The sequence below is a fragment of the Bacillus sp. EKM208B genome (assembly GCF_011800725.1).
GTDB lineage: Bacteria > Bacillota > Bacilli > Bacillales > Bacillaceae > Bacillus > Bacillus velezensis.
Window position 1 is genome coordinate 173,014 of sequence record NZ_JAANHO010000001.1, and the last position, 57,671, is coordinate 230,684.

The 57,671-nt window shown below is 45.5% G+C and carries 52 protein-coding genes, 1 pseudogene and 3 riboswitches (2 of these 56 only partly in view); of the genes and pseudogenes, 38 read left to right on the plus strand and 15 right to left on the minus strand.

Features of this window, described 5'->3' with window-relative positions; genetic code table 11:
- Positions 1 to 376, plus strand: the 3' end of a protein-coding gene (locus tag G9F75_RS00880) for a pyrimidine-nucleoside phosphorylase (RefSeq protein WP_007614811.1). Its footprint begins 926 nt before the window's first position; the window shows 376 of its 1,302 coding nt (coding positions 927-1,302); its start codon lies beyond the left edge, outside the window; its stop codon occupies positions 374 to 376.
- Positions 377 to 415: 39 nt separating this feature from the next.
- Here the strand turns inward: G9F75_RS00880 and G9F75_RS00885 are convergent, their stop codons facing one another.
- The 6 genes from G9F75_RS00885 to hutP all read right to left on the minus strand — a co-directional run bounded on the left by G9F75_RS00885 (position 416) and on the right by hutP (position 7,873).
- The gene (locus G9F75_RS00885; RefSeq protein ID WP_167408870.1) at positions 416 to 1,834 is read right to left on the minus strand and encodes an amino acid permease; all 1,419 of its coding nucleotides are present in this window, start codon (positions 1,832 to 1,834) and stop codon (positions 416 to 418) included.
- Between the two features lie 70 nt (positions 1,835 to 1,904).
- The gene (hutG, locus tag G9F75_RS00890) at positions 1,905 to 2,855 is read right to left on the minus strand and encodes a formimidoylglutamase (RefSeq protein WP_167408871.1); all 951 of its coding nucleotides are present in this window, start codon (positions 2,853 to 2,855) and stop codon (positions 1,905 to 1,907) included.
- Positions 2,848 to 4,113 (minus strand): imidazolonepropionase, encoded by a 1,266-nt coding sequence (gene hutI / locus G9F75_RS00895; protein ID WP_109567320.1) that lies wholly within the window; start codon positions 4,111 to 4,113, stop codon positions 2,848 to 2,850. Before hutI ends, hutG begins: the two co-directional genes overlap by 8 nt.
- Position 4,114: 1 nt before the next feature.
- The gene (gene hutU / locus G9F75_RS00900; protein ID WP_167408872.1) at positions 4,115 to 5,779 is read right to left on the minus strand and encodes a urocanate hydratase; all 1,665 of its coding nucleotides are present in this window, start codon (positions 5,777 to 5,779) and stop codon (positions 4,115 to 4,117) included.
- On the minus strand, positions 5,776 to 7,314 hold the full coding sequence (gene hutH, locus G9F75_RS00905) for a histidine ammonia-lyase (protein WP_021494687.1): 1,539 nt from the start codon (positions 7,312 to 7,314) through the stop codon (positions 5,776 to 5,778). Before hutH ends, hutU begins: the two co-directional genes overlap by 4 nt.
- A 112-nt stretch (positions 7,315 to 7,426) precedes the next feature.
- Complete coding sequence (gene hutP / locus G9F75_RS00910) at positions 7,427 to 7,873, minus strand: histidine utilization transcription antiterminator HutP (RefSeq protein WP_004393292.1); 447 nt, start codon at positions 7,871 to 7,873, stop codon at positions 7,427 to 7,429.
- Between the two features lie 241 nt (positions 7,874 to 8,114).
- Between hutP and abnB the strand changes: the two genes are divergently transcribed.
- The 4 genes from abnB to G9F75_RS00930 all read left to right on the plus strand — a co-directional run bounded on the left by abnB (position 8,115) and on the right by G9F75_RS00930 (position 13,073).
- Entirely contained in the window at positions 8,115 to 9,521 is a 1,407-nt protein-coding gene (abnB, locus tag G9F75_RS00915; protein WP_167408873.1) for an arabinan endo-1,5-alpha-L-arabinosidase AbnB, read from the plus strand.
- A gap of 257 nt (positions 9,522 to 9,778) precedes the next feature.
- Complete coding sequence (locus tag G9F75_RS00920) at positions 9,779 to 10,726, plus strand: HaeIII family restriction endonuclease (RefSeq protein ID WP_167408874.1); 948 nt, start codon at positions 9,779 to 9,781, stop codon at positions 10,724 to 10,726.
- Positions 10,727 to 11,297: 571 nt separating this feature from the next.
- On the plus strand, positions 11,298 to 12,575 hold the full coding sequence (locus tag G9F75_RS00925; RefSeq protein ID WP_167408875.1) for a DNA cytosine methyltransferase: 1,278 nt from the start codon (positions 11,298 to 11,300) through the stop codon (positions 12,573 to 12,575).
- Between the two features lie 87 nt (positions 12,576 to 12,662).
- The gene (locus tag G9F75_RS00930; RefSeq protein WP_065180340.1) at positions 12,663 to 13,073 is read left to right on the plus strand and encodes a very short patch repair endonuclease; all 411 of its coding nucleotides are present in this window, start codon (positions 12,663 to 12,665) and stop codon (positions 13,071 to 13,073) included.
- Positions 13,074 to 13,078: 5 nt separating this feature from the next.
- On the opposite strand, the gene G9F75_RS00935 is transcribed toward G9F75_RS00930, so the two are convergent.
- Positions 13,079 to 13,726: a hypothetical protein gene (locus tag G9F75_RS00935; protein WP_167408876.1), complete on the minus strand. Its 648-nt coding sequence runs from the start codon at positions 13,724 to 13,726 to the stop codon at positions 13,079 to 13,081.
- A 655-nt stretch (positions 13,727 to 14,381) separates the two neighbouring features.
- Here G9F75_RS00935 and G9F75_RS00940 point away from each other — a divergent pair.
- From G9F75_RS00940 to G9F75_RS01040, 22 genes are all read left to right on the plus strand, one after another.
- Positions 14,382 to 16,217 (plus strand): beta-glucoside-specific PTS transporter subunit IIABC, encoded by a 1,836-nt coding sequence (locus tag G9F75_RS00940; protein WP_167408877.1) that lies wholly within the window; start codon positions 14,382 to 14,384, stop codon positions 16,215 to 16,217.
- Positions 16,218 to 16,224: 7 nt separating this feature from the next.
- Positions 16,225 to 17,634 (plus strand): aryl-phospho-beta-d-glucosidase, encoded by a 1,410-nt coding sequence (bglH, locus tag G9F75_RS00945; protein ID WP_121984282.1) that lies wholly within the window; start codon positions 16,225 to 16,227, stop codon positions 17,632 to 17,634.
- An 81-nt stretch (positions 17,635 to 17,715) separates the two neighbouring features.
- Positions 17,716 to 18,162, plus strand: a complete 447-nt coding sequence (locus G9F75_RS00950) for a universal stress protein (RefSeq protein ID WP_017418568.1) — start codon at positions 17,716 to 17,718, stop codon at positions 18,160 to 18,162.
- Between the two features lie 147 nt (positions 18,163 to 18,309).
- The gene (locus G9F75_RS00955; protein WP_021494691.1) at positions 18,310 to 19,221 is read left to right on the plus strand and encodes a DMT family transporter; all 912 of its coding nucleotides are present in this window, start codon (positions 18,310 to 18,312) and stop codon (positions 19,219 to 19,221) included.
- Positions 19,222 to 19,362: 141 nt separating this feature from the next.
- Positions 19,363 to 20,427 carry a polysaccharide lyase family 1 protein gene (locus G9F75_RS00960; protein WP_022553994.1) on the plus strand — a complete coding sequence of 355 codons (1,065 nt, stop codon included), beginning with the start codon at positions 19,363 to 19,365 and terminating at the stop codon, positions 20,425 to 20,427.
- 161 nt (positions 20,428 to 20,588) lie between these two features.
- On the plus strand, positions 20,589 to 27,626 hold the full coding sequence (locus G9F75_RS00965) for a DNRLRE domain-containing protein (RefSeq protein WP_103526481.1): 7,038 nt from the start codon (positions 20,589 to 20,591) through the stop codon (positions 27,624 to 27,626).
- Positions 27,623 to 28,324 (plus strand): DUF7003 family protein, encoded by a 702-nt coding sequence (locus G9F75_RS00970; RefSeq protein ID WP_224960590.1) that lies wholly within the window; start codon positions 27,623 to 27,625, stop codon positions 28,322 to 28,324. The genes G9F75_RS00965 and G9F75_RS00970 overlap by 4 nt, the downstream gene beginning before the upstream one ends.
- 103 nt (positions 28,325 to 28,427) lie before the next feature.
- Positions 28,428 to 29,102 carry a DUF7003 family protein gene (locus G9F75_RS00975; protein WP_017418572.1) on the plus strand — a complete coding sequence of 225 codons (675 nt, stop codon included), beginning with the start codon at positions 28,428 to 28,430 and terminating at the stop codon, positions 29,100 to 29,102.
- Between the two features lie 104 nt (positions 29,103 to 29,206).
- Complete coding sequence (locus tag G9F75_RS20005; RefSeq protein ID WP_017418573.1) at positions 29,207 to 29,608, plus strand: hypothetical protein; 402 nt, start codon at positions 29,207 to 29,209, stop codon at positions 29,606 to 29,608.
- An 18-nt stretch (positions 29,609 to 29,626) separates the two neighbouring features.
- Positions 29,627 to 29,959 (plus strand): hypothetical protein, encoded by a 333-nt coding sequence (locus tag G9F75_RS20010; RefSeq protein ID WP_017418574.1) that lies wholly within the window; start codon positions 29,627 to 29,629, stop codon positions 29,957 to 29,959.
- Between the two features lie 74 nt (positions 29,960 to 30,033).
- On the plus strand, positions 30,034 to 30,483 hold the full coding sequence (locus G9F75_RS00985; protein ID WP_017418575.1) for a hypothetical protein: 450 nt from the start codon (positions 30,034 to 30,036) through the stop codon (positions 30,481 to 30,483).
- A gap of 57 nt (positions 30,484 to 30,540) precedes the next feature.
- Positions 30,541 to 30,954, plus strand: a complete 414-nt coding sequence (locus G9F75_RS00990; RefSeq protein WP_017418576.1) for a WapI family immunity protein — start codon at positions 30,541 to 30,543, stop codon at positions 30,952 to 30,954.
- An 11-nt stretch (positions 30,955 to 30,965) separates the two neighbouring features.
- Positions 30,966 to 31,373: a YxiG family protein gene (locus G9F75_RS00995; RefSeq protein WP_021494695.1), complete on the plus strand. Its 408-nt coding sequence runs from the start codon at positions 30,966 to 30,968 to the stop codon at positions 31,371 to 31,373.
- A 67-nt stretch (positions 31,374 to 31,440) separates the two neighbouring features.
- On the plus strand, positions 31,441 to 31,920 hold the full coding sequence (locus G9F75_RS01000) for a hypothetical protein (RefSeq protein WP_167408878.1): 480 nt from the start codon (positions 31,441 to 31,443) through the stop codon (positions 31,918 to 31,920).
- A 42-nt stretch (positions 31,921 to 31,962) separates the two neighbouring features.
- The gene (locus G9F75_RS01005; protein WP_167408879.1) at positions 31,963 to 32,820 is read left to right on the plus strand and encodes a hypothetical protein; all 858 of its coding nucleotides are present in this window, start codon (positions 31,963 to 31,965) and stop codon (positions 32,818 to 32,820) included.
- Positions 32,821 to 32,834: 14 nt separating this feature from the next.
- The gene (locus tag G9F75_RS01010) at positions 32,835 to 33,344 is read left to right on the plus strand and encodes a YxiF family protein (protein WP_021494697.1); all 510 of its coding nucleotides are present in this window, start codon (positions 32,835 to 32,837) and stop codon (positions 33,342 to 33,344) included.
- The gene (locus G9F75_RS01015) at positions 33,326 to 33,919 is read left to right on the plus strand and encodes a hypothetical protein (RefSeq protein WP_021494698.1); all 594 of its coding nucleotides are present in this window, start codon (positions 33,326 to 33,328) and stop codon (positions 33,917 to 33,919) included. Before G9F75_RS01010 ends, G9F75_RS01015 begins: the two co-directional genes overlap by 19 nt.
- Before the next feature lie 14 nt (positions 33,920 to 33,933).
- Positions 33,934 to 34,779, plus strand: coding sequence for a DNA-binding protein (locus tag G9F75_RS01020; RefSeq protein WP_021494699.1), 846 nt, complete (start codon positions 33,934 to 33,936; stop codon positions 34,777 to 34,779).
- 1 nt (position 34,780) lies between these two features.
- Entirely contained in the window at positions 34,781 to 35,146 is a 366-nt protein-coding gene (locus G9F75_RS01025) for a YxiJ family protein (RefSeq protein ID WP_052018758.1), read from the plus strand.
- 16 nt (positions 35,147 to 35,162) lie between these two features.
- Positions 35,163 to 35,423: a hypothetical protein gene (locus tag G9F75_RS01030; RefSeq protein WP_021494701.1), complete on the plus strand. Its 261-nt coding sequence runs from the start codon at positions 35,163 to 35,165 to the stop codon at positions 35,421 to 35,423.
- A 55-nt stretch (positions 35,424 to 35,478) separates the two neighbouring features.
- Positions 35,479 to 35,853: a hypothetical protein gene (locus G9F75_RS01035; protein WP_015418534.1), complete on the plus strand. Its 375-nt coding sequence runs from the start codon at positions 35,479 to 35,481 to the stop codon at positions 35,851 to 35,853.
- A gap of 54 nt (positions 35,854 to 35,907) precedes the next feature.
- A complete protein-coding gene (locus G9F75_RS01040; protein ID WP_029972962.1) occupies positions 35,908 to 37,347 on the plus strand; it encodes a DEAD/DEAH box helicase in 1,440 nt (479 codons plus the stop codon).
- A 30-nt stretch (positions 37,348 to 37,377) separates the two neighbouring features.
- Here the strand turns inward: G9F75_RS01040 and G9F75_RS01045 are convergent, their stop codons facing one another.
- Positions 37,378 to 38,628 (minus strand): MFS transporter, encoded by a 1,251-nt coding sequence (locus G9F75_RS01045; RefSeq protein ID WP_109567388.1) that lies wholly within the window; start codon positions 38,626 to 38,628, stop codon positions 37,378 to 37,380.
- A 155-nt stretch (positions 38,629 to 38,783) separates the two neighbouring features.
- On the opposite strand from G9F75_RS01045, the pseudogene G9F75_RS01050 reads away from it, so the two are divergent.
- Both G9F75_RS01050 and bglS read left to right on the plus strand, forming a co-directional pair.
- Positions 38,784 to 38,876: pseudogene (locus G9F75_RS01050) on the plus strand (CAT RNA binding domain-containing protein); the annotation flags it as partial.
- A 218-nt stretch (positions 38,877 to 39,094) separates the two neighbouring features.
- Complete coding sequence (gene bglS, locus G9F75_RS01055) at positions 39,095 to 39,826, plus strand: beta-glucanase (RefSeq protein ID WP_017418586.1); 732 nt, start codon at positions 39,095 to 39,097, stop codon at positions 39,824 to 39,826.
- 41 nt (positions 39,827 to 39,867) lie between these two features.
- On the opposite strand, the gene citH is transcribed toward bglS, so the two are convergent.
- Positions 39,868 to 41,148 carry a citrate transporter CitH gene (gene citH, locus G9F75_RS01060; RefSeq protein ID WP_021494706.1) on the minus strand — a complete coding sequence of 427 codons (1,281 nt, stop codon included), beginning with the start codon at positions 41,146 to 41,148 and terminating at the stop codon, positions 39,868 to 39,870.
- A gap of 200 nt (positions 41,149 to 41,348) precedes the next feature.
- Between citH and G9F75_RS01065 the strand changes: the two genes are divergently transcribed.
- The 3 genes from G9F75_RS01065 to G9F75_RS01075 all read left to right on the plus strand — a co-directional run bounded on the left by G9F75_RS01065 (position 41,349) and on the right by G9F75_RS01075 (position 44,784).
- Positions 41,349 to 43,400: a catalase gene (locus G9F75_RS01065; RefSeq protein ID WP_167408880.1), complete on the plus strand. Its 2,052-nt coding sequence runs from the start codon at positions 41,349 to 41,351 to the stop codon at positions 43,398 to 43,400.
- Positions 43,401 to 43,720: 320 nt separating this feature from the next.
- A complete protein-coding gene (locus G9F75_RS01070; RefSeq protein ID WP_046341506.1) occupies positions 43,721 to 43,969 on the plus strand; it encodes a hypothetical protein in 249 nt (82 codons plus the stop codon).
- Positions 43,970 to 44,109: 140 nt separating this feature from the next.
- Positions 44,110 to 44,784, plus strand: a complete 675-nt coding sequence (locus G9F75_RS01075) for a DUF3298 and DUF4163 domain-containing protein (protein WP_121984278.1) — start codon at positions 44,110 to 44,112, stop codon at positions 44,782 to 44,784.
- A gap of 47 nt (positions 44,785 to 44,831) precedes the next feature.
- On the opposite strand, the gene G9F75_RS01080 is transcribed toward G9F75_RS01075, so the two are convergent.
- Positions 44,832 to 46,025 carry a NupC/NupG family nucleoside CNT transporter gene (locus G9F75_RS01080; RefSeq protein WP_167408881.1) on the minus strand — a complete coding sequence of 398 codons (1,194 nt, stop codon included), beginning with the start codon at positions 46,023 to 46,025 and terminating at the stop codon, positions 44,832 to 44,834.
- A gap of 135 nt (positions 46,026 to 46,160) precedes the next feature.
- Positions 46,161 to 46,261, minus strand: a riboswitch (purine riboswitch).
- 362 nt (positions 46,262 to 46,623) lie between these two features.
- Between G9F75_RS01080 and G9F75_RS01085 the strand changes: the two genes are divergently transcribed.
- Positions 46,624 to 47,505, plus strand: a complete 882-nt coding sequence (locus G9F75_RS01085) for a methyltransferase domain-containing protein (RefSeq protein ID WP_160216641.1) — start codon at positions 46,624 to 46,626, stop codon at positions 47,503 to 47,505.
- Between the two features lie 34 nt (positions 47,506 to 47,539).
- On the opposite strand, the gene G9F75_RS01090 is transcribed toward G9F75_RS01085, so the two are convergent.
- The 4 genes from G9F75_RS01090 to pepT all read right to left on the minus strand — a co-directional run bounded on the left by G9F75_RS01090 (position 47,540) and on the right by pepT (position 51,480).
- Entirely contained in the window at positions 47,540 to 48,676 is a 1,137-nt protein-coding gene (locus G9F75_RS01090; RefSeq protein WP_103527220.1) for a 5-methyltetrahydropteroyltriglutamate--homocysteine S-methyltransferase, read from the minus strand.
- A 77-nt stretch (positions 48,677 to 48,753) separates the two neighbouring features.
- Positions 48,754 to 48,840, minus strand: a riboswitch (SAM riboswitch).
- A gap of 84 nt (positions 48,841 to 48,924) precedes the next feature.
- Positions 48,925 to 49,401, minus strand: coding sequence for an LURP-one-related/scramblase family protein (locus G9F75_RS01095; protein WP_012118790.1), 477 nt, complete (start codon positions 49,399 to 49,401; stop codon positions 48,925 to 48,927).
- Positions 49,402 to 49,503: 102 nt separating this feature from the next.
- The gene (locus G9F75_RS01100; RefSeq protein WP_003150808.1) at positions 49,504 to 49,671 is read right to left on the minus strand and encodes a hypothetical protein; all 168 of its coding nucleotides are present in this window, start codon (positions 49,669 to 49,671) and stop codon (positions 49,504 to 49,506) included.
- 576 nt (positions 49,672 to 50,247) lie between these two features.
- Positions 50,248 to 51,480 carry a peptidase T gene (gene pepT, locus G9F75_RS01105; protein WP_014419238.1) on the minus strand — a complete coding sequence of 411 codons (1,233 nt, stop codon included), beginning with the start codon at positions 51,478 to 51,480 and terminating at the stop codon, positions 50,248 to 50,250.
- A 210-nt stretch (positions 51,481 to 51,690) separates the two neighbouring features.
- On the opposite strand from pepT, the gene galE reads away from it, so the two are divergent.
- Positions 51,691 to 52,707 carry a UDP-glucose 4-epimerase GalE gene (galE, locus tag G9F75_RS01110; RefSeq protein WP_014419237.1) on the plus strand — a complete coding sequence of 339 codons (1,017 nt, stop codon included), beginning with the start codon at positions 51,691 to 51,693 and terminating at the stop codon, positions 52,705 to 52,707.
- Between the two features lie 45 nt (positions 52,708 to 52,752).
- Here galE and G9F75_RS01115 read toward each other — a convergent pair whose 3' ends face one another.
- Complete coding sequence (locus tag G9F75_RS01115; RefSeq protein WP_119834765.1) at positions 52,753 to 53,292, minus strand: DUF4352 domain-containing protein; 540 nt, start codon at positions 53,290 to 53,292, stop codon at positions 52,753 to 52,755.
- A 346-nt stretch (positions 53,293 to 53,638) separates the two neighbouring features.
- A riboswitch (guanidine-I (ykkC/yxkD leader) is annotated at positions 53,639 to 53,740 on the plus strand.
- 65 nt (positions 53,741 to 53,805) lie between these two features.
- On the opposite strand from G9F75_RS01115, the gene G9F75_RS01120 reads away from it, so the two are divergent.
- From G9F75_RS01120 to G9F75_RS01135, 4 genes are all read left to right on the plus strand, one after another.
- Positions 53,806 to 54,642 (plus strand): YitT family protein, encoded by an 837-nt coding sequence (locus tag G9F75_RS01120; RefSeq protein WP_003150818.1) that lies wholly within the window; start codon positions 53,806 to 53,808, stop codon positions 54,640 to 54,642.
- A 158-nt stretch (positions 54,643 to 54,800) separates the two neighbouring features.
- Positions 54,801 to 55,694: a PucR family transcriptional regulator gene (locus G9F75_RS01125; protein ID WP_167408882.1), complete on the plus strand. Its 894-nt coding sequence runs from the start codon at positions 54,801 to 54,803 to the stop codon at positions 55,692 to 55,694.
- Positions 55,695 to 55,811: 117 nt separating this feature from the next.
- Complete coding sequence (locus G9F75_RS01130) at positions 55,812 to 56,912, plus strand: ABC transporter ATP-binding protein (protein ID WP_014419235.1); 1,101 nt, start codon at positions 55,812 to 55,814, stop codon at positions 56,910 to 56,912.
- A gap of 99 nt (positions 56,913 to 57,011) precedes the next feature.
- Positions 57,012 to 57,671: the 5' portion of a polysaccharide deacetylase family protein gene (locus G9F75_RS01135; RefSeq protein WP_129093819.1), read on the plus strand. It continues 183 nt past the right edge of the window; 660 of the gene's 843 nt are visible here — the first part of the coding sequence; the start codon lies at positions 57,012 to 57,014; the stop codon falls past the right edge of the window.

Consider the following 57,671-nt stretch of genomic DNA (forward strand, 5'->3'; position numbering starts at 1 on the left):
CAAAGAGTTCCTGAGCAATCAGGGAGGAGACGCTTCCGTCGTTGACGATCCGTCCAAACTTCCGCAGGCGGCGTACAAAATTGACGTTCCGGCGAAAGAAGCGGGTGTCGTTTCAGAAATCGTCGCCGACGAAATCGGCGTCGCAGCGATGCTGTTGGGCGCGGGACGTGCGACAAAAGAGGACGAAATCGATCTTGCCGTCGGCATTATGCTCCGCAAAAAAGTCGGTGACAACGTCGAAAAAGGCGAGCCGCTCGTCACCCTTTACGCCAACCGCGAAAACGTTGACGACGTGACCGCCAAAGTCTATGACAACATCCGCATCTCAGAAAAAGCGGAAGCGCCGAAACTGATTCATACGCTGATTACGGAATAAGAGAAGAAAGGCACATACCTCATCAGTATGTGCCTTTTTTTATGGCATGGTTTTATCCAAATGAATGTCACGGACGGATTGTTTCGGCTGTTTCTTTCTCAAAAAACGAATGAGATAGCACAGGATCATACAAGGAATTCCGCAGAAGAGGGCGATTCTTTGATTGGGATCAAATGCAAGGCCTACGCATGAAGCGAAACATAAGATCATGGCGGCGATCGGAACGAGAGGGTATAACGGTGTGCGGAAGGTCAGATCCGAGACGCGTCCGCCGTTTTTCACATAATGTTTTCGAAATAACAGCTGAGACAGGGCGATGCTCATCCATACCACGACGCCGGCAAATCCGGCTATTGCCACAAGCACCACGTAGACCGTGCCCGGGGCGGCGATGCTTGAGATCAAGGATATGCAGGAAACGGCCATGCTGGCGAGCAGGGCATTCAGCGGAATGCCTTTCGGCGTGACTTTTTTGAACCGGGCGCTGATCATGTTTTCATTCGCAAGAGACCACAGCATCCGGGTGGAAGCATACAGTCCGGAGTTGGCGACCGAAAGCAAAGCCGTTAGAATCACGAAGTTCATGATATCTGCGGCGTATGGGATACCGATTTGGGAAAAGACCGCGACAAACGGACTTTCAATCACATCGGCTTCCCTCCAGGAGATCAGTCCGGACAGCACAAAAATGGCGCCGATAAAAAAGATGACCGTTCTCCAGGCGACATTTCGGATCGAACGCGGAATATCTTTTGCCGGATTGGCGGTTTCACCCGCGGTAATTCCGATCAGCTCCGTCCCTGAAAAGGCGAAACTTACGGAAATCATTGCGATGAAAACCGCAAGAAAGCCGTTCGGAAACAGCCCGCCGTGTGAGGTGAAATTCGACAGCATCGGAGCTTCACCCGAACCGTGCAATGAAATCAAACCGAACATCGCGGCGCCGCCTAAGATGATAAATAAAAGGATGGTAACGATTTTGACGCTGGAAAACCAAAACTCCGTTTCTGCAAACAATTTAACGGAGAATGCATTGGCGGCAAAAAGGAGAGCCGCGAAAATCGCGCTCCACATCCAGACGCTGCTGTGGGGAAACCAGCGCTGCATGAGGATACCGGAAGCTGTAAACTCCGATCCCACCGTCACCACCCAATTCACCCAATACATGATACCGACCATAAAACCCGTGGACGGCCCGATAAACGTTGTCGCATACGTTTGAAATGAACCGGTCACAGGCATGGCTACTGACAATTCTCCGAGACACTGCATGACAAGATACATCATCAAGCCGCCGATTAAGTAGGCGGCGATCGTCCCGCCCGGCCCGGCCTGGCTCAATGTATACCCTGTGCTCAAAAACAGCCCCGTGCCGATGACCCCTCCCAATGAAATCATAAATAAGTGCCTGCTTTTCATCGTGCGCTTTAGTTGATTGCCGCCTTGATCAACATCCATCGTGATCTCCCCCTTTTTGCGTGGCGTGAGAATCTTCCGGCAGCCGAGAGCACGCGTGCCGGATTTGACTTTAACGTGACAATTTAAATCCCTTTAATGCATGTAAAATGACATGTGCGGCTGCCCGGCTTGTCATATCGCGAAAATCAAGTGTCGGATCAACCTCAACGATCTCAATACCTGAGATGTCAGCCTCCTGGGCTAAAAACCTGACCGCCTGAAGCAGTTCTTCGGTATACAGACCTCCGGGGCCGATCGCAGGACAGCCGGGCGCATGAGCTTGATCCAGCACATCCATATCAACCGAAATAAAAATGGTGTCGGCTCTTTTTTGAACGGCCGGCAAGACCTCTTGTATCGTTCGGAGGAGCCCTTTCTCCCGGATCATCTCCATTGTATGCACGTCTGCCTGCCGCTCTTTTACATATTGTTCATATGCCAAGCTGTTGCTGAACTCCCTGATTCCAAGCTGAATCAGGTTTTGTCCGCTTATGATATTTTCATCTAACAGCCGGCGGAATGGCGTGCCGTTTGTCGGCCCTCCGTCTTCTGTGTTGCGGACGTCGTGGTGGGCGTCGAATTGAAAGACGGCCGTTGTTCCTTTCGTTTCCGCAATGGCTTTAATGGTGGAATAACTGATGGAGTTGTCGCCGCCGAGAATGAAGGGCACCCAGTCAGGCTGATCCGTCAGAATATCATAAATGGTCCGATAAATGTGTTCGTGAGATGTGACGACATCCGTGACGTGAATCTGAATATCGCCGATATCGTACAGATGGTCAATGACATGCTCCCGCAGCTTCGCGGAATATGCGGAAATGCCGCCGAGCGCCCGGCGGATCGCACCGGGTGCAAAGCAGGCGCCGGAATGGCTGATTGACGACTTAGAAAGCGGAACGCCGATCAAAGCCGGCCCTTTGATCGTTTGTCCCGCCCACGCTTCCGTCACATCGCCGATCCTTGTCACATGGCGGTCGTTGAAGAGGGAGCCGGCTTTTTGCAGAAACGGATACTTATCCAAGAGCGGCTCCCTCCCTTGAAACGACCGTCTTTCCGTTCTTGATGACACGGCGGACATGATTGACGCCGTAATGATACGGGATATACATGTAATTCGGCGCTTCCCAAATGACAATGTCAGCCGCCCGTCCGGCTTTAATTTGTCCGGCCTCTTCGCCTTTTCCGATCGCATACGCGGCATTAACGGTGACAGCGTGCCAGATTTCTTCTGCGGTCATTTTTAAATGAAGCGCGGCAATCGACATAATGAGCTGGAGATTTTCCGTCGGTGAGCTGCCCGGGTTGAAGTCAGTCGCCAAACTGACCCGTACGCCCGCATCAATCATCTTCCGGGCTCTCGCATAAGTGTGTTTGCCGAGATAGAAAGTCGTGCCCGGCAGCAGGACGGCGATCGTTCCGGACTCCGCTAGCTTTTCGATGCCTTCGTCAGACGCCCCCACCAAATGATCGGCAGAAACAGCATGCAGTTCTGCCGCCAATTCCGCGCCGCCGAGCGGGTCAATCTCATCAGCATGGATTTTCAGGCCGAAACCAGCTTCAGACGCCTTTTTCAGGTAGTTCCGCGACTGGCTGACGGTAAAGACGCCTGTTTCTGTGAAAATATCGGCAAATTGCGCGAGGCCTTTTTCTTTTATTTCAGGCAAAAGCTGCAGCATGCGATTCAGAAATTCGTCAGGGCTGTTCCGGTACTCAGGCGGAATGGCGTGTGCCCCCATAAAGGTCGTGACAAGGTCGACCGGCTGGCGCCCGCCCAGTTTTTTCGCCGCGGTCAGCTGTTTCAGCTCCGTGTCTTTGTCGAGTCCGTACCCGCTTTTTACTTCCGCGGTCGTGATGCCGTATGACAGCATGCGTCCGAGGTGAAAAAGCCCTTTTTCAATCAGTTCTTCTTCGGAAGCGGCTTTCGTGTCTTTGACCGTTGATAAAATACCGCCGCCTTGCGCCAGAATATCCAAATAGGACATGCCCTGAATTTTTAAATTCAGTTCTTTTTCCCGGGACCCTCCGAATACAAGATGGGTATGGGGATCGACGAGGCCGGGGGTGACGAGCCGTCCCCCGCAGTCGATGATGTCTCTTGCCTCGTATCCTTCCTCCGCTCCTTGATGTCCGGCAAAAACAATGCGCCCGTCGTGAATGCCGATGACGGCATCTTCTGTGACATGAAGATCCTGCATGCTTCCGCCTGATCGGGGGCCGCCGGATTCCATCGTCAGCAGCTGGCCGATGTTGGTGAGTATGGTATCTATTTGTTTCGGCATGTTACCGCTCCTTTTTCATCGGTATCATAATGTCTTGTTCCTCGGCGACTTGAGCCGCTTTTTCATAACCTGCGTCCGCATGGCGGATGATGCCCATTCCCGGATCGCTTGTCAGAACGCGGGAAAGCCGTTGTTCCGCAAGGATGCTGCCGTCGGCGACCGCGACCATTCCCGCGTGAAGGGAATACCCCATGCCGACGCCCCCGCCGTGGTGAAAAGAAACCCAGCTTGCGCCTGAGGCCGTGTTGATCAGCGCGTTCAGCACCGCCCAATCGCCGACCGCGTCGCTTCCGTCTTTCATCGCTTCTGTTTCCCGATTCGGAGAGGCGACAGATCCGCAGTCTAAATGGTCTCTTCCGATGACGATCGGGGCTTTCAGCTCGCCGTTTCTGATCAATTCATTGATGGCGAGCCCCATCTTTTCCCGTTCACCGTAGCCGAGCCAGCAAATACGGGACGGCAGGCCTTGGAATGTGACTTTTTTCTGTGCCATGTCAATCCAGCGGTGAAGGGCTTGATTTTCTGGAAACAGCTCTTTTAATAAAGCGTCCGTGCGGTATATATCTTCAGGGTCTCCCGACAGCGCAGCCCAGCGGAACGGCCCTTTTCCTTCACAAAATAAAGGTCGGATGTAGGCGGGAACGAATCCCGGAAAATCAAAAGCATCGGCGAGACCCTCATCTTTGGCAACCTGGCGGATATTGTTACCGTAATCGAAGACGATAGCCCCTTTTTTCTTGAAGGCAAGCATGGCTTCCACATGCTTTTTCATACTTTGCTTGGATAGCCTTACGTATAAATCGGGCTGATCCCGGCGCAGACGCCCGGCCTCTTCAAGTGAGTATCCTGCCGGAATATAGCCGATCAGCGGGTCGTGAGCGGAAGTCTGATCGGTCACGATGTCAATATGGACGCCGCGGTTCAAAAGCTCATGATGCACCTCAGCCGCATTGCCGAGAAGGCCGATCGATAAAGGTTCTCCGGCTTGTCTGGCTGCTTCGGCCCAGCGCAGCGCTTCGTCAATTGATGCTGTTTTTCGATCGCAATAGTTTGTTTCCATCCGTTTATCAATCCGTGTTTCATCCGCTTCAACGGCGATGACGACGCCATCATTCATCGTGACGGACAGCGGCTGGGCGCCTCCCATTCCGCCAAGACCGGCCGTCAGCGTAAGGGTTCCTTTCAGACTGCCGCCGAAATGCTGTCTCGCAAGCTCCGCAAAGGTTTCATAGGTGCCTTGCAAAATGCCTTGTGAGCCGATATAAATCCAGCTGCCGGCTGTCATCTGCCCGTACATCATCAGCCCTTTTTTCTCAAGGTCATGGAAATGTTCCCAATCCGCCCATTTCGGCACGAGAACCGAATTAGCCAGCAGGACGCGGGGCGCGCGGCTGTGCGTGCGGAACAGTCCGACCGGTTTTCCGGATTGGATCAGCAGTGTTTCATCATCTTTTAATGTTTTGAGGGAACGCTCAATCGCGTGAAAAGCATCCCAGTTTCGCGCGGCCTTGCCTATGCCGCCGTATACGATCAGCTCCTCCGGCTTTTCGGCAACCTCCGGGTCAAGGTTGTTTCGGAGCATGCGGAGCACGGCTTCCTGCTCCCATCCTAAGCATTCAAGTTCGGTGCCGCGGCCGGCGCGGATTGATTTCTTTACATCAGTCATCTTGTCAGTCCTCCTTCATTGGTCATCAGTTTTTGGTGATGTTCATTCGGCAGAAAAGACTCCTTCTTCAGCCAGTCACTCAGATGCTCGATGTCATAAGAAAATACGCGGTCTTCTTGTATGGACGGCACGATGTTTCTCATTTCAAGATAGAGCTGTTTTGTGTACGAGGCGCAATGTTCCGCACCCCGGTATTCCACGGCCTGCAGCGCGCAAATGGCTTCAACGGCAAGCACCCGTCTCGTATTCGCAATGATCTGGTAGGCGTGCCTTGAGGCGATGGTTCCCATGCTGACGTGATCCTCCTGGTTTGCCGATGAAGGAATGGAATCGACACTGGCGGGATGGGCCAGGGTTTTATTTTCTGACACGAGGGAGGCCGCCGCATATTGCATGATCATCGCTCCGGATTGTAAGCCGGGCTGAGGGCTCAGAAAGGGCGGCAGGTCATTCAGCTGCGGATTCACAAGCCGTTCGATACGGCGTTCAGAAATATTCGCAAGTTCGGCCGCCGCTACTTTGAGAAAATCCATGGCAAAGGCGATCGGCTGTCCGTGAAAGTTTCCGCCTGAGATGATTTTGGCGCCGTCTTCGAAAATGAGCGGGTTATCTGTCGCGGCATTCATCTCAATTTCTAATTTTTCTTTTACATACGCTAATGTCTGCCATGATGCGCCGTGGACTTGAGGAATACAGCGGATCGAATAGGCGTCCTGGACACGCAGCTCCCCTTGGACGGTCGTCAGTTTGCTGTCTGACAAGTAATAGCGGATTCGCTCTGCGACATCCATCTGTTCCTGATAACCGCGGGCGGCATGAATGTCCTCGTCGAACGCATCGATAATGCCCTGAAGGCCTTCGATCGTTAAGCTCGCGATCCGTTCCGATTGATAGGCCAGTTTTTCGGCTTCGAGGTAAGCGATCAGCCCCATCGCGGTCATAGCCTGCGTTCCGTTGATCAGCGCGAGCCCTTCCTTAGAGGTCAGGACGGCCGGCTGAAGGTTTGTCTTTTCTAAAGCATGAGCTGTCGGCATCCGGGCCCCTTCGTAAAAGACTTCGCCTTGCCCGATAAGCGCTAGTGCGAGATGAGAAAGCGGCGCCAAATCTCCGCTCGCCCCCAGTGACCCTTGCTGCGGGATGACCGGGTGAATGCGATGATTGAGATACGCGAGCAGTTGATCAATCAGCTCAGTCCGCACGCCGGAAAAGCCTTTCAGCAAGGCATTGGCTCGTAAAAGCAGCATGGCCCGCGATACAGATCCCGGAAACGGATCACCGACGCCGCACGCGTGAGAAAGAATCAGATTCAGCTGCAGATCCGCGGCGTCTTCTTTTTGAATCAGCACATCGCTGAACTTGCCGAACCCCGTTGTAATCCCGTAAATGGTCTTCTCCTCCTGAACGATCCGTTCAACCGCCGCCCTGCTTTTTTTCACACGTTCCATGCTTTCGGCAGATGCCTGAACCTCTTCAAAATCAAACAGCACACGCTGGGCATCTGCGGTTGTCAGTGAGGAACCGTCTAACGTCACCATCATTTCAACCCCTTTTCCTTTACTTTGGTAAAGCGCCCATACAAAAAGGAGCTATGCCATGAAAATGATGTTTCACGCATAGCCCCCTATCATCTGAAATCTATGGGCTGATTCATATGTGATTAATTCCGACTCCGAATGTTTCGTGCTCAAGCCCCTTAATCGGAGCTCCGATCGTGCCGTAAAGTGAAACGGCGATCCAATCGCCTTCCGCCTCGCTTTCATACGGATTTCCCCGCAAGACGGCAAACTTCAGGCCCACGGTACGAAGCAGCGAGCCAAGCAGCATTTCGCCCCGCGTCACTCCGTGCAAAGCTTCCATTGTGGCATGATACAGCGCATGTGATTCGCGATAACCCTCAGATTGAATGACGCCGCTCTTTTTGGAAGCGGTTTCAATTGCAGCTACCACCTTATGCGCATCCATTGAACCCACCCTGCCGAGACAGACTTTCCAGCCGTCCCGTTCCAGCCGGCTGATCTGCTGGTTTTCTTCAGTCTCATGAAGCAGAAGAAGGACGGACAGTCGCCCGATGCGGCGGTCTTTGTGTAAGGTCATATATGCTTCACTCAATTCTTAAATATTCTGATAACTAGTAACTGTTTTTTATATTAAGTGTTTGCGAATCAGAAGTCAAAACTTTTTTTCCAGTCTTTCACAAATCAGATTGCTATCGAAGTAAAGCGGTACATCGTGAAGCCGGCGCTGTTGATCACATATTTCCGCCATCCGCATCATAAAATGGAGCGTTGTCTTGAAAGCGTTTTAAGAAAAGAAGAGAGCGAGGAGATTTCAGAAAATGAAAACCAGTTTCTTTCGTGTGTGCCTGGTCTCAGCAGCGGTCATCGGGTTCACTCTGCCGCAGGCAAAAGCCCAGCATCCGGTTTTTTCAGAGGTCAGCGTGCATGATCCGTCCGTCATTAAAACAGGAGATACATATTATGTATTCGGCTCGCATTTGGCTTCCGCCAAGTCGAAAAACCTGATGCAGTGGCAGCAGATATCTTCAAGCGTCAATCCCAATAATCCCCTGATCCCGAACGTCTACACCGAATTAAAAGAGACATTCGACTGGGCCCAGTCTGATACGCTGTGGGCGCCGGACGTCGCCCAGCTGTCTGACGGGAAATATTACATGTACTATAACGCCTGTAAAGGAGACTCGCCGCGATCCGCTCTCGGTATCGCCGTGAGTGACAAAATCGAAGGACCCTACAAAAACAAAGGCATCTTTTTGAAATCGGGCATGGAAGGAAAAAGCGAAGACGGCACGACGTATCATGCAAACGTTCACCCGAACGTCGTAGATCCGCAAACGTTTTTTGACCATAAAGGCAAGCTCTGGATGGTGTACGGCTCTTACTCCGGCGGAATTTTCATACTGGAAATGAATCCGAAAACCGGTTTCCCGCTCCCGAACCAAGGATACGGAAAAAAACTGCTCGGCGGAAATCACAGCAGAATCGAAGGCCCGTACATCAGCTACAATCCGGAAACGAAATATTACTATCTGTATCTGTCATTCGGCGGACTTGACACAGCCGGCGGTTACAATATGCGTGTGGCGCGCTCTAAAAATCCGGACGGTCCGTACTATGACGCCGCAGGTCATAACATGCTTGATGCCAAAGGAAAAGACGGCAGTTTCTTCGACGACAAAGCAATTGAACCGTACGGGGTTAAACTCATGGGCGGCTATAGCTTCGGTTCACAATCTGAAAAAGGCACGGGCTACGTATCGCCGGGACACAACTCCGTGTTTTACGACGGGAAAACGAAACGATCATACCTCATTTTCCACACCCGTTTCCCGAACAGAGGAGAAGAGCATGAAGTCAGAGTGCATCGGCTGTACATGAACAAAGACGGATGGCCCGTTGCAGCGCCATACCGCTATGCGGGAGAACCGGATTCACACATATCGGCGGCCGCTGCATCCGGAACCTACAAACTCATCCAGCACGGAAAAGACATCACAGCTACGATCAAAACCCCAAAAAACATCCGGCTTAACAACGACGGCACCATTTCCGGGGAAATGACTGGAACCTGGACAATAACGGACAGCAGCAAAGCCCGAATCAACCTGAACGGCACAAATTATGACGGCGTCTTCCTGAAAGAATGGGACTCAGCGAGAGAGAAAGAAGTTGTGACGTTTAGTGTGCTGAGCGGTGATGGGGAGGCTGTTTGGGGAGTGAAGTGATAATCAGAAAAACGCCCCTTCTACTTTAAAGAGGGTGTATATATTCATTTAATATGATCGTATAAACAATGTTCTGATTTATGAACACTTAACTGTTTCTTTTTATTTGAATAATTGTATTAAAATGAATAAAGGAGCACCACTATAAGTTCTTAGTAAGTAATTAAACAATAATGAGTCAATGTATATGTAAAAACTGGAGAACCTTTAACCAATGAGTTACAATATACATATTCTAATAAAAGAAAGAGGTCAAAATGGGGATTCAGACGAGAAATGGAAAAGCTCTTGAATATGCATTTCTACAATCTTTGAGTAATAGCCTTTGTACTGAACAAATTCAAATTCTTGATTCTGATCAATTAACAACAGCGAGAGATGCCTATTTAGCATTTGATTCAGAAAAAATTGATGACATGAATAAAGCATCCATGGCTGGTGTAATGGAGATTTTAAAGCTAGAACCTGGTCTATTAAATGGAGAGGGACATCTCTCGTTAGCAATTCAGCAAGATTCTAAAGGGCAAACTGGAGATGTTCGAGATGTTTTAGCAATGCGTGGTTTAGAAAAATGGGAAATTGGATTATCCTGCAAAAAAAATCACAAGGCTGTCAAACACTCGCGGCTATCTGCAAGTATTGATGTAGGTGAATCATGGTTTGGATTTAAGTCAACGGATGAGTATTTTAAAAATATTATTCCGTTATTCAAAGAATTAGATGAACTGAAGCAGAAAGGGTTATTTTGGAGGGAACTTGAGAATAAGTCCGAAAATTTTTATAAGCCAGTATTAGAGGCATTAAATAACGAACTCAAGGTGCTAGACGGAATGTATCCAGGTGAAATTCCTAAAAGATTATTAAGTTATTTACTTGGGAGACATGATTTTTATAAGGCCATAGTAGACACTAAAAATAAAACTACTGAGATACAAGCATTTAACCTTTATGGAACGCTAAATAAAATCATACATGGAAATAGACCAAAATTAAGGGTTCCTCAGTTAAAGTTACCAAAGAGATTTTACGATATACATTTTAAAGAAGGATCCAATACTACGCTAATAATTGTATGTGATGAAGGCTGGACCATTTCTGCTAGAATACATAATGCAAGTTCTAAGGTGGAAAGTTCTTTAAAGTTAGATGTTCAAATAGCAGGTTTGCCGCCTACACTTTACCGACAAGTAGTGTCTTGGAATTAAATCGTTTACATTAAAAAGGAGGAGATTATCTGACCTCCTTTTTCGTATTTTTGCTAATTAATTTATTTCGCGAGTCATAAAGTTTCGGAAAAGCTTTTATAAATTTTTTCGTTGCTTTTATTCGTTTGAAATTTTTGTCTTTTACCTCTATTGATGGCTTTGTTAATTTAAAATCCGTTTTTTCCATAACATTATAACGATTTCTCCTCTTAATCTAGTGCTTATTTTATTCTTCAAAGTGTCCCCTTGTTTTGCGAGAGATGGCAGAAAAATGGTAGGTTGCTCTTTTCTACAATAAATAACCTTTAAAAATGTTTAATATCATCTCATCCTATTTCCTTCATTTTCAATGTGTGCTAATGCCTTTCCTATTATATAATTTTAATTATTACATTTTAAACAAACGAGAACACTTGTTCGCTTTAGCTAGATGTGTTATATTTGATTTTATAGTAATTAGTATTTTAATTTGCAGTTTTTGTTCTATATTTGTTTTAATTTACTATTCGTATTCTCTTCTGGCCTTTTTCTTTATTAAGTGTTAAAATGATCTTAGCATGGAGGTGTTATTATGAAGATTGAAGATAGAGGGCGTGCAAAGTACCGCCCAATGAAAGACTATGATGCCAATGAGGTTAAAGCGCTACTTTTAGATAAAATAAGTATTGAACAAGAAGCTGCTCAAAGACTTGACAATTTTAATGAAAATCCAGAACCTTTATTGTACGATAACGAAAAACTCAACTTGACAAGTTTATTCTCTGGCTGTGGAGGTTTAGATCTCGGGTTTGAATTAGCTGGCCTGGATGCTATAAAAGGAATTAAAACAACCAATGAACTTAAAAAAGATAAAGATTTATTTTTAAAGCATAGAGAAGAAAGCATTTTTCATACTGTCTATTCAATAGACATGTTTAAAGAAGCTAACCAAACATATAAGTTGAATTTTCCACAGCATGTTTTTCAATCTGAAAAGGACATCAGAAAAATTAAATTTTTCCCGAAGAGTGATATTGTATTAGGTGGTTTTCCGTGCCCAGGTTTTAGTGAAGCAGGACCACGTTTAATAGATGATGAGAGAAACTTTTTATATATACATTTTATTCGTTGTTTAATACAATCTAAGCCATTTTTTTTCGTGGCAGAAAATGTTAAAGGGATGCTTACTTTAGGTAAAGGCGAAGTCATTAAGCAAATAATTCAAGATTTTGAATCAGCTGGATATAAAGTTAAATTTAAACTAACAAATGCTAGAGATTATGGAGTGCCTCAATATAGAGAGCGTGTATTTATAGTCGGAGTTCGTGAAGATTTAAACTTTGATTATGAATTTCCAAGTGAGACTCATGGTGAGGGTAGATTACCTTACGTAACTCTTAAGGACGCTATTGGCGATTTAGAAGAAGATCCGGGAGATTGGTATGAAGGTAGCTTCTCTTCTATATATATGTCACGTAATCGTAAAAAAACTTGGAATGATCAAAGCTTTACTATTCAAGCATCTGGGAGACAGGCACCGTTACACCCGGGAGGTAGCCCTATGGTTAAACTAGGAACAGATCAATGGGGGTTTGCTGATGGAATAGAGCTTAATCGAAGGCTGTCTGTTAAAGAAATTGCAAGAATACAGACATTTCCCGACTGGTTCAAATTTTCAGATGGAGATATTTTTAAAGAAATAAGCAAAAATGGACGCTTAAATAAAGTGTATAAACAAATAGGCAATGCAGTACCTGTAGAACTTGCTAGGGCAATTGCTAGACCTATAGCAGAGTGGAGCCATAGAAACAAAAAAGAGTTAACCTCAAAAAGAGAGGAGATTCAACAATTAGAATTGTTTGATAGGTAAAGGGGTCCTTTTGGGATCTCTTTTTTATGTTTAACAATTAATTTGGAGGATATAAAAAAATATACGCAATGAGAAGGAGTGTTGAAGATGCGCAGGGAGACAATAGAGCAGAGAAGGAAAACAATGCAATCAATAAAATCCGAATCAAAGCTAGAACAGAGAATAACTTCTGAACTTTGGAGAAGGGGATTGAGGTTTAGAAGAAATGTTAAGTCATTATTCGGAAAACCTGATATTGCAATAAAAAAGTATAAAATAGTAATATTTATTGATTCATGCTTTTGGCATAATTGCCCCAAACACGGTCATATTCCTAAAAGTAATATACAGTATTGGAACGAAAAACTTCTTAGAAATAAAAGAAGGGATAAAAAAGTAACAAATTATTATTTAGATAATGGTTGGAATATAATGAGAGTTTGGGAGCATGAGTTTAAAACAGATTACAATAAAGTAATAGATGAAATTGAAAGTTTCATTGTTGAGCATAAAAAATGAAGAAGTCACACTAATAAATCATGCGCATAAACATAAAAAGTAAATTCTTCACAAGTGGAATTACTTCTACTTATTACCTTTTCTAATTGTAAATTAGAATTATAAGATTGAGCATTGTTATATTTAGATATAAATCTAACGCCCGGTATTTCATTATGTGGAGAAGGAAAATGATACATTTTTCTGTATCTAACAATGCCATCCTGAAAGGATCCGAATTTTTTTTCTTGGCTATTGCGGTGTGTAAAAGACAGGTTTCTATCATTGTTGAAAAAGTCACCATCTACTAATGTAAAATCTTCTAGGTAGCCAAATTGCCTATCCTTTATGTAACGAGCTATTACATAATAACATTCTCTTTCTTCATTATTATGTAAATAACCCCCACAAGGGATAGTAGAGTTAAATTGAATTAAACCTTTAGTTTTTGTAGACTTCAACTCAAAGCCCACATTTTGAACAATAAAATCTGGATGGGAGTTCGATCCTAAAGTAAGAGGGTTTAGATCTTTCAGACCATCTAAAAACCAATTGCTTAAAAGTTCAGAGCTCTTCTCTAAACGTATGTTAGGATTTCTGTGTTTATACAATTTTTTGCAACAACGATCAAATACTTCTATAGCTATTTTCAAATCATCTTCTTTAGTCTTCATAATTGATTGTCCCACCTATCTGTTTTATAGAATATCATAACCTACTTTAATTTTATAAATCAAATTATTTAAAAAATTAAAGTAGAGGATTTGATAGGTCTTTTTATCCGAATAACCTATCATGAAACATGGTAACAGTCTATGTAGGCCCGATTTTATTTAGAAGGTGATGCCTCATGCTGGCAGTAATGAGCGCGTTACATTCGGCGAGAACTGACTATGCTATGGAACAAGAGCTTAGTCATGAGCTGTAACGAGCAAATATGGAATAACAAATTAGAAATGTTTTTTAAATGAATATTAGTGGTTGCCCTTTATAAAAAACTCAAAAGAAGTGCCTTTTGAGTTTTCACCTAAACTATTTAAAGAACAATATGTAAAAGGGTCTCACTTTTAAAAATGTAAGCGTTGACACCCAATAAATCCAGTGCTAAAGTATACATATCAACCCATATCATTCACCTAGGATTGTTACTGCAAACCGCAGGCAAAACCTAAATTGCGTCAGACAGGGGAAGACCCCCCGTATGCTGTGCAGTTTAGGTTTTTTTTATACCCTTTTTTCGGAGGTGATGCTGATTTCATAACAAAAAAAGCCGGAGAAAGGCGGGCACCTTTCGTCCGGCGGTTCCCCCATTTTTAAGGAGGCAGACTCATGGACTATCATAAAATATCAAAAGAGATTTTACAACTTGTCGGCGGGGAGGAGAATGTTCAGAGTGTCATCCATTGCATGACGCGGCTTCGTTTTAATCTGTATGACAATGCGAAAGCAGATCGGAGCGGGCTGGAGCAGACGGAAGGCGTGATGGGGACAAATATCAGCGGCGGGCAATTTCAGATCATTGTCGGCAATCATGTGCCGAAGGTGTATCAGGCTTTGATGGAGAGCAGCGGGCTCAGTGATGAAAGCGCAAACAAAACTTCGAAGCAGAAGAAAAATGTGCTGAGTGCTGTATTTGACGTGATTTCCGGCGTGTTTACGCCGATTCTGCCGGCCATTGCCGGAGCCGGCATGATAAAAGGGCTTGTCGCGTTAGCGGTGACTTTCGGCTGGATGTCGGAGAAGAGCCAGACTCACAGCATTCTCACGGCTGTCGGTGACGGTGCGTTTTATTTTCTGCCGCTTTTGCTTGCGGTAAGCGCGGCGAGAAAATTCAGATGTAATCCGTACGTGGCGGCCGCTGTGGCGGGTGCGATTTTGCATCCGGATTTAACGGCCCTGCTTGGAGCAGGGAAAAGCATCTCCTTTATCGGTCTTCCTGTAACCGCTGCCACGTATTCATCGACAGTTATCCCGATTTTGCTGGCGATATGGCTGATGTCCTATGTAGAGAAAGGAATTGACCGAATCACTCCTTCATCTTTGAAATTGATTGCCGTTCCGATGCTTACGCTTGTGATCGTCGTGCCTGTCACCCTGATCACAGTCGGCCCGCTCGGCGCGATTCTCGGGAATTACCTGTCTGTCGGCGTCAATGATTTGTTCAATCATGCGGGCATTGCCGCGATGATTCTGCTTGCCGGCACATTTTCGCTCATCATTATGACGGGGATGCATTATGCGCTTGTGCCGATCATGATCAATAACATCGCCCAAAACGGACATGATTACATTCTGCCTGCGATGTTTTTGGCGAATATGGGGCAGGCCGGCGCGTCATTTGCGGTTTTCTTAAAATCAAAAAACAAAACCTTCAAATCGCTGGCGTTTACGACGGGCATTACGGCATTGATGGGCATTACCGAACCCGCGATGTACGGCGTTAACATGAGATTGAAAAAACCGTTCGCGGCTGCATTAATCGGCGGCGCGGCAGGCGGAGCTTTTTACGGTATAACGGGTGTCGCTTCCTACATTGTCGGCGGAAACGCCGGTCTGCCTAGCATTCCGGTCTTTATCGGGCCGACATTTCTATATGCGCTGATCGGGCTTTTTATCTCGTTTGCGGCCGGTATTGCGGCGGCACTGCTGATCGGGTTTGAGGATGTGCAGTCCGAACGGGACAAAGCGCCTGAAGCGCCGGGGGTGACGGCAGGCAGAGAAATCATTCACAGCCCGATTAAAGGCGAAGTGAAAGCATTAAGCGAAGTGAACGACAGCGTCTTTTCCGGTGGAATGATGGGAAAAGGTTTTGCGATTCTGCCTGAAGAGGGTGCGGCGGTTTCTCCTGTAGAAGGGAGGGTGACAGCCGTATTTAAAACAAAGCACGCCATCGGCATTACGAGCGCCCGGGGAGCCGAGGTTCTCATTCATATCGGGCTTGATACCGTCCGGCTGGATGGCAGGCATTTTGAGGTGCACGTCAAAGAAGGCGATGCCGTCGCACCGGGAGATCTGCTGATTACTTTTGAAATCGACGAGATAAAGGCTGCCGGTTTTGACGTGATCACGCCGGTCATCATTACGAATACGGATCAATATTCATTTACAGACGTGAAAAAAAGCGGAATGGTCAAACCGAACGAAGCGCTTCTGGCGTTATCCTGAAAAAGAGGTGGAGAAAAACATGAAGAGATTTCCGGAAGGTTTTTTATGGGGCGGCGCAACGGCTGCCAATCAGATTGAAGGAGCTTATAAAGAAGGAGGCAAAGGACTTTCTACGGCGGATGTCTCCCCGGACGGCATTATGTCTCCGTTTCATGAGACAGACGATGCGCTGAATCTGTATCACGACGCGATTGATTTTTATCACCGCTATCAAGAGGATATCGCCCTGTTTGCGGAGATGGGTTTTAAAGCGTTCCGCACCTCCATTGCGTGGACGAGAATCTTTCCGAACGGTGATGAAACAGAACCGAACGAAGAAGGGCTGCAATTTTACGATCGTTTGTTTGACGAATTGAGAAAACATCAGATCGAACCGGTCGTCACGATTTCTCACTATGAGATGCCGCTCGGTCTTGTGAAAAACTACGGCGGCTGGAGAAACCGCCGGACGGTCGATTTCTATGAGCGGTACGCCCGCACGGTTTTCACCCGTTATAAAGACAAGGTGAAATATTGGATGACCTTCAATGAAATCAACGTCGTTCTTCACGCTCCGTTTACAGGCGGCGGTCTTATATTCCGGGAAGGCGAAAATAAACAAAACACGATGTACCAAGCGGCTCACCATCAATTTGTGGCGAGCGCACTGGCGGTAAAAGCCGGCCATGAGATCATCCCGGATTCCCAGATCGGCTGCATGATCGCCGCGACGACGACGTATCCGATGACGCCGAAGCCGGAGGATGTATATGCGGCTTTGCAAAAAGAGCGGAGCACGCTGTTCTTTTCTGATGTACAGGCGAGGGGCAGCTATCCGGGCTACATGAAACGCTTCTTTAAAGAAAACGGAATTACGATCGAGATGAAGGAAGGAGACGAGGCGCTCCTGAAAGAACATACGGTGGATTACATCGGCTTCAGCTACTACATGTCGATGACGGCCAGCACGGCGCCTGAGGATCTGGCGCAATCTAAGGGAAATCTTCTCGGCGGCGTGAAAAACCCGTACCTGAAATCTTCCGAATGGGGCTGGCAGATTGATCCGAAGGGCTTGCGCATCACCTTAAACACGCTGTACGACCGTTATCAGAAACCGCTCTTTATCGTCGAAAACGGACTTGGCGCGGTTGATCAGCCGGAGGAGGACGGAACCATTCAGGATGATTATCGCATCAATTATCTGCGTGATCATTTAATAGAGGCAAGAGAGGCGATTGAAGACGGCGTCGACCTGATCGGCTACACGTCGTGGGGGCCGATTGACCTCGTCAGCGCCTCAACGGCAGAAATGAAAAAACGCTACGGCTATATCTATGTCGACCGCGGCAATGACGGAAAAGGCACGTTTGAAAGGAAGAAAAAGAAAAGTTTTTATTGGTATAAAGACGTCATCGCCACAAACGGAGAAAGTCTGTAAGCGCAATGTTCCGGAGAAAGCCGGCAAAATTGACATTCAGCAAAGAGAGGAGGACAATAAAAGCAGAAAGGCGGGATTCATATGTTTAAAAAAATTCTTGCAGCAGTAGACGGTTCAGACATGAGCAGCAAAGCTTTGGACGCAGCGATCCATCTGGCGAAAGAACAGCAGGCTGAACTCACCATTCTCTATGCGGGACGTGAAGCCGTTGTCTCCACATCAGCCTTAACAGGGATTGTCTATGTTCCGGAAAACTTCATTGAAGACATCAAACATGAAGTCGAGCAAAAAGGAGCGGCCATTCTGGAAGATGCCAAGCAGAAAGCGGCAGAAAGCGGAGTAAATGCGGAAAGCCTGTACGTCCAAGGCGAACCTGCGCATCAAATTTTAAACATAGCGAAAGAACAGCATTTCAATCTGATTGTCGTCGGAAGCCGCGGAATCAGCGGATTTAAAGAAATGATGCTCGGAAGCGTGAGCCATAAGGTCTCACAATTGTCTCCTTGTCCTGTACTGATCGTTCATTAAACGGAAGACCCTGCTGATGCGGGGTTTTTTTAATGAGAAAAGACCGCCGTCTTTCGAAAAATAGGATGAAATCTTCCTCTGAATCAAGTAAAATGGCTGTTAGTATTTGTCTGAATAAACAGTCAATGATATGGGGGAAGCAAATCAATGCAAGCTGAACAAACATCAAATGCAGTCATCAAAATGGTCATTTCCATGGTCATTTTCGGATCAATCGGCTTTTTCTCGGAACATACGAATGTGCCTTCAATTGAACTGGTCTTTGTGAGATGTCTGTGCGCCTCATTGTTTCTGGGCGTTTGCTGGTTTGGTTCCGGACGGTACCGCACCGAACAATGGAACCGGCGTGAGGTGCTGCAGACACTGGCCTGCGGATTTTTTCTCGTGCTGAACTGGGTGTTTTTATTTAAATCATTTGAGGAGACATCAGTGACGATAGCGATTTCCGTTTATCATCTGGCTCCGGTTCTCGTCCTTCTCCTAGGGAGCCTTATATACCGGGAGAAACTGCATATTGTGTCCGTCACTTCCATCGTGATTTGTTTTCTGGGCACCGCCCTGATTTCCGGCATCAACGGAAGTACATCATTTTCTCAGCTGATGGGATCGGGTATTATTTGGGCCGTGCTGGCCGCCCTTTTTTATGCTTTTACGACACTGGCCGGGAAAGGCATCAACAGTCTCAGCCCATATGCGGTCACCTGTTTGCAGACCGGATTGGGCGTTATCATTCTTCTTCCGTTCGTCCGTTTCGGCGCTTTTTCTGATTTGTCGCATGTGAACTGGATCATGATTGTGTCAACCGGTATCATTCATACGGGAATTGTGTATTTGCTCTTTTTTGACAGCTTGCGGTTTTTATCCACCCGGTTTATTTCAATCATCGTATTTCTTGATCCGGCGGTGGCGATTGTGCTTGACACCGTATTTACGGGATTTCGCCCCGACCTTTATCAATCTTTGGGGATTGTGTTGATTTTTGCGGGAATGGCGCTGTCCCTGATTCGAAAGCAAAAAGCCGTGCCGGCGGAAACTCAGGCAGACAGCACCCGTATATAGGCGGCCGTACCGACTGCTTTTTTTATTTTGGGGCTATTCAGCCATAACGAAAAAGCAGACAAACAGATCATGGAAAAAGAGTATAGTAATTGTATAATACTTCTTGTGTTTACAATTTAAGAGATTAAAGGAGTGAAGGGCATGATAAACAAGACGCGTCATCTCGCTTTCTTGGCTGCGCTCGGCTTTGCGCTTTGTCTGGCCATCGTATGTTCCGTATCAAAGCAGGCAGAAGCGGCAGCGGCTTATCCGGATGTGATGCAGGGACTTACCGGGTTCGCGGGAAATGCGAAGGATCATAACGGAAAAGCAAAATCCGCCGTATCGGGAGGCCAGGGCGGCCCCGTCGTCTACGTCAGCAATCTCAATGATTTGAAAAACAATGCGGGCGGAACGGATCGCAAAACAATCGTCATCACAAGTGATATTTCTTCCCCGGGTAAAGCCGTTGTGACAGTCGGCGCCAATAAAACCATCGTCGGCTCTTATACCAGCCACAGGCTGACCAACATCTATCTGACCACCGGGTCCGGCTCAAACAATGTGATTTTCAAAAATCTCATTATCAGCCATAGTGCCGCCATTACGGGCAACAACGACATTCCGATGTACATAGCGAACGGACAGAATTACTGGATTGATCACGTGTGGTTTGAAGGACACAGCTACAATCCGAACAGCCACAGCGATTTGGGAAAGCTTCTGTATGTCGGCGCTAAAGCGGATTTTGTGACGCTGTCTAACTCTAAATTCACAGACCATCTGTACGGCCTGATTCTCGGTTATCCGAATGATGATAACGAAGGACGCAATTATATCGGCTATCCGCATATGACGATCACAAACAACTATTTTAATAACGTCTATGTCCGTTCACCGGGCCTGATGAGATACGGCTATTTTCACGCGAAAAACAACTATGTGACCAATTTCAATTTAGGATTCACCATTCATACAAACGCGACTGTCTTCTCAGAAGCCAACTATTTCGGTAACGGAAATGAAAAAGGCGGAATGATAGACGACTACGGGACGGCCCAATTCACCGACATCGGTTCATTCCCGTCGCTCAAAGCCCCGAAATCACCGCGCACCGGCTGGAATCCGAGATCAAATTACAGCTACGGCACCCTTTCAGCCCAGGACGCCAAAAACTTCGCCCAATCCTACGCGGGAGCGCAAAATACAAATCTCCGCTATCCATAATACGAAAAACCGCTGGCAGCCGGCGGTTTTTTTATATGAATAAAAGGTTCAAAATACCTATAATCCTTAAAATAACCTTAAATACCTAGGAAAATATTGATAAACAATTTCAATAATATTACTATTGTTAAGCCTACATTACAAAAGAAGGAGGAGAACCTATGAAAATAGGAAAAAAGAACAAGTGGAAAAAATGGCTGGCCGGCACTCTTGCGGCAACGCTTATGATTTCCATTGCGCCTGCCGGTGTATTTGCGGCAGAAACGCGTGAAAAACAAGATCAAGCGAAAACCGCCGACATTCCGGCAGCGGACCCGGAAAAAGATCTTCCGGCGGAAAAAGCATCTGAGCAGATGCCTTTTGATCAAAAAGATATCAATCAAGACGGTGAGATCACGTCTGAAAGAACTGAGAATTCAAAGCTTTACTATGAAGGCGAGGGTGTGTACAAACAGGAAATCTACACAGACCCCATTCATACGAAAGAAACCGCCAATGCGGACTGGGAAGACATTTCTCCTGAATTGAAAACCGGCTCAAAGGAAGTCGGAACGGAAAATACAGTGCTGAACTCCGATTTTCTGAAGCAAATGAAAAACGGATTATACGCTACATTTGAACACGATGATCATAAGCTCACATACTCATTAACCGGCGCAAAAGGCCCCGATCAGGCTGCAATTACTCCGACAGATGCCTCAGCAAAAGTAAAGGAAGACAGCAACGAGCTTACGTATCAGCAAGTGTTTCCTGCAATTGATTTACAAACCTACACATTTAACGAAAACATAAAAGAAGACCTTGTGCTTCACAAATATGAAGGCTACAATTCCTTCACCTTTCAAATCAAAACCGACCTGCAGGCTAAAGAACAGGAAGACGGCTCGATCGCGTTTTCTGATGATAAAGACAATGTCGTCTACACCGTGCCGAAGCCCTTTATGACCGACTCAGATCTCGACGAAAAGTCAGGTGAAGTCAACAGGTCAGAAGATGTCAGCTTCAAACTTGAAAAAAACAGCGAAGGCTACTTGCTCCATGTAACGGCCGATGAAAAATGGCTGAAAGATCCCAAGCGGGTTTATCCGGTATCTATTGACCCTTCAACATCAGTATCTGTGTCATCCGATACCTTTGTCATGAGCGCGTACCCGACGACAAACTACTCTGCCGCATCGCAGAAATGGGATGCCGGATTGAAAGCGTACGTGCTGAAAACTGGATATTATGACGGCACAACCGGAACGAACTACACTTTTATGAAGTTTGATAATCTAAAGCCGATCAAAAACATGACGGTGACGAAAGCGACGCTCAAAGCATACACAGCCCACTCCTATTACGGATCAAAGGCGACGGGGCTTTGGCTCGACACCGTTAACAGCAATTACGACAATGCCAAGATTACGTGGAAGAACAAGCCGGGCTCCAAAAACATCGGCAAAGCCGAGGTCTATAAAGGCCAATGGGCAAGCTTCGATGTCACCTCCGCAGTCAAGTCGTGGAACAGCGGCGGCGCCAATTACGGCTTTAAGCTTCACGCAAACGGCAACGGAAAAGAATATTGGAAGAAGCTGATGTCATCAGCAAACTCTGCTAAAAAACCATACATTGAAGTGACATACACGATTCCGAAGGCGGACACGCCGTCTGTCAAAGCGTATCATAACGGAGATTCGACAGGATTTTTCAATATCAGCTGGAAAAAAGCTGAAGGCGCCAAAAGCTATAAAGTCTGGCTTTATAACGGGAAAGAATATCAAGCCATTCCGGTCGGCAATGCAACCTCTTGGAGCACAAGAGGGAAAAAGATTTGGCCGACAAAAGCGGAAATCGACTCCGGCAAATATAAGCTGCATACAGACGGAAAAGGCGGAAGTGAATTAGCGCTTAATCCTTCGCCGGTCTATAAAAACTCCGGCGGCAGCTATCCGGCAAGTAAAAATTACTGGGTCGCGGTCAGCGCGGTGTTTGACCAGGGAGAAGGCGCCATGTCTGCGGCCGCCAAGCCTGTCATTCCGAATATTGGAAGAGTTCAGAAACCAAGTACGAAAGGCTTTAATAACAACAACGCCACAGGCTGGTTTGATCTTTCCTGGAAAGCCGTATCAGGCGCAGCCGGGTATAAAATGCAAGTCTTTAACGGCAAAAGCTTTGAAACGCTTGACCTCGGAAATAAAACATCCTGGTCCACAAAAGATCAAAACATCTGGCCGACAAAGGCGGAAATCAGCGCCGGAAAATATGCGCTTCACCTGAAAGACAAAAAAGGCGCGGAATTGCCAATCAACCCGGGCTCTGTTTATAAAAACGCCGGCGGAGATGCGAACCGGAAAACCTACGGATTTAAAGTCATTGCCTATAACAAAGACGGAGAAGCGATCGCCTCACCGGAAGCTAGTCCGGCGCTGCCTGATATCGCAAAGCCGAAAAACCTGACAGGCTATGTCTATACGAACACGAAATCGAGCCAAACGGGTTATGTCAATCTCATATGGGATAAGGTCAAAAACGCGAAAGGCTACAAAATCAACATCTACAACGGAAAAGACTATCAATCATTCGATATCGGTGATACCGATCATTGGACGACCCAAAACAAACACATCTGGCCTTCAGCCGATGAAGTGAAAGCGGGAAGATTCCAGCTTCACACGGACGGAAAGGGCGGCGAACTGGCGCTTGACCCTTCACCTGTTTACGAAAACGCAAACGGCAATTACAAAGGGAAGAAGAACTATTCCTTTACGCTGACCGCCTATGACGCAAACGGTGACAGCATACCGACGGCACCTTTTAACCCTGTTTTCCATGAAGGGGCGGAATTCCTCGGAACGGAAGAATTCTGGTCTATTATCGACATTCCGGACGGACAGCTGAATGGCGCAACGGGAAATGTCATCGTCAATGAAGAAGATATGTCAATCGACGGACGCGGACCGGGGCTCGGACTCTCCCGGACCTTCAACAGCCTTGACAGCTCTGACCATATGTTCGGCCAAGGCTGGTATGCCGATGCGGAAACGTCGATTCTTTCTGAAGACGGCAGAGCCGTTTATATTGATGAGGACGCGACAACACATGTCTTCACGAAAAAATCTGACGGCACGTATCAGCCGCCGACGGGCGTTTATCTCGAACTGACGGAAACAAGCGATCAATTTGTATTAAAAACAAAAGATCAGACGAACGCTTATTTCAGCAAAAAAGGCGGCAAGCTCCAAAAAATCGTTGACGGACACAACAACACAACCGTATACGAGTATAACGACAGCAATCAGCTGACCGCCATAACAGACGCATCAGGGCGCAAGCTGACATTTACCTATGATGAAAACGGCCATGTCACATCTCTTACAGGGCCGAAAAACAAAAAGATTTCGTATTCATATGACAAAGACCTTCTCAAAAAGGTGACGGATACTGACGGCAGCGTCACAAGCTATGACTACGATGACGAGGGGCGCCTCGTCAAGCAGTATTCCGCAAACAGCACGGATGACAAACCGCTGTTCACTGAATACCAATATAGCGGCCACCGCCTGGCCAAAGCCGTCAATGCGAAAAAAGAAACGTACGACTACAGCTATGACGCGGACAAAAAAACGCTGCTCATGACGCAGCCGAACGGCCGCCAAGTGCAGTACGGCTATAATGAGGCGGGCAACCCGATTCAAATGATCGATGATGCCGAAGGGCTGAAAATCACGACCAACACTGTATACGAAGGCAACAACGTCATTCAGGACACCGATCCGAACGACGCGGATACGGGCAAAGCGACAGAAAGCTATCAATATGATAAAGACGGCAACGTCACAGCCGTAAAAGACAACTACGGCACCGAAACGTATCAGTACAACAAAAACAATGACGTAACGAAAATGAAGGACACCGAGGGGAACGTCACTGATATTGCGTACGACGGACTTGATGCCGTTTCTGAGACGGATCAAAGCGGAAAATCCTCATCCGCCGCCGTGTATGACAAGTATGGAAATCTCATTCAATCAAGCAAAGAGCTGGCAGCTTCGGCAAGCCTGCTGAAAGACGGCAGCTTTGAAGGAACAAAGCTGGGCTGGAATCTCACCGCTACGAGAGACAGCGGAAGTATTGCATCTGTAAAAGCAAGAAGCGGCGCGCTGTCCGGACAAAAAGCACTGGAGATCTCCTCACAATCCGCTTCAGCCGGAACAGAGCACGGCCATGCGTCCGCAACGCAGGAAGTGCAGCTTGAGCCGAATACGACGTATACACTCAGCGGCCAGATCAAAACGGATCTGACAAAGGCAAGAGCGTATTTCAACATTGATCTACGTGACAAAGACCAAAAACGCATTCAATGGATTCACAATGAATCAGGCGCATTAGCCGGAAAGAATGACTGGACGAAACGGCAGATCACCTTTACAACACCGGCCAATGCAGGAAAAGCCATCGTCTATATGGAAGTGGACCATAACGACAAGGACGGCAAAGGAAAAGCGTGGTTTGATCAGGTTCAGCTGGAAAAAGGCGAAGTCTCTTCAAGCTATAACCCGGTGCAAAACAGCAGTTTCACGGCTAAAGCAGACGGCTGGAGCACAAGCGGAGCCGCCGCTGACCTTGATGAAGGCTTCGATGATGACAGCTCATTAAAAGCGTCCCGCACAAATGCATCACAAGCCAATGCGGCCGCAAAACAAACCGTCACATTAGGCCAAAGCGCGGACGATAAGCCGGTATATATCACGCTGACAGGAATGTCCAAGGCTGACGGTGTAAAATTAACGAACGACAATGATTACGCTCTTCAGGCCGGCGTCACTTATGCGGACGGAACGACGGGCGTCTACACCGCCAAATTCCCGCAGGGGACCCAAGAATGGAACCGGGCAGCGGCAGTCATTCCGAAAACAAAGCCGATCAATAAAATCGAAATCAGCATTCTGTTCCAAAAAAGCGCCACAGGAACGGCGTGGTTTGATGATATCCGTTTAATCGAAGGAAGCATCCTGACGAAAAACACCTATGACGAAAAAGGAAACTACGTCACAAAAGAAGAAGACGAACTAGGGTATGCAAGCACTGCTTCATATGACGAGACTGGCAAGAAAACATCTGAAACCGACGCGAAAGGCGAAACAACCGCCTACGAATACGATCAGGCCGACCAGCTGACAAAGCTGACCCTGTCAAACGGCACATCCATCCTTCACAGCTATGACAAGGAAGGAAATGAGCTGACAAAAACGATTCGGGCCGGCGCAGATCAGACCTATCAATATGAATATGACGTCATGGGCAAGCTCGTCAAAACAACCGACCCGCTCGGCAATGTACTGAAGAGTGAATATGACGCCAACAGCAACCTGACGAAAACCGTTTCCGCCAACGGAAATGAAGTGTCGCTGACCTATGACGGCACCGATCGGGTTAAGTCAAAAGCGTATAACGGCACTGAAAAATATAACTTTACCTATGACAAAAACGGCAATGAAACGTCTGTCACAAACAAAGAACAAAATACAACGAAAAAACGCACCTTTGACAACAAAAACCGCCTGACCGAATTAACCGACCGCGGCGGCAGCCAAAGCTGGACGTATCCGGCTGATTCGGATAAGCTGAAAACTTTCTCATGGAGCCACGGCGGCCAAAAAGGAACAAACAGCTTTACGTACAACAAACTTGATCAAATGATTGAAATGAAAGACGGCACTTCAGCCTATACATTTGATTATGATGAAAACGGCAATGTCCAGACATTCATCAGCGGCAATGAAGTCGGCACGAGTTTTTCATATGATGAGCGGAATCTCGTCAGCTCTCTTCATATCGGAGCCAAAAACGGCGGCAGCATCTTCCGGGAAAGCTATGAATATGACGCCAACGGCAACCGCACGGTCATCGACAGCTCAGCGGGCGGAAAGGTGCAGTACGAATACGGCAAGCTCAACCAGCTCGTCAAAGAAACACATGAAGACGGCACCGTCATTCAATATACGTACGACGGCTTCGGCAACCGGACAAACGTCACCGCCACAAAGGACGGCGCAAGCAAATCAGTCAACGCATCCTTCAACATCATGAACCAGCTGACGAAGGTGAATGACGAAGACCTGTCCTACGATAAAAACGGCAACCGCACATCCGACGGCAAATACACATATACGTGGGACGCGGAAGACAACCTGACCGCCGTCACGAAAAAAGGCGAAGACAAGCCGTTCGCAACATACAAATACGATGAAAAAGGAAACAGAATCCAAAAAACCGTCAACGGAAACGTCACAAACTACTTCTACGACGGAGACAGCTTGAACGTCCTGTATGAAACAGACGCCGACAACAACGTCACAAAATCATACACGTACGGTGACAGCGGCCAGCTGTTATCCTATACAGAGAACGGCAAGAAATATTTCTATCACTACAACGCACACGGTGACGTCACCGCCATCTCAGACAGCACCGGAAAAACCGTTGCCAAATATCAGTACGATGCGTGGGGAAATCCGACAAAAACCGAAGCAAGCGACGAAGTAAAAGACAACCGCTACCGCTACGCAGGCTACCAATACGACGAAGAAACCGGCCTGTACTATCTCATGGCCCGCTACTACGAGCCAAGAAACGGCGTATTCTTATCACTAGACCCAGACCCGGGAAGTGACGGCGATTCTTTAGATCAGAATGGATATGCATACGGAAACAACAACCCGGTCATGAATGTCGATCCGGACGGGCATTGGGTGTGGCTTGTGGTAAATGCCGGATTTGCAGCCTATGATGGATATAAGGCATATAAATCAGGTAAAGGATGGAGAGGTGCAGCCTGGGCAGCGGCTTCGAACTTTGGGCCCGGGAAAGTGTTTAAAGGTGCTAAGAAGGCTTTAGGATTTGCGAAGGCCGCCAAGAAGTATTTAAAACCTGGTAAATACGCTAGAAGGTCAATTCCTGCAAGAAGTACAAGTAGCAGGTTAAATAAAAAGGAAAGAAGAGTATTAAACAAAATTGGGAATAAATATGGCTGTCATACTTGTGGTAGAAGGCACCCTGGAACTAAAAGCAGAAATTGGATTGCAGATCACCAACCAGTATCAAAATTAAGGAAGAAAGGCCAGCGACAAAGGCTATATCCTCATTGTCAAACTTGTTCACGAAAACAAGGAGGATATACTAGTGCTATTCTAAGAAAAAGACATCAACGGAGGTGAGGCTGTTGGGTGGAAAAAAAGAAGCCATTCTCGCATTGCTTAACGATTCATTCAATAAGGAAGAGTTTCCGTTTCTTGATAATGAGAATTTTGACTTCGCAAAAGGGAAGCTTTCGATTTTTATTGAAAGAGATAACTGGCTTTTAACGTTTCAGCTGTTTGGATTGTCGAGATTGGGACCAGCTATTGATTTTTATGCGGTAGGTAATCAATTAACAAATAATGAAGTAAGTTTTTTAGATGATGAACCGTTTTTATTTGCAGATGAAAAAGGAAATTTTCTGGAATTGGAAGATGTAGAATCGGGTTTTACAAGTAAACAAATCAATGTGTCTCTTAGAGAGAAAACATTTCAATTTTTTATTGAGCAGGAAATAAAAGATAAGATTTCCCCAAAGAATGAATGGATTACATGTTTGAGGCATATGACCAAAAATAGATTATTTCTTGACACACTTTGGCTGACGAAACAAGAACAACTGGAAATAGCGGGTCTCTCTTCGGAGTATGAACAATTGTATTCAACAGAATTATGGATGCATCCAGAAGGAGAAAAAGATTTGCCTAGTTTGTCTCCTTTCTTTCAATCAATTGCCGAAGCAATTTCCCGTCAAGAGATAGCATATATTCAAAAACATGCTGATGGTAACACAGAGTGGCCAAAATGGGCACACACAGATTCTGTTCAATACTTTTGAAGATATTATAGACATGCAGTAATTGGAAATAATCCGTTATATATTAAATAAATTATTATGTGGAAGATAAAATATAAAAATAATTTAATAAGGAGAATGAATTTTGATTAAAAGTAAAGAAATTCTTAGCCTATTAGATGATGAATTTAGTGAATTAAACCGACCAATTTTTGAATGGCGTGAATCTAATTATGTTGGGAGTAAATGTACCTTATTAAGATTAAATGATGACAATTGGTTACTGGCAATTCATTGCTTCGAAGTAGATTCTAAAGGACCTTTTCTGGCTATTCATACCTATAGTAACTGTTTTTCAGACAACTACAAATCGATAATAATTGATGACTTCGCCTTAAAGACTGAAGCAGGTGAGAAAATAACATATCGTGAAAGTGATTTTCAACAATTAAGCGAAGTAGTGGAAATTGAAATTAAAGAGTCTCGTTATTGCGTAAATATTCACCAAAGAAATGAATTCCAAAAGAGTACAAAAGAAAGGGCTTGGAAAACTTATTTCAGGAATTTGTTTGAGGATGCTTCTTTTAGAGAGGCGCTTTGGATAAAGCCAAACAAACTATTAAATATACTGGATCTAAAAAGCGAAGCAGAAGGAGTGTTCGAAACAGAGGATTGGGAATATCCTGATTACCTAACAGATCCAAGCCAATTAATTTCTTTTCAATCATTTGCGCAATATCTTGAAAAAGGCGCAGGTTCAGTTGATCTAGGTGAAGTAAATAACAACTGGAGGGAGTGGGAGGATTACGATATAGAGTGAGTTGATGAAGGAACCCTTTTTTAACCTCTGCGCTTACAGAATTCAAACACGATATTATTCAGGATATGAGCGGTATGAAATAGAAAAGAAAGAAGGCCGTTCTATTGGGTTATTGGGAAGAAGAATATAAAAACAAGAAAGTGTTATTGAGTGATGAAGGCTTAGATATATGTTTTGATGCGGTAGAAAAATTTTGTGAACGATATAAGAGGGATCTGGATAGAGAACCGATATTAGAAGAATTCTTAGCAACTTTAGTTACCGTTATGAATACAAATGGAGATTCTTCATTCACGGAGTTAGTTGATAAGCGAATAGTAGAAATAAAGGCAACGACCAGGAAAGCGAAATCAATAGCTAAAGTAGTACCGGGAGCTGTTATTAAATACCTTTGGATAAGATCGGGAAGTATACTTATGCTTGGGTTATTGAAGGTGATCTATCAAAAAATAAAGACGATGACATTCTTATTCAGTACTATAATATTTTTACTGAAAATACTCTGAGAAGAAGTTATTCGTCTAATGAAAGAAGAAAATAAGAAAATATTTGCGGCAAATACCGGGTATACAGGTTTTCTTCAAGGGGATTGGACAGTAATATCCAAGATGCCTCAAGAGATAATAGAGAAAAACAGTAATTCTCAACTAAAATTTGTTTTATATGAAGACGGTAAATATCTCATAAGTGAAGGCGATTCATTTGCATCAGAAGATGAATTAGCAGAGGCAGATGAGAAAACAGGCAAGAACATCACTAACCCATTGGGTATATTTGGACATTCATCTGTAGAATCTATTCTTTATAAATATTTTGAAGGGATGACAATGGAGGAAATCATAAAGTATGAATTGTAAAAGACAGATTTCTTACATTCGCTTGTACAGATACTGACAGTAGTAAATGTTCTGAGTTCTGAACGAGGTGTAATATGAAAAAAATCAACCTGAATTCTATTACACAGAAAGAGATCTTACAAATAGAAAAACAATTTGAACGAATAGCATTAAATAAAATAAGAAACAATCAAGAAAAGTTTAGAAAAATGGGTTTGAAAATTGAAGCTGCTTTTGGAAGAGTCGGACACGAAAAAGAAATAGGAAAAGAAGTACGGCCCTCAGATTGTTTTGAGAGTACCTATAATTCATTGATATTTTTTTCTGCAGCTTATTTGGACGGCACCGACTTTCACGATAATGAAGACGGCTATTGTGTAGACCACTTAGATATATGGGTTTGTGAAAAAAAGTTGTTTTCAGGTAAAGCTGGATATTTATCAGATCTAGAAAGTGATGAAGAAATCGCAAAAGAAATTCAAAACAAGATAAATGAATTGTACTTAGAAGCGGCAGAAATGATTGAAATGTTAAATGAATCCTAGTCTATTAATGTAAGAGAGGTTCTCAGCCTCTCTTTTCACCCAAAACGAGGAGGCAGCATGGCTAAAATTAGAGATGATTGTCTGGAACTTGACATAACACCGAGAAGGTATCAAGAGGCGGAGGATGATCCTTTTATCTCAACAATGTTTGAACTGTTAGAACATAATAAAGTAATCGCTCGCGATTACTCCGCCGCTTTATTAGAAAGTGAATATAAAATGCTGATATCAGGGATTGAAGCATTATTAGCAGGGAATCAAGATAGGATACGTTTAGAAACAATTGAACCATTTTTTATTTTGAGTATTGATAAAGAAAACGAATATTACAGATTTATAATTAGATTTGTGGAAAATCATTCAAATACAACTTTCTATAAATTGAACTGTAATGAAGAAAAGCTAGAATTTTTCGTGAAGACTTTAAAATCAGATCTCAAAGACACAAAAAATCCTCCAAAACGTCCTTAGGGAGATAAACAATGTACAAAACAATAATTGATTGGGTTGATTATATAGATGAGGGGTGCGCTGTCCTTCATTTTGATTTTAATGTGTTTAAAAAAGAACTTTCACTTGATATTAAGGTTTTTGAAAAAGAAAGTGAATATACACATAAAATATTATTTCAAAATGTAGCATCTGTTTATTTTAGCGCAGATATTGGCGATATGAGATTAGAAAAAATAGATCCCGAAGAATACAATTGGCAAGTATTTGAGATGAGTTATCATCCGGAAGGAATCGGAAATCTATCAAATTCTGTAATTCCGGAGTATCAATCAAATGCTAACTTTCTCATTGACATGAACAGAATGCTAATTGCTATAGAAGCTGAAACCGTTCGCTTTGACGACCAATCATTTTATACGTATCGTTCGAAGTCATAAATAAACAAATAAGAGAGGTTCTCAGCCTCTCTTTTCTTACATAACAAAAACCGTTCTCGGAGGTAATATGAGCAGTCCTTTACATTTACAAAAAGAATCATTGGGGGCTATAGGGAATCTGGATGTGATTAATCTACTGAAATACAACTCAATATATTCGTGTGATCTAGTGAGTAAAGATACTTTTTCTCAATTAATGAATGACTTAGAATTCGAGACCGTTCTGATAGAAGTTATGGCAACACCTTCTTTTATTGAAGAATGGAAGAAGAAGGTTGAAAAGAAAATGATACATATGAATACTGTATCGAAAAAGTTCATTCATATTGAATGTGTCCTAACCAAAGAAGAATTGATGGCAGATTACTTATTAGATGAATTATATTTTTTAGCATCGATCAATGATTTTGTTGTTATAATAGCAAACCCTGCCAACAATAAGTCCTACATGAACCTGAACACTCTAAAAGTTGATGTAAACACTGAGTATAATGAAAAAATCATTTGGTTTGAATACGATGCAGCAGATTTATATATCATTGATTAATTTGATATAAATTCCAAAGTCTTAATCAACGGAGTGTTGCTGATGTTAGAACTTACTGCGGAGCGGGTTGGTTCATATGAAAGGGAAAATATCATTTATTTCAATGTGGGCAGGGATGATCAGTTATTTATTGTGTCTGTGCATGATCACAAAATAATATTAGAGGTTATGAAAGGAAGCTCTCTTTTAATCAAAAAAGAGTTATGCGGCTTTTCTGAAGATGCCCATTTCTATCTGATTGATTCGTATAATGACACAATCGTGATCGTTTACCTGGAAAATCATACGTGTCAATTGGCCGCATACTGCGTAAACAGTAATAAAATCAATCCGATTTGTTCTTTTCTATTAAGCGCCAATGTATTTCATCTGGGTGAGGATGGATTATTATGGATCGGATTAACGGACGAGGGTATGTATGATGAGAGAAACCCTCAAGGGAAAGCGATATTTGCTTTTCATGCAGAAGACAGAACGTTTTATTTTGAGGATGATTTTAAAGAAATGATGCACGAATGCTATGCCGTACAATCGATCAAATCTGATTTGTATGTATGTTTCGAGGGAGAGGATTGCTGTGTCATCGGGCATTATCAGATTGGACGGGACAGAATTCGTACTGTTGCAGAATATGTGCTAAACGGAGATCAATACTCCTATTGTGACCAGCTGTCCGTTTCGAAAAATAGAGTGTTGCTGATACAGAATCATGAGGATAACGTATTTGCATTTCATGAAGAGAGCAAAGGGTTATCAGAGGCTGACGTCATGATACATGGTATTGATAGAAAAGAAGAAACAGCGTACAGAGCCGTTCAGAACCGCATTTTTATCTTTAATGGTAACGATTTATATTTGGTAAAGTTTAGTACTTCTGTGCAGCATGAAAATATCCTCTAAGGAAGTACCCAGCTATGAGAAAAAAGTTAATTGACAAGCTTGAAGAAAATAAGAGGAATCTTTTAATGAAACGTGTTTGTGCCGGGTTAACATCTTGTGAAGAATCAGGGTTTGTTTATCAATTTGCCGAGGCAGAACAAAGCAGGAAGATATTAGAGAATGTATTATCGAACTCTTTCCAAAGTGCAGTGCGTGAAGTTGATATAAGCGGCAGGGAAGCAGCTGTATCGCTTATTTTAGAGACCATTGCGGATGTGGGGATTGAACGGAAGAATGATTTCGTTTATCTGTTTCATCCGTATAGTGATGAAGTCGGCGCTATCAAATGTGCGCTGAAGGATTGTGCAAATCATCTGCACTGTCTCATGAATTTTATTGATTTTGAAGGCCGGCAGCTTTCTAACAGCTTTATTGTAGTTGAGCCGTCCTTCCTATTTGCTATCTGTTTATTTCACACAGAATACGGCTGTGAGCTTGCGTATAAACCGCCGAAGAGAGGTACAAGATGCACCCCTTTTTTATAAAGGACACAAAGGAATCGGCAGTCTTTCAATCCCAGATATATTCCTTATTTCATGAAGACAAAACGTTGCCCGAACAAGTATTTAAACAACAAAAACATTATTATCTATTCGAGGAATTCCACTGGGTCTTGTCTGAAGAAGGCTGGATGATGCTCAAAAGTTTGGCGCATCATCATCACGATGAATTTATCTTAATGGCTGTTCTGGAACAACCTGATGATATGAATCGGTTTCACGTGGAATTCGGCTATTTTGACTGGTTAAAGATTCCTTTAAATATAACCGAAGATGAATATCTTTCAATCTTAACTGATTATCCAAAGCACAGTAAAAATGACTGCATAATGAATATTGCATCCCGCGTCGTATGGGCTTCACCGACTTTCAAGTGGGCGATTTACGGAGAGAGAGAATTTGAAATTTGTATTTTAGGCATTGATCAGGAGATTGCGGGAAAAACGTTAGAATCATGGAGGCCGTTAGATGATCATGTTTTAGACTGGATATCAGTTGTATTCCCGGATCAGATCGTTCCGGATGAATTTCAAAAAAAGCTCGCCGCGCATTATAAATAGCAAGGGGCAATTACATGAAAATAAAAATGAACAAGATACACGATGAATCAGTAAAAGGATGTTTTTGTCACTTTGACAACTGCGGACGTCAGTATCTTGGACGGCATCAGAATGGCGGTCTCTCGTTTACAATCACGGATGAATCCGGCGATACCCGAGTGATTCATATTGATGAACAAATTCCGTGTGAGGATATTATGCTGTTTCAACAGAGTTCGGCTGACAGGTATGTGCTGATTTTCTTTGAATCGCATGAGCATAAAGTGAAGGTATTTTCAGCAGATGGAACAGAACAAAGTGCATTTTCTCTGCCTTCAGGGGTTTCATGCAGTCTTTTGGACGAAAAACAAAACCTTTGGATCGGTTTAAGTGATGAAGGCATTTATAGCGATGAAAATCCTGATGGTCAAAGTGTGCTGTGCTTCACTTTAGACGGACAATTAAAGGAAACTCACATTGATCAGCAGCTTTCAGAAATATATGCGCCCGTTGTAGATGACTGCTATGCACTTGCAGAAAAAGACGGACTGATCTACATGCTGTATTACGCTTATACAGTCATTGCTGCGTTTGATGAAACCGACGTGAAACGAGTTTGGATTATTTCTGATAAAACATATTCCGGGGTTTACGACCAGCTAGCGATTTCAGATGACGGGTTTTGGATATGCAAAGATGATCATTCACTGTCTCTCATTCCGGCTGATGTCAGTCTGCCGATGCAAGAGATAACGTGCTGTGATGCGGATGGCGATGAGCTTTCCGGGCATCAGCTGAAGCTGACTAGCAATGCCATTTACGCGGTCTCGAATTCAGGGATTTATAAGCGGGATATCAGTAATGGGAAAGCGGCTAAATGAGATGTTAAGATCCAACAGATATTCTTTAAATAATGACGTCATCAGAAGCTTGAAATTACACAAAAAAGAATTAGAGGGTCCGCTGCCTTCAGATGCAGGAAGATTTGAAGAAGACTTTGAGGGTGCCGCCTGCGCTGGGGATTTTTATGAGTATTTTGCGCTTATCTGCGGCAGCTTAGATTTTGTTTTGGCGAATAAACAAATGCCTGCGCGGCAGCGTAAAGCGTTATATAAATTCTTTTTTGAGCTTTATCCGCAATATGTGCAGCTGAAAAACGCTTTAACAGATTATCCGGAGCTCAGCCGGGAAATCGGGCGGCACGAACGGGCCAGGAGGCTGTTAGTCAGCATTTTAAACAAGAAATGAAAGGCAGGCTTCTAACGTGAAAGAACCCACAAGAGCAGAATGTCTGAAGAAGGCTAATCTGATCCTGAACGGTCAAGCGGCGAGGGAAGAAGTGTCGGATTGGGCATGCGAGTACGTGGCTGCAGATGATCCGGAGGTTGAGGATGAAAACGTTTGGGAGATGCTCGTGTATTTGAGCGGGTTTGATCTGAAAGATTCGCCTGATTCGTATCTGCATACGATTGAAGAATTAAAAGATTGGGTGCAGACTTATAAAGAAATTCATAAGGGTTTGTAAGAAAAATTCATTTGAGTCAGACATGTCAATTCAGCTGAAAAAAAGGAGGCACAAAATGGAATGGCACAAACATGAGAAAGCAGTTCTGCTGGGGCCGGATTCGCCGGGTTGTTTTGAATTGACGGAGTTTACATTCTATACCGGGTATAACGAGTATTATGATAAAATCCCGGTGTTTGAGCTGAAGCTGACTGATGGGCAGTATGATGCCGTGCTGCGGTTTGAGGATGTGAGGTCTGCCCGGCTGGATGATCTTGAAAGCATCACCGACATCCATCTGGATATCAGCCCGGTCGACGGCGGCTGGGAATCGATCCGCTACTATGTCGATGACGGGGAAGGAAGCATGAGCTTTTATTGCGCCAAATGGGTCGTGCTTGACATGAAGAAAAAGCAGTCCCCCGAATGGCCCGGCAAAACGTCAGGGTAAAGCGGCGGCATTTCGCGTATAATGAGGGGAGCCGGACAGAGAAGGAGTTTAGTCATGAATGAGTTTAATGAATATGCGATCAGCCCCGAGATCCGACGGGCGCTGAATGGCTTGCAATACACCGAGCCGACTGAAGTGCAGCGGCGCGTCATCCCCGCCGCGCTGCAAAAAAAAGACCTCGTCGTCAAATCGCAGACGGGCAGCGGCAAAACCGCGGCTTTCGGCATTCCGATCTGTGAGCTTGCGGAATGGGAGGAAAACAAACCGCAGGCGCTGATTTTAACGCCGACCCGCGAGCTTGCGGCGCAGATTAAAGAAGATATCACGAATATCGGCCGTTTCAAACGGATAAAAGCCACGGCGGTTTTCGGAAAAGCTTCTTTTGACAAACAGAAAACCGAACTGAAGCAAAAAAGCCACGTCGTTGCCGGAACGCCGGGGCGTGTGCTTGATCATATAGAGAAAGGGACGCTGCCGCTTGAACGGCTGGCGTATGTGGTGATTGACGAAGCGGATGAAATGCTGAATATGGGATTTATTGAACAGGTGGAAGCCATCATTCAGCATCTGCCGAAAAACAGAGTCACCATGCTGTTTTCAGCGACGCTGCCGGATGACGTCGAGAAGCTGAGCCGCACATATATGAAAGACCCTGAATTGATTGAAGTAAAAGCGGAAGGCCTGACGACAAAAGACATTGAGCATTTTGTCACCAGAACAGAAGAAGAGGACAAAACATCTTTGCTGCGTGATGTCCTGATCACCGAAAACCCGGACAGCTGCATCATATTCTGCCGGACAAAAGAAAGAGTCATCCAGTTAACCGATGAACTGGACAGGCTGGGCTACCCTTGCGATAAAATTCACGGCGGCATGGTGCAGGAAGACCGCTTTGACGTCATGAATGAATTCAAGCGCGGCGAGTTCCGCTATCTCATTGCGACCGATGTTGCCGCCAGAGGAATTGATATTGAAAACATCAGCCTCGTCATCAATTATGATATTCCGCTTGAAAAAGAAAGCTATGTGCACCGCACCGGCAGAACGGGACGCGCCGGACACCGCGGACGGGCCGTTACGTTTGTGACGCCGTCTGAATCGCGGTTTCTGAATGACATTGAGACATATATCGGTTTCCGCATCCAGAAGCGGGAGGCGCCGTCTGAGAAAGAAACAGCGGAACGGAAAGCGGCTTTTGCGGAAAAACTGAACGCCCGCCCCGATGTCAAAACAGACAAAAGCGAACAGTTAAACAAAGACATCATGAAGCTGTACTTTAACGGCGGGAGAAAGAAAAAACTCAGAGCGGTCGATTTTGTCGGAACGATTGCGAAAATCGACGGCGTTTCAGCCGATGATATCGGGATTATCACGATTTTGGACAACGCATCGTACGTCGAAATTCTGAACGGCAAAGGCCCGCACGTTCTTGACATCATGAAAAATACGACGGTCAAAGGCAAAAAACTGAAAGTCCATAAAGCCAAGAAATAAAAAAGAAAGCCTGCCGCGTGCAGGCTTTTTTTACGTCGTCTCCTCGGGGACGAACGCAAGGATGCCAATCCCGATTACAAACAAAATGATCAGGCTGAACACGGCGGCTGACGAATTTCCGGTCAGCTGGGCGGTGACGGCAATCAAAAGAGGTCCGATAATCGAAGCGAACTTGCCGAAAATATTATAAAAGCCGAAAAACTCATTGGCGTTCTGTTTGGGGACAAGCTTGGCAAAGTAAGAGCGGCTCAGCGCCTGAATACCTCCTTGGGAAGTGGCGACAAGCATAGCCAAAACCCAGAAATCAAAAGCGGAATCCATAAAATAAGCATACGTGCAGACAATCATATACACGCCGATTCCGGCATAAAGCATCGTTTTTCCTTTAAACCGTTCGGCCAGCCGTCCGTACAAAATCGAAAAAGGCGCGGCGACGACCTGTGTGACAAATAAAACAATCAGCAGATTTGCCGCGCTGATGCCGAGGTCAGCCCCGTATGATGTGGACATCGTAATGATGGTGCCGACCCCGTCGATGTAGAAGAAATAGGCGAGCAGAAACAAAAACAGCGCCCGATGCTTCCTGATCTGCTTCAGCGTGCCGGCCAGCCGTATAAAACTGCTGAGTACAAGCCGCGGCTCCCTCTCGATATAATAGCGCTGGCGGACGCGGAGAAGGAGCGGGATCGAAAACAGCCCCCACCATGCCGCCGTAATCAAAAAGGCAATGCGGCCGGCAGTCTGGGCGGACAGCGGAATCACCTCCGCTTGTGCTGAAAGAATGACGGCAATGCTGAGGAGAAAAGGGATTGTGCTGCCGATATAGCCCAGTCCAAATCCCCTGGCGGACACCATATTCATCCGCTCCTTTGCGGCCACATCAACGAGAAACGCATCATAAAACACATTAGACCCGGCAAAGCCGATCGTGGAAATCGTATAACAAATTAATAACAGCATCCAAGATTCGCCGGGAATCAAAGCCAGCGCGGCGGTGCCCGCCACACCGATCAGAAAAAAGAAGGCAAAAAACCGTTTCTTGCATCCTTTGTAGTCGGCAATCGTTCCTAAGACGGGGCCGAGCATCGCCAAAATAAAAGTCGCGGCGGCAATCGTATAGCCCAAATAAGCGGTGGAATCAGCCGCGCTGACACCGTTTTCCGCTGCCGCGGCTTTAAAAAACAAGGGGAACACCGCCGTCATAATAATGACCGAATAAGCTGAATTGGCCCAATCATACAGCATCCAGCTGCTTTCTTCTTTCGAAAACCGTTTCATCACACACGCTCCTTCCCAAAAACCGGTTCTCTGCATTATATGCGCCGCTGCCTCATCGTTGGACAAAGATTTCTGAACGGCGTTTTCTGATTGACCTGGAGATATTGAACTAGTTCAAAGGTGTAGCAGGTAAATGGTCAGGCGGGAGGTAGACAGAATTGAAGATTGCGAAAGTCATTAGTAATAATGTCGTCAGTGTGCTCAAAGAAGGCAATCAGGAATTGGTCATCATGGGCCGGGGCATTCCATTTTAGTTTCCTTGTATTTATTTTGTCTTACATTCACATATGACTTGGTTAAGGCAGGCAAAACCTAAATTACAATGAGCGCTGATCATTTCTGTTTGTGCTGATGGTAATTTAGGTTTTTTTAAGATTCATTATTATCATTATTCTGACCGATGTCCCCTTTTAACAGAATCATGTATGATCGATAAAGAAATCGCTTTCAAAGAAAGGGGAATGCCGACATGTTTTATCGTATGAAACGAGTGCTGCTGCTTCTTGTCACTGGATTGTTTTTGAGTTTGTGTGCGATCACTTCTACTGCATCAGCTCAAACAGGCGGATCGTTTTTTGAACCTTTTAACAGCTATAACTCCGGATTATGGCAAAAAGCAAATGGTTACTCCAATGGAGATATGTTCAACTGCACGTGGCGTGCAAATAATGTATCCATGACGTCATCAGGTGAAATGCGTTTGGCGCTGACAAGCCCGTCTTATAACAAGTTTGACTGCGGGGAGAACCGCTCCGTTCAAACCTATGGCTATGGACTTTATGAAGTCAGAATGAAACCGGCTAAAAACACAGGGATCGTTTCATCGTTCTTCACTTATACAGGTCCAACGGATGGAACTCCTTGGGATGAGATTGATATTGAATTTTTAGGAAAAGACACGACAAAGGTTCAATTTAATTATTATACAAATGGCGCGGGAAACCATGAGAAGGTTGCGGATCTCGGATTTGACGCGGCCAATGCCTATCATACGTATGCGTTCGATTGGCAGCCAAACTCTATTAAATGGTATGTCGATGGGCAATTAAAACATACTGCGACAAGCCAAATCCCGACAACACCGGGAAAGATCATGATGAACTTGTGGAATGGGATAGGTGTCGATGACTGGCTCGGTTCCTACAATGGTGTAAATCCGCTATACGCTCATTATGACTGGGTGCGCTATACAAAAAAATAATGTACAGAAAAGGATTTCCGCAAACGGAAATCCTTTTTTAATTAAAACGAAATAATCCCAATCAAAAGCGCCGCAATCGTCATCACAATCGTTGTTCCCACGGCCCATTTAATAGTGAATTTTTGATGGTCGCCAAAGCTGACGCCCGCCATTCCGACCAATAGATAGGTGGATGGCACAAGCGGGCTGAGCAGATGCACCGGCTGGCCCAGCAAGGAGGCTCTTCCGATTTCAGCGGCGTCTATTCCGTAAGCGGAAGCGGCTTCGGCAATGATGGGAAGGACACCGAAGTAAAAGGCGTCATTCGACATGAAAAAGGTGAAAGGCATGCTGGCAATCGCAGTGATCAACGGCAGATGCGGGCCCATGGCATCAGGGATGAGGGAAACGAGAGAATGCGCCATCGCATCCACCATTTTTGTGCCGGAGAGAATGCCTGTGAATATGCCCGCAGCAAACACCATTGAGACAACGTTTAACGCATTACCCGCATGCGCTGAGATCCGTTTCTGCTGCTCTTTGACATTTGGATAGTTGACCATCAAGGCGATGGCGAACGCGATCATAAAAAGAACAGGGATTGGCAGCAGGCTGGTGATCAGCGCGGCCATCAGGGCGACAGTCAGCAGCAGGTTGAACCATTGGAGAGCCGGACGCTTGAGCGGCGTCGCCTCCGGATCAGAAGACGGTGCATGTTCAATCGAAATGATGCCGAGCCGCTTCCGTTCTTTTTTTCCGAGGAGATAAGCAACGGCGATCACCCAGAGAACGCCGGCGATCATAGCGGGAATCAGCGGCGTAAAAACTTCTGACGTGTCCAATTTCAAGGAAGCTAAAACCCTCGCCGTCGGCCCGCCCCACGGAATAATATTCATGACTCCCGAACCGAGCATCGCAATCCCCGCCAGCACCAAACGGTTCATGCCGAGCCGTTTGTAAAGGGGCAGCATTGCCGCAATCGTAATCATGTACGTTGTTGTCCCATCTCCGTCCAGCGAAATGGTCATCGTCAGAACCGCTGTGCCGATGGCGATTTTTAACGGGTCCCCTTTGACAAGCGATAGGATTTTGGCAATGAGGGGATCAAACAAACCTGAGTCAATCATAATGCCGAAATACAGGATGGCGAATAACAGCATGATCCCGGTAGGAGCGAGGTCTGTAACGCCTTGAATCATCATCTCGCCGAGATCTTTGCCAAATCCGCTGATCAGGGCAAACACAACAGGAACGACAATCAAAGCAATAAGAGCGGAAAGCCGGTTAGACATAATAAGATACATAAAGACAATCATCATCACAAAACCGAGTATGGCAAGCACGATATGACCTCCCCTGTTCAACAGCTGTATTAGTAAGCGCTTTCACAACTTATTTCTGTGAAAATGGCTTATTTCAAAATGTGTATGACCGCATATGTAAATACAGACCTAAAATCCTAATGAACGGATCAGCAGTTTATATGAAGAACGCCGCGGGTAAATGTGCTGTAGAATGTTTCGTTTTAAAAGGGGGAACTGACATGAGTGATGATCAAAACAAACGAGTAAATGAACACTCAAAGGACGAACAGCTGGAGCAGTACCGGTCTGATAACAGCGGCAAAAAAATGACGACCAATCAGGGGCTTCGCGTGTCTGAGGATGAGCATTCTTTAAAAGCGGGCGTCCGCGGCCCCACGCTGATGGAGGATTTTCATTTTCGTGAAAAAATGACGCACTTTGACCACGAGCGGATTCCGGAACGGGTCGTTCATGCGCGCGGGTACGGCGTTCATGGGCATTTTCAGGTGTACGAACCGATGACGGAATATACACGGGCGAAATTTTTGCAGGACCCGTCCGTCAAAACGCCTGTTTTCGTCCGTTTCTCAACAGTGGCGGGCTCCAAGGGGTCAGCCGACACCGTCCGTGACGCCAGGGGATTTGCGACGAAGTTTTATACTGAAGAAGGGAACTATGACCTCGTCGGAAACAATATTCCGGTGTTCTTCATTCAGGACGCGATCAAATTCCCGGATCTCGTTCACGCCATAAAACCGGAACCGCACAATGAAATGCCGCAGGCTGCGACGGCTCATGATACGTTCTGGGATTTTGTCGCAAACAATCCTGAATCCGCGCACATGGTCATGTGGACGATGTCTGACCGCGGCATCCCGCGAAGTTATCGGATGATGGAGGGCTTCGGCGTGCATACGTTCCGTTTCGTCAACGAGAAAGGAAAAGCGCGCTTTGTAAAATTCCACTGGAAACCCGTGCTCGGCGTTCATTCCCTCGTATGGGATGAAGCGCAGAAAATTGCCGGGAAAGATCCCGATTTCAACCGCCGCGACCTGTGGGAAACGATTGAAAACGGCGGCAAAGTCGAGTATGAGCTCGGTGTTCAGATGATTGACGAAGAAGACGAGTTCAAATTCGATTTCGATATCCTTGATCCGACGAAGCTGTGGCCGGAGGAGTTGGTTCCCGTCAAGCTGATCGGAAAAATGACCCTTGACCGCAATCAGGACAATGTCTTTGCGGAAACGGAACAGGTCGCCTTTCACCCGGGAAATGTCGTGCCGGGCATTGATTTCACCAATGATCCGCTTCTTCAAGGCCGGCTTTTCTCTTATACAGATACACAGCTCATCCGTCTTGGCGGGCCGAATTTTCACGAGATTCCGATCAACCGGCCGGTCTGCCCGTTCCATAACAACCAATACGACGGCTACCACCGGATGACGATTAATAAGGGTCCCGTCGCCTATCATAAAAATTCCCTGCAGAACAATGATCCGTCGCCGGCCTCAGAAGAAGAAGGCGGATACGTTCATTACCAGGAAAAAGTAGAAGGCAGAAAAATCCGCCAGCGCAGTGAGAGCTTCAATGACTATTTTTCTCAGGCCAAGATGTTCTGGAACAGCATGTCTCCCGCTGAGAAAGAACATATCATCTCCGCGTTCTGTTTTGAAGTCGGAAAAGTGAACAGCAAGGATGTGCAGCAGCAGGTGGTTGATGTCTTCAGTCACGTCGACGCCGGGCTTGCCGAGCGTGTTGCGAAAGGAATCGGCGTGAACCCGCCGCCGAAGGACCGTGAATCTGATGAAACGTTCACTTCCCCTGCCTTAAGCCAGGAAAACACGGTGAAGACGGCAGCGACAAGACAGGTTGCGGTTTTAACCGACCACGGGTTTTCTGATGAGAAAGTCAAACAAGTGCTTGATGCATGCAAACAGGCGGGAGTCAGAGCCGATATCATCAGCCCCGCGCTGGGAACCGTCAAGGGAGAAAACGGCACGGAGCTCGAAGCGTCAGCCACTTTCCTGACAGCGGATTCCGTCCTGTACGACGCTGTTTTCATTCCGGGCGGAAAACAAAGCACATACAGCCTCAAAGCCCAAAAATCGGCCAGAGACTTCGTCAGCGAAGCCTTCAGCCATTACAAAGCGATCGGCGCCTCCGGTGAAGGAAAAGAACTTCTCGCCCTCGCCGCCGGAACCGAAAACGGCCCCGGCCTTGTTCCGGACGGAAACCATGAACAATTTCTGAAGGCCGTGGCTGAGCATCGGCATTGGGACAGAAACATATAAGAATGAAAAAGCGCCTTTTATGAGGGGGGCGCTTTTTTCTTGTGAAAGTGAAATATCTGAACGAAGCATTAATATTTGGAGAAAACGAAAATGGCTTCCGTGCAAATCCGTACCTTCCGCTGTCCGGGACATTCAGACAACAGTTTTAGAGAGTCAGGGCATTGCATTATTTAAAGGGTTCTGACTGCTGGTGAAATGATCTTTGGTTTACTTCCGCTCTTTGTTTGTGTATCTTAGGGGTAGATTTTCTGGAGGAGCGAATAATAGTGAAGCCGTTTACCGAAAAACAACTCGAAGAATATTACCGGCGTGACGAAAACATGATGATTTTGGTGTTTGCCCAATGGTGCGTCAATCATGACCTTGATCCGATGGCCATTTACAGCAAGGCTTACCCCGGACAGCCTTTAAACGAAGAGCTGCGAAAAACGGCTGAAGAACTTGTCGTGCCGAAGGAGGAATCAGAACCGATTCCTGATCAAACCGTTATCGGCGTTTTGGAGATGTTCGGCAACTCCGATTTGGCGGAAGCCGTTTATGAAGCCATTGCGCAAAGACCTTCACGGTAAAAGAGGCGTGGATTTTCCATGTCTCTTTTTTTCATGGAGAAAATGTGAAAGAAGGCCCAGAAACAATTTGCTGATCTGCGCTGTCTATAGAGTGTAATCCGTTTTCAAAAAGGGAACGGTAATGAAAAGGAGGAGTTGTGATGAAAAAGGCATTCAAAATGATGGCGGCTGTGCTCTTAACCGTGCTGACAGCCGCGCCGTTCGGAGGTTTCGCGCCTTCAGCCGAGGCCGCGCAAACCGCAAAGCCCGTTGTCAAAAGCCATACGTATAAGCATGTAAAACAGCTGACATACCCCGAGGTCACAAATACGGGAAACGCATCTTTTGAAAAGAAAATCAATCAGGACTTCAAACGTTATATTGAACAATCGTATCAAGAATATGTGAAAAACAAAAAAGACGGTGAAAAACAAGGCTACAAAGCGGAATACCAGGCAGATTTCAAGGTGAAGTATAATCAAGACGGCAAGCTCAGCATTCAGACGGAAGACTACAGTTACACAGGCGGCGCACACGGGCTGACATCCGTTCAGACCTTTAATTACGACTTGGCCGCAAAAAAACGGGTCACACTCGATAATGTGCTGAATACAAAAACGAAAGCTAACAAGACGAGAGACTATCTTTACGGCTACATCAAGAAACATGACGATCTGTTTGACCAGGACGTCAAAAAACAAGAGATCATCCTGAATAACGAAAGACCTTTCTTCTTTACGAAAAACGGCATTGCCATTGTGTTCGGACAATATGATCTCGGACCGTACGCGGCAGGAATCCGGGACGTTTTCGTACCTGCATCCGTCTATCAATAAAAAAAAGCGATATCACTCCAAAACGGAGCGGTATCGCTTTTTTTCTTTTACCAGACAAACAATCCGACAATCGCCGCGCTCAATAGGGAAACGGCAATTCCGCTGACAAGCAGCTTCCAGACGTTTTTTCCGATGATGGCTGATTTTTCACCATCAAGCAGAGATTGATAAGATCCGTAGATCATACCGATGGTGCTGAAGTTTGCGAATGATGTCAGGAATGTCGTAGCCACGGCAATCGTGTGCGGCGGAAGTGATTTCAGCTGCCCTTTCAGATCGGCCATTGCCACAAATTCATTCGTCGCGAGCTTGATGCCCATCAGCTGTGCGACATACATCGCGTCATGTCCGCCTAATCCGAGAAGGAAGGCAAACGGACTGAAGATGTATGAGAAAATCTTTTGAATGGTCAAACCGTGCACGAACAGTCCGAGTACGCCGTTTAACGCGGCCGTTAACGCCACATAGCCGATTACCATCGCTAAAATGACAATGACCATGTTCATGCCGACAAGCATACTGTTAGAAATCGTGGAGAAGAAGTCTTTTTTCTCCGCTTTTGAAGGAACGTAAATAATATCATCCTCTTTAGAAACGTCCACGGGATTCAGCATATTGGCGATTAAAAGCGCGTTTAAGCAATTCAGCGGGATGGCTGTAAACACATAAGTGGACGGAACCATCGTCAAGTACGATCCGATGATCGAGCCGCTGATGCTGCTCATGCTCATCAGCCCGAATGTCAAAAGCCGATTGTTGCTGACGGCGGCAAGCTGCTGGCGGATGACGGCTAAAGCTTCCGTATTTCCTAAAAACATCATCTGGATGGAGAAAAAGCTCTCCAGCTTCGGCAGACGGGATATTTTAGAAATCAGCCAGCCGATTTTATCAATGAGCCACGGCAGAATACCGAAATACGACAGCATATCAAAGAAGGTCACGACGAAGATAATCGGCAGCAATGCGCTGAAGAAAAAATCAACCGTCGGGTTCGCCATAACAGACGGAAAAGCGAACGCAATCCCTTGACTGGCGCAGGAAATCAGCCATGTAAAGAACGCGCCGATCTTCCCGATGACAAAGCCGCCGATTTTTGTCCCTAACATAAACCAAGTAATCAGAAACTCAAAGACGAGGAGCATGACAATCGGACGCCATTTAATCTTCTTCTTGTTGGGAGAGCATAAGAAAACAACAGCCATGACAACAATGAGACCGACAATGTTCAATAAAAAGTACATGTGAGCAACTCCTATAAGGGTATTATGGAAATAAAAAAAGCTCTTATTCGTCACAAATTCCTGAAAGCCAGAAAGTGTGATAAATAAGAGCCAAAAGAAAAGAATAGACAGCGTCATATGCTTTTCACTCGTTCAAATTTATGCAAACTTTCTTGTAGTCTAGTCTTTTACGGCACTAGGTAGAAACAATCAGACCATATTACTGATCATATACAAGAATAACGATATTACATGAGATAGCAGTATTTTATCGTTTCAATTTTTGAAAATCAACCTTTTTAGATATTTTCAAAATAATAAATTTATATTATAAATAAAGAAAATAAAGGATGTGCATAAGTAATTGGATAATAAAGGAATAAAAAACCCCTGAAAACCGTTCCGATTCATTGTAAAGACGGGATGCAGCTGATAAAATGGATCTGAGGGCACAGCCTTCAAAAGACGGCAGAAAAGGGGGCATTTTCGTGATCATCCAGTTCATTCGTTACAGATAATGAGAGGTATAGATGAATAGGTTAAACCTTCTAATTTGGCGAGGTTTATTTGTCTATGCCTTTTTCATTTCATCGGAATAACGAATGAATGAGGTGTTTTTTTGACGTCTATAAAAAGAAAACGCGCGGAATTACTGCAATCATGCCAGTCCGTGTTCAGGTGTCCGCTATGCCGGTCGGCCATGGCGGTCTCACAATACCGAAGCTTGATTTGCGGACAGGGGCATACATTTGATATATCAAAACAAGGATATGTGAATTTCCTCAATAAATCGGTCAAAACCCGCTATGACAGGCAGCTGTTCGAAGCGAGACGCGAGCTTTTTGACAGCCGGGAATTTTTTGCGCCGGTTCAAAAGGAGATTGCTGCCATCATCACCCATATTCAATCTCCGCAAACATCAGCGGCGATATTGGATGCGGGATGCGGAGAAGGCTCTCATTTAGCCGCCGTGTGCAAATTGCTTCAGCCCGCTTTTTCCGTGACGGGAATCGGGATTGATCTCTCGAAAGAAGGTGTGCTGCATGCCGCAAAGGCCTTCGGGAATCATTTGGTTTTTGCCGTCGCTGATGTGGCGGATGCGCCGTTTGCCGACAGCTGTTTTGATGTCGTGATGTCTGTTTTATCACCTTGGAATTACAAGGAATGCAACAGGCTTTTACGAAAGGGCGGCACAGTCATTAAAGCGGTGCCGCGGCGTGATTATTTGAAGGAAGTAAGGGAATTCTTCTTCGGAGACAGTCCTCGGCGGAATGACACCGCCGATTCTGCGGCCGGACGTTTCAAAGCGGGCTTTCAAACCTTTGAGCGCAAACGGCTGTGTTACACGAAGACCTTATCGCAGCCTGACCTCGAGCGGCTTGTGAAAATGACGCCCTTAACATGGAAATGTACTGATGACAGCATCCGGCGGTTTATCAGCCGGAAAGAGGCTGCTGTTACGATAGATATCGATATTTTAATCGGAACCGGTCCGCTGTAAAACGGAAAAGACACGCTAAACGCGTGTCTTTTTTTTATTTCCAGACTTCACCGGCAATGTTGACGACATGGCGCAGTTTCGCCCATTGCTGTTCTTCTGTGATCAGGTTTCCTTCCTCAGTGGAGGCGAATCCGCATTGCGGGCTGAGGCAAAGCTGATTCAGGCTGACATATTGTGAAGCTTCTTCAATGCGGCGTTTAATCGCGTCCTTGTCTTCGAGCTCGCCATGTTTCGACGTAATCAATCCAAGCACAAGCTGAAGATCAGAGCGTTTGACATAGCGGAGCGGTTCAAAGCCGCCGGAGCGGGAATCATCATATTCCAGGAACAATCCGTCAAGATCAAGCCCGTCAAAAATCGTTTCAGCCGCTGCATCATAGCCGCCTTCAGCCGTCCATGTGGATTGGAAGTTGCCGCGGCAGATATGCATCGTAACCTTCAGATCGTCAGGGCGGTCCTCGATGGCGTCATTAATGGAAGCGGCAAACAGCTTGCGCAGCTCATCCGGCGTTGTTCCGAAAGCTTCAATCTGACGAAGCCCCGCTTCCGATAAGAAAACGGCCCATGCGGTGTCATCGAGCTGAAGGTAGCGGCACCCGGCGTCATAGAAAGCTTGAATCGCTTTTTTATACGCCTTTGACACATCGTGCTGAAATTGTTTGTAATCATTCTGGTAGGACGCTTTTTCCAATTTTCCGCGGAAAAACAGCATATTCGGACTTGGGATGGTCATTTTCGGAACAGCATCGCCGGCAATGCTGTGCAGGAATTTATAATCTTCGAGCATCGGATGCTGAGAAAAATCAATATCTCCCGTTACTTTAATGCCGCGCGCTTTCGTCTGTACGTTGTGAAACTGAATGCCGCTTTCAGGCGTAAATGCTTCGACGCCGTCTAAGTTTTCGAGAAAATCAAAATGCCACCAGGCACGGCGGAATTCGCCGTCAGTCACGACATTGAGGCCGGTTTCTTTCTGCTTTTCCACACTGCGGATGATTTCTCTGTTTTCGATTTCGCGCAGCTGTTCTGCCGAAATCTCACCCGCCGCTCTTTGCAGGCGGGCTTGCTTCACAGCCGCCGGCCGCAGCAGGCTTCCGACCTGATCCGCGCGAAACGGCGGGTTTTTTCTTAGAAGCGTATGCAATGGTTGTTCTGTGTTTTGCTGTGACATGAACGATTCCTTCTTTCCTGATGAAATATAAAAAGCTCTTCCCTCGGATAGGGAAGAGCTTGCGTCCGCAAATCTCAACCTTATCTTCAGGATTTAGCACCATTCTGCTGAACAGCGGTTGCCGGGTATCATAGGGCCAGTCCCTCCACCTCTCTTGATAAGGAAATATGCTATTTTTCAGAATAAACTGTAATACTCTTAATCTTAGTATATTATCTTATATTGTCAATATATTTCGATAAATATTTTTATTTGTCACCCTCAAATAGAATCATATCTATCACGATGGCGATCGCGAGACAAAGAACGATATCCTCTTCCTTTTCAATCTGCAAATGATAGGAATCGCCCCAGCTCATCCATGATTTGGTGACGGTCATCCGGTTTGATTTTCCGTCTGTCACTTGAAAATTCCGGCCCCACACATCGCCGGTAAGATCCCAGCCGAGTCCGGAAATTTCAAATTTCGGTTTGAAAAACGTGACTTTCTTGATGACTTGGCAGACGGGTTTGCCGCTGACGGAAATCTCGTAACGGGGAACGAGCGACATCAGTTTCTGATTGACGCTGGCGAGCGTGCGGCCGTCCAAATCAGTCAGCTTCAGTTCATCACCGAATGAAAACAGCTTTCCTTCAACATTGTAGACTTCTTTCCCGCTTTCAAGAAACACTTGAAAACGATTCTTAAACGTAAACATCCGCTCTTTGATATAAAAATGGTACATAAAAAAACTCCTTTTTTATGTTGTACGAAAAAAGGAGGCGGATGGTTTCATATCGGCCGGGTGCATAAAAAAAGGCTGCCGATTTTGCGGCAGCTGTCGTTTTTATGATAGCGGCATCCGGCGTTTTTGACGGATCGCATTTAAATCAATGATGTTATTCGTGTCGGCAGCTGTCACCAGCGGGCTTGTCTTTGGCGTTTTCCGGCGGTTGTCCTTACTGAAAGAGAAAACAAGATACCCTGTCAAAGCAGCAAAAATAAGTAGCATCATTTTACATACCTCCCAAAAAAAGTTTTGGTATTATTATTGTACGAAAAAACAAACGAAAAGTATTCAAACAATTGTCACTTTTTTAAAAAATAACGTCATTTTCCGTAAAAATGACTAGGGGTTGAAGAAAATTTGCTCTTGTTGTGGTTCTATAGATTGTATCGGCTGATGAATGATGATCGTTTATATAACTTTTTCACTATTTTTTGTAAGAGTCTAATTAACCACTTCGTTGTTTTCGTTTGCCTTGTGTTATTCAGTACCCTAAAAAACCTTATAATATGCAAAATAACTGCTTCTAACAGATGACTGCGTAATGACAGCGCTTTCTTTATTTTTTTAAAGAAAACGAGATGTTATCTTAAAAAAATCGTTTGAACATTTTCCGCAGCTTTTTAAAAGGGTTTGATTTCGTCTCCAGAACACGCGGGTCTTTTAAGGTTTTTTTCAATTCTTTCGCTACAGTCCCTCTTGCCATAGTCTTCACTCCTTCTTTCCATTTCATACCTTATATACGGAAAGAAAGAAGGAAAGGTTTCATGTGAAAGAAAAAAACCAAAGCAGGGGGCTTTGGTTTTAAGCGCGCTCTTCAAAGAGCCTGGCGATTTCAACAATGACGTTTACCGCCTTTTCCATATGATCGACGGAAATGTATTCATATTTTCCGTGGAAGTTTTGGCCGCCCGTAAAAATGTTCGGTGTCGGCAGTCCCATGTAAGAGAGCTGTGATCCGTCGGTTCCGCCCCGGATCGGTTCGATAATCGGTTCGATGTCGAGGTTTTTCATGGCTTGATAGGCGACATCGACTATCTCTTTGACCGGTTCGATTTTTTCTCTCATGTTGTAATATTGATCACGCAGTTCAAGCTTGATGCTTTCCTTGCCGTATTTGGCCGCCAGCGCATCGGCGGTTTTCTGCATATATTCTTTTCGTTCTGCAAAGCGGTCTCTGTCAAAGTCTCTGATGATGTACGACAGGGCGGCTTCAGAAACGTCTCCGTTCATGGAAAGTAAATGATAGAAGCCTTCATACCCTTCCGTATATTCCGGCGCTTCTTCTTTCGGCAGCGCGTGATGAAATTCCATCGCGATTTTTGAAGCGTTGACCATTTTGTTTTTCGCCGTTCCCGGGTGGACGCTTTTTCCGTAACAAGTCAGCTTTGCGGCGGCTGCGTTAAAGCTTTCATATTGCAGTTCGCCGAGGGGGCCTCCGTCTATCGTGTAGGCGAATGCGGCGTTGAAGCGGCCGACATCGAATTTGTGAGGGCCTCTGCCGATTTCTTCATCAGGCGTGAACGCGACCCGGATCGTTCCGTGTTTGATGTCCGGGTGTTTGATCAAGTACGCCATTGCCGTCATGATTTCGGCAATGCCCGCTTTGTTGTCGGCTCCGAGCAGCGTCGTGCCGTCTGTTGTGATCAGCGTCTGGCCTTTATAGCGGGAGAGCTCCGGGAATTGCTCAGGCGACAGAACGACATTGAGTTTGTCATTCAAAACGATATCATGTCCGTCGTAGCTCTCAATAATCTGAGGATTCACATTTTTTCCGGTAAAATCGGTCGCGGTGTCCACGTGAGCCAGAAAACCGACAGTCGGCACGTCTTTATCCGTATTCGCCGGCAGAGTCGCCATGACGTACCCATTGTCATCGACTGTGATTTCTGTCATGCCGATCGACTTTAATTCATCTGCCAGCATGTTGGCCAATGTCAGCTGGCCGGGGGTTGAAGGGCAGTTTTCATTGTTTTCGTCAGACTGTGTATCGACTTTTACGTAAGAGGTAAAGCGTTCAATGATTTCATTTTTCATACCGTCATCTCCTTTGTCTTATCTTACCATGCGCGGGGGAGGGATTTCTATTTCACAACCGGTTTGATTCGAGGGCTCTGTGTTTTACGCGAATGAAAACAAATTATGAAGAAACGATGACTAAACGATTAAACTTTTTGGAAATGGATGTTTGAGAAAGAAAAAACCGATATAATATGGTCAATTCATTCAATAGAGGAGGCTTTCTTCATGGCGATTTTAGTGACAGGCGGAGCGGGTTATATCGGAAGCCACACATGTGTCGAGCTGTTAAACGGCGGCTATGACATCGTGGTTCTGGATAATCTGTCAAATAGTTCACCGGAAGCATTGGAGCGTGTGAAAGACATTACCGGAAAAGGGCTTGTGTTTTATGAAGCGGATCTCCTTGACCGTGATGCCGTTCACCGGGTGTTTGCTGAAAATGAGATTGAAGCCGTCATTCATTTTGCGGGATTAAAAGCGGTCGGTGAGTCTGTGGCTGTTCCGCTCCGTTATTATCATAATAATCTGACGGGGACGTTTATTTTATGTGAAGCCATGCAGGCACACGGTGTGAAAAAAATCGTCTTCAGTTCTTCAGCGACGGTTTACGGCGTTCCGGAAACAACGCCGATCACTGAGGATTTTCCATTAAGCGCGACCAATCCTTACGGGCAGACAAAGCTGATGCTGGAACAGATTTTACGCGATCTGCATAAAGCGGACTCTGAATGGAGCATTGCGCTGCTCCGCTACTTTAATCCGTTCGGCGCGCACCCGAGCGGCCGGATCGGAGAAGACCCGAACGGCATCCCGAATAATTTAATGCCGTACGTCGCCCAAGTCGCTGTCGGCAAGCTTGAGCAATTGCAGGTGTTCGGCAATGATTATCCGACAAAGGACGGCACCGGCGTGCGGGATTACATCCATGTCGTTGATCTTGCCGAGGGCCACGTCAGAGCGCTTGAGAAGGTGCTGAACACAACAGGCGCGGATGCCTATAATCTCGGCACGGGAAGAGGCTACAGCGTTCTTGAGATGGTCAAAGCGTTTGAAAAAGTATCAGGAAAAGAAGTGCCGTACCGTTTTGCCGCCCGGCGCCCGGGAGACATCGCCGCATGCTTCGCAGACCCGGCAAAAGCGAAGGCTGAATTAGGCTGGGAAGCAAAGCGCGGGCTTGAAGAAATGTGCGCCGACTCTTGGAAGTGGCAGTCCTCCAATGTGAACGGGTACCAAAAGGTGTAAAAGAAAGAGACCTTCAAATGGTGAAGGTCTCTTTTATTACGGTCATTATTTAATTTTCACTTCAACATCGTTGCTGAACTTTAATTTCCAAGTGCCTTTAGAGTATGCGTTTTTATCAACTTCAAAAGCTTTTACGTCAGTAACTTTAATGTTCGGGTTCAAGTCACTTAAAATTTTACTGTTGTCTACTTTTGTTTCTGTTGCATAGCTTGAAGAAGCATCAATATCTGAATCATAGGATGTTCCTTTAGAATCTACTAATTTCGCTCTTGGAATGGAGAAAGAGCTTAACGGCTTGTTTGAAACATTTTTAACTGTGTATTGAACAGCTACGATAACGCCGCCGTCAGACGCTTTTTTCTCGACAAATTGAGAGCCTACTGAATCTCTTTTTTCCACTTTGGTAACAGTAACTTCAGTTTTCTCAGTCTTAACAGTGTCACCGATGTTATACAGTTTTTCCTTGGATTCCGCAGCTTTTGAAGACGCGGTTTTAGATGATGAAGATCCGCCTCCGCCGCCGATGTTTACGAGAATGATAATAACCACTACCGCCAGAAGCAATGTGATAATTTTATGTCTCATAAAAAAGTTTCTCTGATCTTTACCGCAGTTTGGGCATTTTTTAACGCCTTTAGCGATTTCTTTGCCGCATGCCTTACAAGACACCAGGTTGCCTGCCATAATATTTCCTCCTATGTAAACTATTTCTTAAAAACTACATACTATAATGCCTGTAAAATAACCTATAGTCAATAATATTTTGAGAAAAAAAGTATTTTAATGGTTTTTTAGTCATGTATTTTAAAGGCCTTTTTTAGTATCGGCAGATCGTTCGAATTTTTTATAGGTTTATTGAAAAAAGAGTGGTTGAACATGTTCGTGATTTCCCGTATAATCTTGAAAGATATACAAAAACTGAACATAAAAAACAGTGGTTTTCTAGGGTTCCGCAATGCTGAATTGGTCTGGACCGAGAGAAAACACACAGCAGGTTCCTGCTGTGACACGTTGGGATAAAAGCCCGGGAGTTTCTGCTCTTTTGATGAAGAGTGCTCTCCCGGGCTTTTTTGATTTTATAAAAAAGGAGTGTCTGGGATGAAAAAGAGATTGCTGGATGTGCTGATGCTGATTATTGGAGCTTTTATCTTTGCTTTGGCTGTTAATTTATTCGCCATTCCGAATGATCTTGGAGAGGGCGGGGTAACGGGAATCACCCTGATCTTGTACTATGTGTTTGAATGGTCGCCCGGGGTGACGAATATCATTTTGAACGGGATCTTATTGATTATCGGATATAAATTTTTAGACGGAAAAACAACGCTTTATACGATCATTACCGTTGTCGCCAACTCACTGTTTCTGCATCTGACGCATGATTGGCACTCGCCTTCACATGAACTCATTATTAATACTATTTTTGCGGGTGTGTTTGCCGGTGTCGGAATCGGGATCATTATTCGAGTCGGAGGCACGACTGCGGGTTCTGCCATTTTGGCGAGGATTGCGAACAAATATCTCGATTGGAATATCAGTTATGCGCTTTTGTTCTTTGATCTGATTGTCGTCTTCAGTTCTTATTTCATCATCGGTGCGGAAAAAATGATGTTTACCATTGTCATGCTGTACATCGGAACGAAGGTGATGGACTTTATCATTGAAGGCCTGAATACGAAAAAAGCGGTGACGATTATATCTGAGCATAAGCACGAAATCGCTGAACAGGTCAACACGCTTATGGACAGAGGGGTTACGCTGCTGTCGGGTAAAGGAAATTACACGGGGCAGTCGAAGGAGATTTTATATATCGTCATCCAGAAACAAGAGCTTTCCATGCTCAAAAAAATTATTAAAAGCTGTGATACAAAAGCGTTTGTCATTGTTCATGATGTGCGTGACGTCTTTGGCGAAGGCTTCGTCGATATCTCTAAATAAAAAGAATCCCTCTGCCGGCGCGGAGGGTTTTTTTCTTATGCCGGCAGATGATCCGTTTCCCGGGAAATAGCCTGAAAGCTGTTTCTTAAAACGAAGTGGATACAATCGGCCGGACGTTTTATACTGAAAATATGATAGAGAGATAGAGAGGAGCGCATATGAACCCGTTATTGGCAATTTACCCAAGGGCTGTGTTGTCTGATACGTGCTGTACGGCGGAGGATGTCTTTTGCTTTTATGATGAAAAAAGGCGGGGCTATGTCGCCATTCCGAAGGAGGATATCACCCCGAAGGAGAAACTGCTTCTGGAATCATTTTTGGCGCCCGCTGAAGAAAAAGGCGATTTTTTTCCGGAGACGGCGGCAGCAAAGAGGTGGCGGCGTTTTCTGCTGGAAGAAGGCCCGGTGCCTGATGTCAAGGAGCCGCGTGTCCGTTTTATCCATTATGACTTATTGGGAGAACGGGACTGGGGGGCATTTACGGAAGCGCTGCGCCATTTCTGGCCGGTTTCATATATAGTTGTCCGGACGGGAAGGGATCAAGGCGTGATTGTGGAGGAAGAAAAGCTGGAAGCGCCCGATTCGGATGACATCGCATCTTTTGTGAAGATTCTCGAAGGCGATTTTTATTTCAGTGTCCGTTTTTTCATCGGAAGGTATTATGGCGCGGGAGAACGTCTGCGTCTTCATTATCGGAGAGAACAGCAATATTGTCAGATTGGCCGGCGTTATCTCCCGCAGCTGAGCACGCTGACCGCGGAAACGGTATTTCCGGCCATGCTCACGGAAGAAAGCAGAGAAAAGCTCTCAGCCTTGCTTCACGAAGAAGCGGCGCTGCTGTTTCAGAAAGAACCGGAGCTGAAGCATACGATTCAGACTTTTATTGAACATAACTCGAACATGTCGCTCACATCGAAAAAACTGCATTTGCACCGCAACAGTCTTCAATATCGGATTGATAAATTTGCGGAACGCTCGGGTATTGATATTAAGACATATCAGGGCGCCCTGCTGGCTTATTTCATTTGTCTGCAGTATGAAAAATCACATTAAATGGGAAATGTGCACGAAGGCAGCGGACTTTTTTTATGAACATTGCCTATATCCGCCGCCGTCTGACGCTGTTACAATCCTATTTAAGAAAGCGTTTACAAAAAAGGGGGAGATGACATGGCGGAACTTCGGCTGGAGCATATTTATAAGTATTACGATCAAAAAGAAGCGGCTGTCGATGATTTTAACCTTCATATTAAAGATAAAGAATTTATCGTGTTTGTCGGTCCGTCGGGGTGCGGAAAGTCAACAACATTGAGGATGGTTGCCGGGCTGGAAGACATTACAAAGGGCGATTTCTATATCGGTGACACGAGAGTGAATGACATCGCTCCTAAAGACAGGGATATCGCCATGGTGTTTCAAAACTATGCGTTATATCCGCACATGACGGTCTATGATAATATCGCTTTCGGTCTGAAGCTGAGGAAGATGCCGAAACCGGAGATTAAAAAACGGGTCGAAGAAGCGGCAAAAATGCTGGGGCTCACAGAGTATCTGCACCGCAAACCGAAGGCGCTCTCCGGCGGGCAGCGGCAGCGGGTTGCATTAGGCCGGGCGATTGTCAGGGACGCCAAAGTGTTTTTAATGGATGAGCCGCTGTCAAATCTGGACGCAAAGCTTCGGGTGCAGATGCGGGCAGAAATTATTAAGCTGCATCAAAGGCTGCAAACAACTACAATCTATGTGACGCACGATCAAACAGAAGCACTGACGATGGCGACACGCATCGTAGTCATGAAGGACGGAAAAATTCAGCAGATCGGCACCCCGAAAGACGTGTATGAACATCCCGAAAACGTATTTGTCGGCGGGTTTATCGGCTCCCCGGCGATGAACTTTTTCAAAGGAAAGCTGACGGACGGCGCCATTCAGATCGGTTCAGCCGCTCTCGGCGTGCCGGAAGGGAAAATGAAAATGCTCCGCGAAAAAGGGTATGCCGGCAAAGATGTTATCTTCGGCATCCGCCCGGAAGACATACATGACGAGCTGATTGTGGTAGAATCCTATAAGAATTCATCCATCACAGCTAAAATCAATGTCGCGGAATTGCTCGGGTCAGAAATTATGGTCTATTCCCGGATCGGGGATCAGGATTTTATCGCCCGGATTGACGCCCGCCATGACATTCATGCCGGTGAGGAATTGACCGTCGCTTTCGACATGAATAAGGCTCACTTTTTTGACAGTGAAACAGAAATCAGAATCCGCTCATAACGCAAAGCCGGACAGCTGGATGTCCGGCTTTTTTGATGTAACAATTTATGACGCATAACCGATATAAAAAGTAAATAGAAGACAGAAAGCAGGAAAACGATGAAACGCATAATCATGTGCATGTGCCTTTTGGCTGCCGTGTTTACGCTGGCCGCCTGCTCGGGCCATGAGGCAAGCGCCGAACAAAGCATTCCGAAGGCAGAAGCGCACCACGATAAAAAATCTGTAAAGCGCCAAATCAAAAAGGAGCCGGATACGTCCGCCTGGGTTAAAACGAAAGGAACGGCAAGACTGCCGATTCTGATGTACCACAGCATTTCTGAGGGAAACAGCCTGCGTGTGCCGAAGGAAGAATTCCGGCAGCATATGAAGTGGCTTCATGATCACGGCTATTATACGATGACTCCTGAAGAGGCCTATCTGATGCTGACGGAGGATAAGGAGCCGCGTGAAAAATGTGTTCTGATCACATTTGATGACGGCTATACCGACAATGTGAAAGCGGCCTATCCCATTTTAAAGAAATACGAGATGAAAGCGACAATCTTTATGATCGGAAACTTTATCGGGCATAAGAATCATCTGACGGAGAAGCAGATGAAGGAGATGGCCGCCCACGGCATTTCCATTCAGAGCCATACGATGAACCATCTTGAATTGAACGGGCTCACACCGCAGCAGCAGCGACGTGAAATGAAGGACTCTAAGCGTTTATTTGATCAAATGTTCGGACAGCGGACGTCTATGATCAGCTACCCT

What these genes read in the sequence shown, in the direction of transcription:
- G9F75_RS00885 (WP_167408870.1), bottom strand. Translation starts at nt 1,834, where the DNA reads ATGGATGTTGATCAAGGCGGCAATCAACTAAAGCGCACGATGAAAAGC.
- hutI (WP_109567320.1), bottom strand. Translation starts at nt 4,113, where the DNA reads ATGCCGAAACAAATAGATACCATACTCACCAACATCGGCCAGCTGCTG.
- hutU (WP_167408872.1), bottom strand. Translation starts at nt 5,779, where the DNA reads ATGACTGATGTAAAGAAATCAATCCGCGCCGGCCGCGGCACCGAACTT.
- hutH (WP_021494687.1), bottom strand. Translation starts at nt 7,314, where the DNA reads ATGGTGACGTTAGACGGTTCCTCACTGACAACCGCAGATGCCCAGCGT.
- hutP (WP_004393292.1), bottom strand. Translation starts at nt 7,873, where the DNA reads ATGACCTTACACAAAGACCGCCGCATCGGGCGACTGTCCGTCCTTCTT.
- abnB (WP_167408873.1), top strand. Translation starts at nt 8,115, where the DNA reads ATGAAAACCAGTTTCTTTCGTGTGTGCCTGGTCTCAGCAGCGGTCATC.
- G9F75_RS00920 (WP_167408874.1), top strand. Translation starts at nt 9,779, where the DNA reads ATGGGGATTCAGACGAGAAATGGAAAAGCTCTTGAATATGCATTTCTA.
- G9F75_RS00925 (WP_167408875.1), top strand. Translation starts at nt 11,298, where the DNA reads ATGAAGATTGAAGATAGAGGGCGTGCAAAGTACCGCCCAATGAAAGAC.
- G9F75_RS00930 (WP_065180340.1), top strand. Translation starts at nt 12,663, where the DNA reads ATGCGCAGGGAGACAATAGAGCAGAGAAGGAAAACAATGCAATCAATA.
- G9F75_RS00935 (WP_167408876.1), bottom strand. Translation starts at nt 13,726, where the DNA reads ATGAAGACTAAAGAAGATGATTTGAAAATAGCTATAGAAGTATTTGAT.
- G9F75_RS00940 (WP_167408877.1), top strand. Translation starts at nt 14,382, where the DNA reads ATGGACTATCATAAAATATCAAAAGAGATTTTACAACTTGTCGGCGGG.
- G9F75_RS00950 (WP_017418568.1), top strand. Translation starts at nt 17,716, where the DNA reads ATGTTTAAAAAAATTCTTGCAGCAGTAGACGGTTCAGACATGAGCAGC.
- G9F75_RS00955 (WP_021494691.1), top strand. Translation starts at nt 18,310, where the DNA reads ATGCAAGCTGAACAAACATCAAATGCAGTCATCAAAATGGTCATTTCC.
- G9F75_RS00960 (WP_022553994.1), top strand. Translation starts at nt 19,363, where the DNA reads ATGATAAACAAGACGCGTCATCTCGCTTTCTTGGCTGCGCTCGGCTTT.
- G9F75_RS00965 (WP_103526481.1), top strand. Translation starts at nt 20,589, where the DNA reads ATGAAAATAGGAAAAAAGAACAAGTGGAAAAAATGGCTGGCCGGCACT.
- G9F75_RS20010 (WP_017418574.1), top strand. Translation starts at nt 29,627, where the DNA reads ATGAAAGAAGAAAATAAGAAAATATTTGCGGCAAATACCGGGTATACA.
- G9F75_RS00985 (WP_017418575.1), top strand. Translation starts at nt 30,034, where the DNA reads ATGAAAAAAATCAACCTGAATTCTATTACACAGAAAGAGATCTTACAA.
- G9F75_RS00990 (WP_017418576.1), top strand. Translation starts at nt 30,541, where the DNA reads ATGGCTAAAATTAGAGATGATTGTCTGGAACTTGACATAACACCGAGA.
- G9F75_RS00995 (WP_021494695.1), top strand. Translation starts at nt 30,966, where the DNA reads ATGTACAAAACAATAATTGATTGGGTTGATTATATAGATGAGGGGTGC.
- G9F75_RS01000 (WP_167408878.1), top strand. Translation starts at nt 31,441, where the DNA reads ATGAGCAGTCCTTTACATTTACAAAAAGAATCATTGGGGGCTATAGGG.
- G9F75_RS01005 (WP_167408879.1), top strand. Translation starts at nt 31,963, where the DNA reads ATGTTAGAACTTACTGCGGAGCGGGTTGGTTCATATGAAAGGGAAAAT.
- G9F75_RS01010 (WP_021494697.1), top strand. Translation starts at nt 32,835, where the DNA reads ATGAGAAAAAAGTTAATTGACAAGCTTGAAGAAAATAAGAGGAATCTT.
- G9F75_RS01015 (WP_021494698.1), top strand. Translation starts at nt 33,326, where the DNA reads ATGCACCCCTTTTTTATAAAGGACACAAAGGAATCGGCAGTCTTTCAA.
- G9F75_RS01020 (WP_021494699.1), top strand. Translation starts at nt 33,934, where the DNA reads ATGAAAATAAAAATGAACAAGATACACGATGAATCAGTAAAAGGATGT.
- G9F75_RS01025 (WP_052018758.1), top strand. Translation starts at nt 34,781, where the DNA reads ATGTTAAGATCCAACAGATATTCTTTAAATAATGACGTCATCAGAAGC.
- G9F75_RS01035 (WP_015418534.1), top strand. Translation starts at nt 35,479, where the DNA reads ATGGAATGGCACAAACATGAGAAAGCAGTTCTGCTGGGGCCGGATTCG.
- G9F75_RS01040 (WP_029972962.1), top strand. Translation starts at nt 35,908, where the DNA reads ATGAATGAGTTTAATGAATATGCGATCAGCCCCGAGATCCGACGGGCG.
- bglS (WP_017418586.1), top strand. Translation starts at nt 39,095, where the DNA reads ATGTTTTATCGTATGAAACGAGTGCTGCTGCTTCTTGTCACTGGATTG.
- G9F75_RS01065 (WP_167408880.1), top strand. Translation starts at nt 41,349, where the DNA reads ATGAGTGATGATCAAAACAAACGAGTAAATGAACACTCAAAGGACGAA.
- G9F75_RS01070 (WP_046341506.1), top strand. Translation starts at nt 43,721, where the DNA reads ATGATGATTTTGGTGTTTGCCCAATGGTGCGTCAATCATGACCTTGAT.
- G9F75_RS01075 (WP_121984278.1), top strand. Translation starts at nt 44,110, where the DNA reads ATGAAAAAGGCATTCAAAATGATGGCGGCTGTGCTCTTAACCGTGCTG.
- G9F75_RS01080 (WP_167408881.1), bottom strand. Translation starts at nt 46,025, where the DNA reads ATGTACTTTTTATTGAACATTGTCGGTCTCATTGTTGTCATGGCTGTT.
- G9F75_RS01090 (WP_103527220.1), bottom strand. Translation starts at nt 48,676, where the DNA reads ATGTCACAGCAAAACACAGAACAACCATTGCATACGCTTCTAAGAAAA.
- G9F75_RS01095 (WP_012118790.1), bottom strand. Translation starts at nt 49,401, where the DNA reads ATGTACCATTTTTATATCAAAGAGCGGATGTTTACGTTTAAGAATCGT.
- G9F75_RS01100 (WP_003150808.1), bottom strand. Translation starts at nt 49,671, where the DNA reads ATGATGCTACTTATTTTTGCTGCTTTGACAGGGTATCTTGTTTTCTCT.
- pepT (WP_014419238.1), bottom strand. Translation starts at nt 51,480, where the DNA reads ATGAAAAATGAAATCATTGAACGCTTTACCTCTTACGTAAAAGTCGAT.
- galE (WP_014419237.1), top strand. Translation starts at nt 51,691, where the DNA reads ATGGCGATTTTAGTGACAGGCGGAGCGGGTTATATCGGAAGCCACACA.
- G9F75_RS01115 (WP_119834765.1), bottom strand. Translation starts at nt 53,292, where the DNA reads ATGAGACATAAAATTATCACATTGCTTCTGGCGGTAGTGGTTATTATC.
- G9F75_RS01120 (WP_003150818.1), top strand. Translation starts at nt 53,806, where the DNA reads ATGAAAAAGAGATTGCTGGATGTGCTGATGCTGATTATTGGAGCTTTT.
- G9F75_RS01125 (WP_167408882.1), top strand. Translation starts at nt 54,801, where the DNA reads ATGAACCCGTTATTGGCAATTTACCCAAGGGCTGTGTTGTCTGATACG.
- G9F75_RS01130 (WP_014419235.1), top strand. Translation starts at nt 55,812, where the DNA reads ATGGCGGAACTTCGGCTGGAGCATATTTATAAGTATTACGATCAAAAA.